Genomic DNA, 57671 nt, shown 5'->3' on the forward strand with positions numbered 1-57671 from the left:
TGTATTTAAACGTTTCACCTGTGCTAGCATTATATTCGCTATATCACGTGCTTTCGTGTCTGTTATTACTGCTTTTGGCTTCACTTATCTTGTTAACCATTTTGGCTATTGGGGATTATGGGTTATTATGATCCCTACAATTGTGGGGTTCGCATACGGGCTATTACATTTTGAAAAGTTGGAGAAAGTGGCGGGGAATTATCCATAGAATTTTGATGATTATGTTGATCAAACTGCTGTATGGATAAATTTTTATAACATAATGCAGTTAAGTCTTGTGTTATTGTTGGTATTTTTAAATGCATAGCAATGATTATAAAATTTTTTACGGTTTCTTCAATAATCTTCCTAGCTTTTTCAGGTGATTTAACTCCTAGAGTTTGTAAGTTGTGAACTCGGTCAAATAATTTAATCAATGCCACATCATATTTTTCTTGTTGAAGTAATATATCTAATGTTTCTGCCGAGCTAATCTTGCCGTGAGGCTTGTTCCTGCTTAAGTCTTCTACTTGACTAGCAACCTGCTCCCCAAAAATATAAGCAATCATTTTTGCGGTAAGTGTTGTATCCTCAATGGTGTCATGTAGTATGCTGGTAACAATAATGTCAGTACGAAAAAGATAATCAGAGATCATATATGCTACCTCTATTGGGTGAGAGTAATAAGGCTCGCCTGACTGCCTCATTTGGCTGCCATGATATTTCTTGGCGTAATAAATAGCCTTTATAACCTCATCAATATCTATTGACCGGTTTACTTCCTCATTCATCTTACGTAATTTGTCCAGTAATCTAGTAGCATATTGACAAGGTGCATACTTTGAGTTGTCCCAATAATTAATATCTTCTTCCATAAAAACCATAAATATTTTTATATTCAATCTATAGATTAAACTAAAATATAAATTATTACCAAGGATTTTTTATCTATTTTTAAAAAAGATGAATATTTTTGTATTTTGTTGTTGTGTAAATAGACAGCTACTCCCTTTATGTTCACTTATCCCCCTCCTCTAATTCCTTATTATATAATTTATAATATTCCGCTTTATTGTCCATAAGTTGTGAGTGAGTTCCTTGTTCAAATATCATACCAGATTTCATAACAACTATATGATCAACATCCTTAATGCTCGATAAACGATGTGTTATAATTAGGGTGGTTTTATTCTCACGAATATTTACTAAAGAATTTAAAATTAATCGCTCAGAATTTTGATCTAACGAACTTGTTGCCTCATCCCAAACTAAAATTGCTGCTGATTTCAAAAAAGCTCTAGCTATCGCTAAACGCTGACGTTGTCCACCTGAAAGTGTTGAACCTTGATTACCAATGATCGTATCATACCCTGCAGGCAGATTTGAGATAAATTGATGAGCATCAGCATATTTTGCTGCTATAATAATCTGATCACGAGTTGCATTTGGATTACCATAAGCAATATTTTCTGCAACACTAGTGTCAAATAATGTAGTATCTTGAGTTACTAAAGAAATTTGCTGCCTTAAAGAGTCAATCTTTATATCTTTAATATCATAATTATCAATTAAAATTTGTCCGCTAGTTGGGTTATAGAATCTTACTAATAAATTAGATAACGAGGTTTTGCCACTGCCAGAACGTCCAACAAAAGCTGTAGTTTTCCCTGGCATTATTTTTAGATTAATGAGCTTTAAAGCTACTTTATTATTAAATTTTAGCTCGACATTGTTAAAAATTATTTGTGGATTAACTAACTGAACATTTTGAGCATTTACACTATCTTTAATAATAGGCTCAGTATCTAGGATATTAAAAACTCTTCTTGTCGCAGCAATACCTTCTTGTAAGTTTACATTTAAAGAAACCAAACTTTTAAAAGGTCTATAAGCTGCAAGAAATGCAGTAATAAAAGCAAAAAATGCTCCTGGTGTAGTTTCTCCTTTTATGACTAACAACCCACCATACCAAATAAGCCCTCCAACTGTAATACCACTTAATACTTCCATGATTGGTGAAACCAATGCATCCAGTTTTGCAGTTTTCTTTAGAAAACGTAAAATATTACTAGAGAGCAATAAAGCTCGATTGCTTTCAATCTTCTCTCCTAAAAAGGACTTAACAATTTTAATTGACTGAAAAGTTTCATCTAACCTAGAAGTATAATTAGCTAATTCCTCTTGAGCTTGACCTGATATTCTACGAATTTTTTTCCCTAATTTCTGTATTGGATAAATTGCTAGGGGAAATGCTAGAAATACAATACAAGACAACCCAGGTTCTAACTTAAACATCACTATGATAAGACCTATTACTGTTAAAAAATGTTTGGCACATCCTACTAGTAAATTTGACACAGCACCACGCATCATGGAAATATCGTTAGTAAAACGTGATATTAAACGCCCCGATGATTGAGATTGAATAAAGAGAATGTCGGCAAACAATAGATGCTCATACATCTTAATTTGCAGATCGGTTAAAATCCTCTGACCAAGAAATTTAATTAAATAATTTGAATAATATTCAGCTATCCCTTTAATAGTAAATGTTATTACTACCATTAACGGTAAAAATAATAACATTTGACGATTTCCTGTTAAAAATATTTGATCAATAGTTGGTTGCACTAAATTAACGCTATAAGCAGCACACATAGCTGCAACTACCATACAAAATACTGCTATGCTGATCTGTTTGAGATATGGTTTTATATGATCAACTATTAACCTTCTTAAAGTATTATAGGCACTGTAGTCATACTTTATTAGATTATGTTTTTTTTGCAAAATTCTCTCCTTCAGTTTGGTAATTTGTTATATAGCTAACCAAGGTTAGTATTTGTCCATAGCAAATTGGCGTCATTGCGAGACCACATAGTGGTCGTGGCAATCCATTTGGATTGCTTTGTCGTGCTTACGCACTCCTCGCAATGACGGAGTAATACTATTCGGGTTAGCTATAATTTGTTATAACGTTTGTACTATACAGATAAATTACTGTACTGAACAATATTAATAACAATATCAGGAAAAATCCTAGCACTAAGAATATTGAATTAAAATATTGCCACAATAACATACAAAAAAATGGTGTTGTTGACGAAAATATCATGCCACCAAGTGAATGCGATATGCTACACATTCTAGCTCTAATATTAGTAATGAATAGAGATTGGACAATAACTTGTAATGGTACTACATAAAATGGAGCAAGGGCTATAAGAATGATGGGGAAGTAAATCACAAAGATTTCTTTATATAATAGAAACTGTACAATAATTATAACTAACAAACTTAATGATAACGATGTAATAATTTGTTTTTTAGGATAAATCCTATCGGCTAAAAAACCAGAAAACACTGACATAATAGCGTAAATGGTTATTAAGACTATATTGATAATTTGAGCTTGATTGCTATTCATAAGCAACGCACTTTTTGCTGCAAAGACTCCCCAAAAAATAATTAAAAAATGGTAAATACCTCCTATGCAACCACTTATTAATATTGCTATGATAAATCTGCCAAATGAACTTTTTATAATCTTTCCTAAATCAAAAAAGTTGTAATATATAGATTTATGATCCTTTTTAGACTTTAAAAACTCTTCACTTTCACGAAAATAGTGCCTTAGACTTATGATAAATAAACCAAAAATTCCACCAATAATAAAATTGACCCGCCATAAATGAGACATTTGTTCAAACTTTGTCGAAAAATGATAAATTGTTGCAGCAAGCAATGCTCCAACCTGAGTACAAAATGACACGATACCATAAGTATAATTTTTGTGCCTCATACCCACCTTTTCGACAACATAAATTTTTATTGCATCGCTCTCCCCTGCCAAACTCATTAAAAATGTCATACGACAAAATATTAAAATTATTGTAGCATACATACCAATTTTATCAAAATTAGGGGTTAATCCTATAAGAATTGTAGAGATAGTAGCCAAAAATACTGAGATTTTAACTGATACAACTCTACCATATTTGTCACTGATAAAACCAAAAATGATCGAGCCTATGGGACGAGCTATTACAGCTATGCTGAATATAGCAAAAAATAATAATATCTGCCTATCATTTGATCCTAGAGGTAAAAAATTCTTGGATAGAGCTGCTGCCGAGAGACCAAAAAGAGCATAATCATAATAACGCACGATTGTCGTAAAAAAAGCAATTAGGAATGCCGGTCTTGTCATACATCTAGATCTATTATGTTTTTCATGGTATACTCTTCACCGCCCATATGGTAACTAAAGTAATCATTGCAATATAAACTCCTATGGCTATAGAAGAGCCAGTAAAATGCCAAATAGCTATGCACACTGCAGGGGTAGATCGTCCAAATATTGAAGTACCTAAAGCATCACCAATACTAACTAGCATATATTTATCTGAACTACGGAATAAGCTATTAAGCCAATAATTTAGTGGACATGCAAAAGTTACCCCTAAGGTAATAATCCATAAACGAACAAAATTAATATACCATACAGAAGCATCAGTAATATATAACCATAATGGTACTATGCTAATAAATAGAATGCTAGTGCTTACGATCATTACATCCACAGGGCGATATTTTTTAATAAAATGCCCTACTAATGGAATCATTGCTACATCTATGATTAATAAAATAGTATTAACACTCATCATCGCCTCCAAAGATATAGAAGTGATAAGAGGGACAAAACTATTCATCACGACAAAAGGTATGACATATGTCATATAGGAAAAACCACTAACTATAGATACACGTAGAATATTACACTTATTATTCAATATCACATTTGATGTAGAGGATTTCTGTTCTATTGCTCTTTGAGACGTATTAGAATAACGTCTAAGATAAATCCCGACAATCCCTGTACTCCCTCCTAATATAAAACATAAACGCCAATATTCATGGTGATTAGAACTAATTAGAATGTTACTTACAAAAGAGGCAATAATAATGCCAAACATTGTTGATAACTCGTATAGATAAGATGCTTTCACTCCTTGAATCTGCGTCTTATTTTCTACAATATATAATTTGGCAATACAGTGTTCTCCTTCGCCAAAAATTGCTAACATCATTCGAATAATGAGCAACATCAATGGTGAAAACCAGCCAATCATTTGATAAGTTGGTATAAATCCTATTGACATAGTAGTAATAGCAACACCTATTAATGAATAGGATAGAGCCAAAGTTGGGCCTCGTTTTTTGACAATTATACTGAAAATTATCGAGCCAACTGGTCTAGTAACGATTGAAGTTGTTAGCACACTATAGGTTAAGATTAAAGCAACTATAGGATCATCTTTGGGAAAAAAGATCATTGATAAAACTGGAGCAAGAAAACTATAAATAGCCGTATCAAAATGATCTAGAGCATTACCTATTAGAATTGATATATCTTTTTTTTGCATAAGAAACCCTAAATTTCTTGTTAACAAACTATCTACTAGCTTTACATGGGCTACTACTTTATACTACTATGATTTCAAGAGTTGGTAGACGTAGTATACTCAAATCATTTGAGTATATACGTGCTAAACATACACATAAAAACTAATTAGGCTATATTTAAATTGCAAAAATTATTTGACTATTTAAAAATTACCTCTCATATTGAACCTAAAATTTTATGTTGCGACTCTAGACTAGTTAAATCAACTAGTCTATTCTTCGCCATTAAAGGAGCAAGTTCGGATGGTAATAAGTTTATTGATGATGTAATAAACAAAGGAGTGAAATTCATTGTTACCGATGATGCTGCAAGTTTGAAAAACCCTAACATTATCGCTAATGGTGTACATATAACGCTTGTGAGTGATGCACGGGTGGCACTGAGCCAAGCTGCTAATATTCTCTACCCTTTATTACCACAATATATGGTAGCTGCTACTGGTACTAACGGTAAAACCTCGGTAGTATCCTATTGCAGACAGCTATACACATTGCTAGGAGTACCCAGCTGTTCTATTGGTACTATCGGTATAGAATGTCCTGAGAATTTGGATTTAACAACCATCCAAGAGATTTTAGATAAGTTTCCTGCCCTCACTACCCTTGATCCTGTAACTTTCAGACATATTTTACATAATCTAGCTGAGAATAATATAAGATATGTAGCTTTTGAGGCTTCCAGCCATGGTCTAGATCAAGAAAGATTACATGGTCTAAAAGTAGATGCTGCCTGCTTTACTAGTTTTAGTCAAGATCATCTTGACTATCATAAGAATATGGATAATTATCTTTTAGCTAAGCTAAAACTATTTACAGATAATTTATCGCAGGCAGGAGTTGCTGTATTAAACTCGGAAATAGAACAATTAGATTATATCAAAAGTTATTTACAGGATCGTAATATAAAATTTTTAACCGTTGGTATGAATGGTGATCTGAAAATTATCGACAGCACAATTTGTACTTATAACGGGCAGAAATATAATTTTACTACCGATATAGTTGGTAGTTTTCAAGCAACCAATTTACTAATTGCCGTTATGATGGTGCATTTGACTGGCTTTCCTTTTGAACAAGTCATATCGAAATTACCACAAATTAAAGCAGTTAAAGGACGTTTAGAGAGAGTAGCTAATAGCAATATTTTTATTGACTACGCTCACACTCCAGATGCCTTAGAAAAAAGCTTGCTAGAACTAAAAAAAATAAAATCAGAAATATACTCAAATAGGGGATCATTAAAAGTAATTTTTGGCTGTGGGGGGAATAGAGATAGTGGTAAAAGAGCATTAATGGGGCAAGTTGCTGCAAAAATTGCAGATATAGTTATTATCACTGACGATAATCCGAGGAATGAAGAGCCAAAATTCATACGGCAGCAAATTATACAAGGTATTATATCTATCACTAATAGATATATAGAAATAAATAATAGAAAAATTGCAATTACTGAAACAATAAATAATTTACAAGAAGATGATATTTTGCTGATTGCCGGCAAAGGTCACGAGAATTATCAAATAATCGGTAATAAAAAACTACCATTTAGCGACTTCGATATAGCCAAAGAAGCTCTACAAAGTAGAAAAAGATTTTGAATTAAAAAATATCAACTAATAATAAAATTATATGCAAGTTTCTAGAATATTCTTAGTCTCCTTCTATATAATTCTACCATCCTTATTAACTATACATTTTGCATATGCCAGCCCATTTAACCATCCAGAAACATGGAAAAAAGTTGAGATCTCAAAATTACTTAAAACATCTACAATACACCATATAGAACCTATGAGAAAGTTTCTTGCGGAAAAAGGTAAAAAAGCCGAATTCAATGGAGAAGTTTTTTTAGTTACTTTAGATGATCAGGAAAAAGCTGTCTTTAAAAAATTACCTGCAGATGATTTAGGAGATGCACAAGCTGAAGTAGCAGCGTATCAAGCCTCTCTAATTCTAGGTTTCCCTCATATTCCTCCAACAGTAATGCGTAAAATTAATGGAATGACAGGATCATTGCAACTCTACATTGATACTAAAATTGATCCTTTAGTACCTGAAGAGTATGAAAAAGCTCTTCAAGAGGTTTCCATAAAAGATCAAATGAACCTACGAACTTTTTACTTTATTTTTGGGCAGTGGGACTCTGGATCACATAATTTATTAATATTTAAAGATATTAATAAAACATATTTTATTGCAATAGATAATTCAGGCATTCGTAATCGCCAATATGTTAAGCTTGGTGAACTTCCTTTTGTTAGAGTACTGTATAGTGATAAATTAAATACCAATGATTGGGATAAACCATTTCCTTTTGATAAAGCAGAGGTTATTGATCTCCCTAATGAAGAAAAGCTAAAACAAAGATTTAAAAAACAAATACCTCCTACCTTTTACAAAAATTTTCAGTCTTATAACCACCCTTTTCGGTTTGTTATTTATCAAAATAGCCTATGGATTCAGTATCATGCATTTGATAAGAGTTTTATAATATCTTATCCAACACAATGTTATGACGACACTATAAAAGCTATAAAAAAATTAGACTTACCTCTTCTTAGAAAGATTTTTATAGCAGCAAAAGGTTCTGATTTTTTAAATAATTCTTACCTTAATTCTGTATTAGAACGCCGTGATCAAGTTTTAAGGTATTGCCTTAAAATTAAATAAGAGAAAATTTCATCCTATAATTTTATTAATTCTGCTTTTTTTGTTAAAGATTCTATGCCATTTAAGTCAGTTGCAGTCACCCATAGCTGTAATCCTAATTCTAGGAAGAAATCAATTAAGTACTGCCTCCTTTTGTTATCAAGATGTACAAAAACCTCATCTAACAGTAAAATAGGCATAGCAATGTTTTCTTTAATAGAATAATTAACTTGGGCAAGTATTATGGCAATGAGCATAGCCTTCTGTTCACCGGTGGAACAGTGTTTAACTAAGGCGTTTCTTTCTTTATGAATAACTACAAAATCACTTTTATGCACTCCAAAATTAGTTCTATTAGATATCTTATCATGAACACGAGACACCACTAACTCATTTTTTATAAAATCAATATCTATTTCAGAATTTCTTAATATTATATCTTCTATAACCCCATTAATTGATAAAATAGCTTTAGGAAAATCATTATCCAAATCTGAGATAGCTTTTTGCATATGTTCTAAAATTTTTAGCCTATTAATAGCGATCTCAATTGATAATTCCGCCATTTTTTCTTCAACCACTCTTAGCCAATTTGTATCCACTTGGTCTTGTGCTAGTATTTTGCTACGTTCATACATGTAATATTCGTATTTACTAACTATTCCTGCATGCGATGGATTAAAGTTATAAACAATCCTGTCAAAGAATTTACGCCTATCGCTAATACTGGAAGAAAAAATACCTTCCATTTGAGGTGTAAGCCAAATCATAGCAGTGAACTTACTTAGTTCATTATTTTGTATTTTAACACCATTAAATTCCGTAAAACGTCTATTAGATTCACGCTTTAAATTCGTTGAAATTTCAACTAAGCCAAGTTTACTGTGTAATAATGTATAAGCTAAGCAATGATCTGCTCCCCTTTGACAAATATCATCTAATTTGGCTGATCTCAAGCCTTTACCAGGTGAAAATAGTGATATTGATTCTAAAATGTTAGTTTTTCCACTACCATTCCCCCCTATTAGTATAACAGGATTATTACCAGCACTAATATCTAAATTCTGAAAATTACGATAATTTAGTAATTTTAATTTTTGTAGGTAAATATTATGCATAACTTATTTGAAATAGTGAGAGAAAAACCGAATCAACCCAATTATAGCTAAATTGAAAAAATTTTAGCCAAAACCGTCTATTAGCGAGGAGACCATAGCATAACTGTCGAAAGTTAGTAAATACAGCTTCCCTACACGTCTATTAGCGAGGAGGCTGTAAAGCCGACGAAGCAATCCATATGACAAGCTTCATGGATTGCCACGCTCACATACGTTCGCTCGCTAATAGACGGCTTAAACCTTACAACAGTACTTCGCTAATAGACGATTTTTTAACTTTCAACAGTTGTGATCTTTATGGTATACTCAAATGATCTGAAGAATTGGATTTGAAAATGAATGGTGAGCATGCTAGGTGTACATATAGTACATGAGCCTGCGAATCCATGATATTTTCAAACAACAATTCGTAGGAGCAGAAGAGTATACAATGACCTTAATTCTTGAAGTTCTACCTGAGTATATACTCAAATCTAATTCAAACAACTAAATATATCCATGACTTTAGAAGAATTTCGCCATAAATATAATTACGATCAATCAACAAAGATGATGCAACAATATTTAGACATCAAATTTGCCAATCTTGATTGTCTTCTATTATTTAGGATGGGCGATTTTTATGAAATGTTTTTTGATGATGCAATTCTTGCCAGCCAAGTTTTAGGTATTGCTCTTACCAAAAGAGGGTCTAATGGAGACTCTGAGATTGCTATGTGCGGCGTACCCCATCATGCTCTTGAGACATATTTAAATAAATTAATTGAAGAAAATTACAAAGTTGCTATTTGTGATCAACTAGAAACACCGGAAGAGGCAAAGAAACGTGGTGGCTATAAAGCTGTAGTAAATAGGGATGTAACGCGTATTATCACCCCAGGTACTATTATCGAGGAATCTTTAATTTCGTCATGCGAACCTAATTATCTGGCAAGCTTAGTTTTGCTAAAAAACAGGGCGTCAATTTGTTATGTTGATCTTTCCACTTCAGAAATTTCAGTTATAGAGATTCCGCAGGATGAGATTCTAAATGAACTATCACGTCTTAAGCCTAAAGAGATTTTACTTAGCGAAAATTTGCAGGGAGAACAATTAGCTAGTAGTATTCAGCACCAATTACATTTTCGTGTCTCGTATCAAGTTGATAGTTTTTTTGCTCCTAAAAAATGCCATAAAATTATTTTAGATTTTTACAAAATCAATGATCTAAAAGCCATAGGGGAAATATCTGAATGTCAGACAAGTAGTATTGGTAGTATCTTAGAATATTTATCGCTAACGCAAAAGCAAAATATACCCTCGCTACCTTTGCCCTTGTTGGTCAATTACCATAATTTTATGATTATTGATTCGGCGACTCGGCGGAATTTGGAAATTACTAATAATTTATTAGGAAAAACCAAGGGTAGTTTACTGGCCACTATTGATCATACAGTTACTAAGGCTGGTAGTCGTTTACTATATCACTTTTTATCTACACCACTAATAGATATTGATGAAATAAATTATCGACAAAATATCACAGAATTTTTTTATTCAAATATTGAACTAGTAGGGAATATTAAAAAGTTACTCAAGAAAACTGGGGATTTAGAACGTTGCTTGGCTAGAATTACCATGAATCGTGGCTGCGGGCGAGATCTGCTAAATATTAAATATACGTTAAATGCTGCACTGGAAATAAAAGGAGAGTTTATTGCCCATTATGGGCTAAATTTGCTAGATTATATAGAGAAGTTAATTAAACCTCTATCTGGAGATGAACAGTTATATTCATTAATAGATCAAGCAATTAGAGAGGATGCACCTAATACTATCAATGAAGGTGGGATAATAAATCATCATTATCATCCTAAAATACAAGAATTATATGACTTAATTAACAATGGCAAAGCACATGTAGAAAAATTAAAAAATGTATATCGCCTTGATACTGGCATCGACACCCTAAAAATATCTCATAATAATGTACTTGGCTTATTTATTGAAGTTACCCTAAGACATAGTGATAAAATGTACGCTTCAAAATTTATTCACCGACAAACAACCTCTAATGCTAGTCGCTATACTACTATTGAATTACAAAAGTTAGAAAGCGATATGGTTAATAGCAGAAGTTTAGCGGTTAGTCTTGAACTAGAATTATATAATAAAATATGCCAGCAAGTTATTGATAAAGCTATATTCTTACGATTACTTAGCTGTTCCTTGAGTCAGCTTGATGTATTTTGTAATTTTGCTTATATTGCTGATGAATATAATTACGTCAAGCCTAGCTTAAGCAATGATTTGAGTTTTGAGATTATTGAAGGGCGACATCCAGTTGTTGAGCAAAGTTTATCAAATGATAAAAAAAGCTTTATTCACAATAACTGTACTTTATCGGAAGCTCATAGAATTTGGTTAATTACTGGACCTAATATGTCAGGTAAAAGTACTTTCTTACGGCAAAACGCCCTAATAGCCATATTAGCTCAAATTGGTAGTTTTGTGCCGGCTAAAAGTGCCAAAATAGGTATTGTAGACAAGATATTTAGTAGGATAGGGGCAGGGGACGATTTACAAGCAGGACAATCGACTTTTATGGTGGAAATGCTTGAAACATCAGCTATTTTAGCACAATCTACTAAAAATTCTTTAGTCATATTAGATGAGGTTGGTCGCGGAACTTCTACCTATGATGGTGTATCAATTGCTTTTGCGGTGCTGGAATATATTCATGATAATCTCAAATGTCGATGTTTATTTGCATCGCATTATCACGAATTAACCAGCATGAGTAATTTTTTGCCAGCCTTGCAAAATTATACGGTGGCTATTGAGGAATTAGGGAAAGAAATATTATTTTTGCATAATATTATAGCAGGTATAGCTGATAAATCTTATGGAATTCATGTAGCCTACTTAGCGGGCCTACCAAAATCTGTTATAATTAGGGCGAATGACATTTTAACAAAATTAGAAAAAACCGCAACGTACAAAAGCAAAAATATATTAAACACTGAATCAAACAACTTAAGTTTATTTAGTCTGCCAGTAGAAAGTAAAAAAGAAATAAAATTTAATAAGTTAGAAGAAGAACTTATTAAAATCGATCCTGATCAGCTCTCCCCTAAACAAGCCTTAGAGTTGATTTATAAGTTAAAGGAACTAATTTTTTAAATAGGGTTGCCTTACATGATAATACCACTAGAACCCAAACGTTCAGTAAATGGAAAAATTTGGCAACAGCGATCAGTAAACGAGGATGATGTTTCAGAACTTTGTCGTTCTGTAGGAATCAGTGATTTTCTAGCACGGGTTCTATTTCCTCGCTTAGAGAACTTGTCACAAGCTATAGATTTTTTATCACCTAAGCTCAAGAATTTACTGCCAGATCCTTTTCATTTACTTGATATGCAAAAAGCAGTAGATAGGACTATAGAAGCTATTATAAATAAACAGAAAATCTGTATATTTGCTGATTATGACGTTGACGGGGCTACATCTTCATCACTACTTAAGAATCTATTTAGAGATTTGGGGCAAGAAGCTGATATTTATGTTCCAGACCGAATTGCTGAAGGATATGGACCAACTCCAGCTGCTATGCAGAAAATTAAGGATAATGCTACTGAGCTACTGATTACTGTTGATTGTGGAGCAATGGCACATGAGGCTCTAAAATATGCATCACAAGTAAAGCTTGATGTAATAGTTATCGATCATCACATTAGTAGTGATATATTGCCTGACGCTGTTGCTGTTGTTAACCCGAATCGTATCGATGAGACCAGTAGATATAAGTACCTAGCGGCTGTAGGAGTATCATTTTTATTTGCTACCGCCTTATTATCCGATTTAAAAAAACAAAATTTCTTTGCCGATATAGCTTCGTGTTCGATACAAAATAGTGTATATTCAAAACGCCATACTCTACCAAATTTAATGCAATATTTAGACTTAGTCGCACTTGGAACAGTATGCGATGTAATGAAACTTATTCACTTAAATCGTGCTTTTGTTGCTCAAGGATTAAAAATCCTTGGTCAAAGAAAAAATTTAGGTATGAAGACTTTATGTGATGTTGCTGGTTTAAATGAAAAACCAAACTGTTATCATTTGGGATTTGTGTTGGGTCCTAGGATCAATGCCGGTGGAAGAGTTGGTAAATCATCCTTGGGGGCTAGTCTTTTATCTACCGAGTGTGCAATAGAAGCAAATCTACTTGCACAAGAGTTGGAGAAACATAATAATGAGCGAAAAGTAATAGAACTGATAATGATAGAGGAAGCTACTAAAATAGCTTTAACTCAAGAAAATGATAGTTCATTATTTATAGTTGGTAAAGGGTGGCATCCAGGTGTTATCGGCATTGTCGCTGGCAGATTAAAGGAAAAATTTAATAAACCAGTTGCAGTTATAGCTTTAAATGATGCAATCGGTAAGGCTTCTTGCCGTTCTGTCAAAAATGTTGATTTTGGTAGTAAAATTATCAATGCCAAGGCTAAAGATTTAATCATAGCTGGCGGGGGACATGCAATGGCAGCTGGATTTACAGTATTGGAAGAGAAATTACAAGAGTTACAAGAATTCTTAAATCACGCCTTTAAGATTGATATTAGTAATCAAAATGACATTGCCTATGAAGAATATGATGCGGAACTTACTACAAGTAGTGTAAATTTGCCGCTAATGGATGAGCTGAGTAAACTCGAACCATTTGGTCAAGGAAATTATGAGCCAATATTTAAATTCTCTAATCTTTTTGTGTTAAAAGCTGACATAGTTGGTGGTAAACATATAAGATGTTTGCTTGCTCCTTCTAAGGAAGCTTTTGGTTCTAAACCGCTTCATGCTATTGCATTTAATAGTGTATCTAGTCCTATAGAAAATATTTTACTTAATATTAAGTCACATAATATTTCTGTAATTGGTTCATTAAAAGTGAATAGTTGGCAAGAACGTCATACTATACAATTACAAATAAAGGACTTGATAATATGATATTTGTTAGCTATTTTGCTATGATTATAAATTTTTTATCAACTCCAAGTATAATGTAAATTTCCTATGTCAAAATCTAAACAAGTTAAAACAAATAGCCATGTTCCCATTGAGGGAACTGGTGATTTGGCTGTAGTGCAAGAGCATTATCAAGATTACCCCTATCCTTATAGAGATCCTGAAGATGAAACAAAAAGATTACTGGTAATTAGCGGTGAATTTTTGGGTGAGTTAAATCATTATTTATATAAAGGTAAAGAAGATTTTAATTCAGGTTTTCGGGTGCTAATTGCCGGTGGTGGTACTGGTGATTCTACTACATATATGGCAGAGCAACTAAAAGATAAAAATGCTGAAGTGGTGTATTTAGATTTTAGCAAGCCAAGCATGGAAATTGCCCAAAAACGTGCTGAAAAACGTGGTCTTACCAATATTAAATGGGTATATGATTCTATTTTAAATATTCCAAAGCTTAATTTAGGTAAGTTTGATTATATTAATTGTGCAGGAGTATTACACCATTTGAAAAGCCCTCCAGATGGTTTAAAGATATTAAAGGATTCTCTCTCTGATCAGGGAGCAATTAACATAATGGTTTATGCTAAATATGGTCGTACTGGATTATATCAGGTACAAGATATCATGAAAATGGTAAACCAAGGTGTTAGCAATAGGGTAGAAGAAATAATGAATACCAAGTCTGTTATGGCTGGTTTCCCTGCAACTAATTGGTATATACGTGGGCAAGAACTGCTAGGTGACCATGTTGTTTTCGTTGATGTAGGTTTATATGACATGTTTTTGCATAAACAGGATAGGGCTTATTCTATTCCCGAATTATACGAATTTATTCATAATGCAACTTTAAATTTTGTGGAATTTTCTGATGTTAGCGAAAAATTAGCTCTAAGGATCGAAAATTATATTAGTGATTTTTCTCTTCTACAGAAAATTAAGAGGATGGATATCATAACACAGCAAGCAATTTGTGAATTAATTGTTGGAAATATTATTAAACACAGTTTTTTTGTTTCTAATCAAAAAGATACTATTGCTAGTCTTGATAATTTGGATAATATACCATATTTTTATGGTATTACTGGGGCTATTTCTAAACAAATTTATGATCATATAGAAACTAATGCTTTAGTAGCTGGCAATATTGTTAACTTTACATTAAATAATTCATTATTAAAGGATATCAATATTACTATACCAATTTCTAATTATACCAAATATGTTTTTAAACAAATGATAGATGGTGGTAAAAGTTTACAGGAAATCTTTGATTTAATCAGAGAAGATTTACAACAAGAAATTAGTAATGAATTCTTATTATTGGAAGTAAAGAACATATTTGCTCCGTTTTTTACTACGGGAATTATGTTACTTCATGACAAATCAGTAAAACTTTTTAACTAATTTGACATTTATAGCTAACTTCAAAAGCTGTAAAAACAGCTTTTGAAATGGTAGGTTTGTGGTTTATCCTTCAGAGCCTTCGCTGTTGTCTCCTAATATTGGTCGAACATCCTGCTCGGCGAGCTGTACGGTAGTATTTGCATCAAACGTAATTACGGAAGACTGTAAGGTGTTATCAGTAGCATTAGATACAGGAAACTGTAAGGCATTACTAGGGGTAGTAAGCTGTACAGTATTATTAGGGGGAGTAAACTGTAAGGCATTACCAAGGGTAGTAGGCTGTGCAGTAAAGGCTGAGTCACGTTTTAAGTCAGCTTTGCAATTAATGTCTTTAACGAGAGGTCTGTTCTCGTGGGAATTCATCATATATAATTGTCCTTTATTAATTTTTAAGAAGCACATTATACACATTATACAAATAATATCAACTGTTAATTAGGAAATGAATTAATAAATTCTTTATTAGACTTTCTGCATCTTCGGTGTTACCCCACAACTGTTGAAAGTTTACAAATACCTATACCACAGTGTCTATTAGCAAGCGTAAGCGAAGCAATAAAAGTAACCAAAAATGGATTGCTTCGTCGGCTTATGCCTCCTCGCAATGACCTTGGTTATTTTTCTACAACTTTTAAACTGCCATAATGAGTTCTAAAACCGCTTCCTCTTCTAACTTTCGACAGTTGTGGTGACATCACCCCTAATGGCGATGATTACTTGAGCCTACTATTAATTTATTACATAGATACTTGAGGTTATTATAAATTAATATAAATCCGTTTGAAACGGATTTTGCACAAAGTTCATTATACAACATTTAAATCTAAAAATCTAAAGTCAAACGTTAAAAACAACTATCAATTAGCAACAAGTTGGAACTGATGGGCTGAACACATCAATCTATTCTACAGTCTAGTTCTCTGAATACTCCTGTTTCTTTCCATAAGCTCTTATTTCCTATAACATAGATAACTTCTTTAGCACGTGTAACTGCTACATTTAAGATATTAGGAGATTTACCTGCCCATATCCGAGTTTTATTTTGGTTTGGTGCTTGAGCCCCTAATACTAGAATTACTGCTTCAGCTTCTCGTCCTTGTACAGTGTGTATTGTTCCAATTCGTTCATTAAGCCAAAGATTCGTATCCGTAGTTATCCAAGACTCTAAAATATGATGATCTTTTATAATTTTGCGTAAATTACCTGCAACAAGTTTAAAAGGGCTTACAATATATAGGTTTGGGAATATTGAAGCACTCTTTAATTTATATAATAGTTCAACTACCTTTTTTCCTTCTTCTAGACACCATGTATCTAGTGCTTGACCTTGAACATCAAACCACATAGAAGGACCAAGACAGTTACGTATTGGAGAATTGTTGGGACTCTTTGCTTGTACCATTGAATTCCCGTAGGCAATTGCATTGGAAATACTGAACATAGGATCTGCGCAACGCCTATGAACCAATAAAGGTACACCGACTAAACGACTTCCGTCTTTGGTATTAAATTCCGAAAAATATGAAGTTACAGTATCTGATAGGGTTTGAACTGATGCTTTTGGTGCATTAAAACGATTTGGGTCTACCAAAAATTGTTCACAGATACTTTTTGTTAAATTGTTAGGCAACGTAACCACTGGTTCTATCTGTAAAGGATCACCTGTAACTATAGCACGTTTTGTTCTCATTATAGCTCCTACAGCAGCTTGCGGCAAAGCCTGTCCAGCTTCGTCAATAAGAAGCCATCCAAGAGAATTTGTAGGGAGATCCTTTAACATTCTTCCTACAGATGCAAAAGTTGTTGATACACTAGGTACTACAAGGAAAAAAGATGACCATAAATCTGGCAAAAGTTCCACGGTTTTTTTATCTATTTCACTATAAGAACCACCAAAATTTCTCATCAGAACTCCAAGATTGTGACGTAAAGGTTTTGCTGCTGCGTCTATAAAAGCTTTATGCAGCTTTATAGCAGAAATAAATACCTCATCGCGTAAGGATTGTGTTTGCGTGTCACACCATGGGGAAACTATATGTCTTTCTTCATGGGATTTTGAAAATAAATTATTATCAATAAAATGAGATCCAAGTTTGTTAGAAAATCTAGGTACAATTCTTTTTACATAATCAAAATGAACAAGCTTTTGGCTTTCTTTATGGGCGATCCTTTGCCCTTCTTTTTGCCAAGCACGAAATGAAGGAGTATTTAGAATACGCCAAATAACATGTGGTTTTGATTTATAATGTTCTAATAAAAGTTCTTCTAACGTTTGCTCCTGTTCTGATCCGCTTTCTAGATTTGCTAAATCTTGAACTAGATTTTTTATTTCCTGTAATTCAGCAAGTCTAGTTCGGCTTGCTTGTAATACATGTTTAAAATCTGTACTAGCTTGTCTCCAACGTCTTAAAGCATCACTGTGATTATGTGGGGGATCACTTTCTTCAATAATTCTCGGTTTTCTACGTTCAAGGATTTTGCCGGTTTTTGGATCTGTAATTTCAAATATCTGTGGTATTCCGCTTGCTTCTGCTAAATATGTTAAAAGCCCAAGATCATTATTCCACCAAAAATTTTTACTAAAATTATTACAATTAGCAATATTTCCAAGTACTGCTGAAATCAAACCCCAACTTTTGCATCCAAATACTAAATCAGATAGAACTGTAAAATAACGCAAATCATTCGCATCGTTTGCAATAGCTTTTAAACTAGGTAATTCAGCACTAATATTTTCAACAGCCTTATTGTTAGAGGATGCAATTAATATTTCAAAACCTTTTAGACTCTTATCTAATTTATAAAGATTTAACCAACTCTGTCCCGCTTTTATTTTGTGTCCTGAATCGGTAAAAGCTTTTTCAGGATCAGCAAACTTCAGTAACGCTTCTGCTCGCTCTGTAACTAATTTTGCAACAATATCACGTAATAAAGTTGTTTTTCCTGTTCCTGGTGGTCCATTAATTGCAAGAATTCCACTGTCTTTTAGTTCAGTCATGGATAAATTAACTACAGCTTGTTGAAGTAATACTAAAGGATGTCGTCCTAATCCAGGCCATCTTGCTGTAGGAATGTTTTTGGGAGAGAGAATATTTTGTAAAACAGAAGGATCTAGGATATTAGAACGCTTTAATGGGATATTCACACCTAAATACTGCAAGAGGTTTGTTTGAACATTTGGCTTTTGAATTAAATTACTAGCTTTAATTAGATCATTTAGGTAAAAGCTGTTAAGTAGTAAAGTTTTAGTAGGGGTATCTTTTTTACTTGATTCATAAGTTTTGATAGCAAATTGTTTATTTACTAGTATTTCTGCTGGTATCTCAAAAGTATTAGTAAGGTAATTAAGAGCCTCATCTATTACTATTTTATTCAAGGGAAGCTTTTGACCATTTTTATCTCTTTTACACAAGATTGCTTCTAGAGCTATTTCAGTATCTTTTTCAGTTGATGACCATTTACCTAAGTTTTTAAGATTTCCTTTTAAAGCTTGAAGAGCACCCCATGCAAAACTTGAAATATTAACAGAATTATCGTTTTTAATAAGATGACCATGTTGATCTACAATAATTACACCCATAATGGCTTCCCCTGATACATATTTTGCTTCTACATTTGTGTCACCATACTTTTTAGTTAGAGCGGAAAATACATTCTTAAGATTAATTGAACCTATTATTATTTGATAGAATAATTGGAGATAATGAGGCAATTGTTCGCCGCCATTCTCCCAAGGTAGTCTATTATCTAATAAAACAACTAATTCTTTATTTCCTCCTACTAGGTCTTCTGGTTTATTAAATGATTGAGGTGTTAATATTTCCAAGACAGTCCAAGCTGATAAAACGTCACATGCTTCTTGCGTAGTTAATTTTTTCATTTTATTAGCAATTTAATGTTCTAAGAAGCTTGTTGAGTTGTTTTTATGAAATCGTTCTTTCATCCACATTTTAAATGCAGATTCTTGAGCATGTATTTTAGAGGTATATCCTTGGTAGTGGATACCAAATCTTGCTATATTCCATCCTGGTGACCATGGATAAACGGTAGCTTCTAGTATTGGGTTATAGTAATTTCCATTTCTACTAAGATACCACCTATTGCGTACGGAAAATATATGCCAAACATATAGTCGTCGTATAAAATATTTGACTACTTGCCACACTTCAAATATGAAAAATAAGATATACTGGAAAGCAGCATTTACAATTTCTTGAACTTTTTCACTCATCTCTCTAATCGCTTTCCAAGTTTCTGTATTAAACTTCTTACATAACTTTATTACACAGTCTATTCTTAGTGTATTACTAAAACCTGAGATCACTAAGTTATTTTTCAAGTTTTTGGGAGGAATATTAGTAGAAAACGTTAAGGAGAGCTTTTTTTGTTACAAAATAGTCTCAATTACAAATTGCTTAATAATTGGTAGTAAATTGATCCTTTATAAGGGAAAAAAACTTTGGTTGTTTTTGTTCCTCGTATTCCTTTAAGAAATCATACATACCGATTGGCAGAAAATTTTTATGTGCTAGGTTGCTAAATTTCTCCCAATGGAAAGTTAAATGTTGTTCCTTTGATATTACTTCTTTATTTTTAGATAGGCTATGTGAATGTACTTTAAATACAAAAGACTGTTCATGAAATGGTTTCCCATTATTATCCCAAAGATTTTCTACCACTCCTATAAAATCATTAATTATAGGATCAATTGTGCCAATCTCTTCTGCTATTTCCCGTAGTAATGCTTGATAAACCGTTTCCTGATATCTAACATGTCCTCCTGGGAGAAAGAGATGGCTACCACTATTTGCTACTAATACATAATCTCCCTCTCTTATATAAGCTCTAACTATAACATAAATTTTACCTGCACTAAGCATTATACTACAATATTTACTATTTTTGAGGGTATTATGATAATCTTTCCTTTTTGCCAAAGTTCTCCTGTAATATAATTATAAATCAAAGGTTTGCTGGTAAACCTATAGCAGTTATATCAAATTTAAGAGATGGAGTTACTTTGCTTTCTGCATTGTGGATTCTAAAGTTGATGCTATAACCACGGTTAAATATGATGGTTTTTGAATATTGACCACCATTCTTATTGTTTATTGCATTAATACATGTTGGGTGCTTTGTACGTTTGATAGATAAGGTATTATTTAAATTAAACCCTTGTACAATAACCCGTTTTTTTCCTTCTCTAATGATTTTGTAAAAATCAAAACGTCCAACGATAAAAGATATAATTGTCTTGCAAAGTTCAATCTCTTTTATCTCGCTGATGGCACACACTCTACTTATTTCATTGCTCCACGCATCCAATATCGGCCAATAAAAGCGAGATGGTTTATCAATAACATCCCTCCATAATGCAGTTCCATTAGAATCGTTTTTAATTTTAGTTAACTCATCAAAGATTGTTGTGACAATGAGCCAATATTCATCACTACAGCCAAAGTCATCAATACTCCATTCTTTAATAAAGTTAGCTGTTCTTGATAACCTTGGATGTTTTAAGGCTTTGTGATTATTTTTACAAGATATGCCGAATGTTTTGCCATTTATTGTTATCAACACATCTCGTACATCACCCTGCTTACCTGCAGTATCACTGTTAAATGAAATTAATCCATTGTTACCGGATTCAAAGAAGACCTTTTCTTTCAACATAATATGTTCGATGGCTATAGTAGCTGCATTCAGGAAATCAGATTTGTCCCTATTTGCTATTTCATAAAATGCTTTCTTATTAATTTCTGAATAGGCATTTTCTTCAATTGACATATTTGTTTGTAATTTAAGTGCTAAGCCTACCGCCCACTCAAAAGCTCTGCCATTATTTGTTTGCGTAGCCATTTATACCCCCAAGTCTTTTCTAATTGATTTGGCTACCCAGTACGCCAAATTTACTGGTACAGCATTACCAATCATTTTATAGCCGTTTCTGATATTGGTATAAATGAACTCATAATCATCTGGAAACGTCTGAATTCGTGCACATTCTCGGACTGTTAATCTTCGATATTTGTTTTCATGACCAGGAGCGAATTTTCTTAACTCTTGTCCATCAACTTTTATCATTTTAGGAGCTTGTGGATGAAATGGAATATGTCTATCTGTTGCCAAAATAGTAAATGATTGTTCATCCCAACCTCGCACTCGATTTCTCGACATAAAAATGGGGGAATAGCCTGAATCAATTAGCTCATGATTTTTAACTTTTCTAGTTGTTCCAACTTTTAGATTAGCTAGGTCACCTATCACTTGTTTTAAAGTGATTTTGGTTCTCAAAGGTTTAGGAAATTCAAATTTTTTGTTCAAAGATTTGTGATAACCAATTATAAAAACTCGCTCGCGATCTTGGGCTACACCGTAGTCACTTGCTTTTAACAACTTCCAACTAACCTCATAGTCTTCTTTTTTGAACATATCTATGATATTCATAAAGGATTCAATATTTCTTGAATGGATTATTCCATGAACATTTTCTGCAACACAAAACTTTGGCTGTACATGCCTAATAACCCTGATATATTCGTGGAATAATTGACCTCTTAAGTCATCAAGTCCACGCCTAGCACCAGCTTCTGACCATGATTGACATGGCGGTCCACCAATAACACCTGTTGCACCAAGTGGAATATCTTCATTTGGAATATCCAAAATAGAACGTCCATCAAACTTTGATTCAGGAAAGTAGTTTTGATAAGAAGGGGCAATTGTTTTATCATACTCGTTTGCCCAAATTGTCTTGAATCCAGCTTGTTCAAAACCAATATCCATACCACCTGCACCGGCAAATAATGAAATAAGAGTAATGTTTGAGGCAGATTCTTTTTGTTTTGCTGTTTTAACTGTAGCATTTTTATTGACATTGTCTTCCATCCTTATTCACACCACAATATTTACTATTTTTGAGGGTATTATGATAATTCTTTTGGGTTCTTTGCCACTTAGGTATTTTTGCACCTCGGGTAATTGCATTACTGTGTTCTGAATTTCAATATTGCTAGCCACAACAGCAAATTCATGCGTAGCTCTCAGCCTACCATTAACTTGGATGGCCACAGTATAAGATTCTAGTTCTAAGAATGATTCGTTGAAAGAAGGCCAAGGGGTTTGATATAATCTTTGCTTTTTACCTAATTTTTGCCAAATTTCCTCTGTAATATGTGGAATAAATGGGTTAAGTAATATAATCAAGATGCTGAAACCCTCTTTAATGCTATCAATATCACCTTCCTTGCCCTTAGATATTTCATCTGACAACGCATTAAATAGTTCCCGCATCCTTGCTATGGCTTTATTTAGCTTAAATTCCCTTATCTCATTGGTAACATGCTTAATAGTGTGATGAGTAAGCTTTGTTAGTTTATTTCTAGGAGTCTCTGTTATTTCACTATTAATTAGTATCTCAGCCATATTTTCTAACTTACTAATAAAACGGCTGCACCCTTCAAGACCATTTGCCGACCATTCACAATCTTTCTCCGGTGGGCTATCAGAGAGTACAAATAGCCGGATAGCATCTGCACCATGGTTTGCTAATATTGATTCTAAATCCACGACATTCTTTTTGGATTTACTCATTTTTTCTATTCGTCCTTGAAATACTTCTTCCCCTGTATTTTTATGAACCCACTTATTAGATTGTTTTGTTATCTCATTTGGGTACAACCAATTATTATTGGTATCTTTATAGGTAGCATGTAATACCATACCTTGAGTCAGCAAACTAGTAAAGGGTTCACGAATACTAAGATAGCCTTGTTCGTTCATTACTTTAGTGAAAAACCTTGCATAAAGAAGATGCATTACTGCATGTTCAATTCCACCAATATACTGATCAACAGGTAACCAATAATCACAGGCTTGTTTGTCAGTCATATCTTTTGTATCTACATTACAATAGCGGGTGAAATACCAAGAAGACTCAAAAAATGTATCTAACGTGTCAGTTTCACGAATAGCTGGTTTCTGACATTTTGGGCAATTAGTATGTTTCCAAGTAGGGTGTGAATCAAGAGGATTGCCATGCCCATCAAATGTAACATCGTTTGGTAGGATTATCGGCAATTGTTCTTTAGGTACTGGTGTGATTCCACAAGTTAAACAATAGATTATTGGAATAGGGCAGCCCCAAAATCTTTGCCTAGACACTCCCCAGTCTTTTAGTCGGTAGTTAATGGTACGTTTGCCTAAACCACGTTTCTCAAGTTCTTTTATAGATTTTTGCTTAGCATCTTGGACAGCAAGACCATTCAGAAAGTCTGAATTGATCATGATACCATCACCTGTATAAGGTTCTAAATATACGTTCACCTGAACATCCTCATTAATTACTACCTGCTTTATTGGTAATGCCATTTGTTTGGCTAATTCATGATCTCTTTCATCATGTGCTGGGCATCCAAAGACCGCTCCAGTACCGTAATCCATTAGTACGAAATTTGTTATTATAACAGGGATAATAATGCTAGGATCAAATGGATGAATGGCCAAAAGGTTAGTACATACCCCTTCTTTTTCAGCTTTATCTACTACAACATTACTGTCTAATTGCGAACATTTCTCAATGAAAGATATTATAGCGTCATTTTTATCTACTAATTGCTCAATTATTGGGTGGTTATAGGCTATCGCAACAAAGCTTGCTCCAAAGATAGTTTCTGGTCTAGTAGAAAACACTTCAATATTGGCATCATGATCCTGTATTTTAAAACTAAAATTTACTCCTTCCGATTTGCCTATCCATTTTTCCTGCATAGATTTAACAGAATCAGGCCAAGAGCCTAATTTTGCAATTTCATTTAACAATTCTTCAGCATAATTAGTGATTTTTAAAAACCATTGTTTTAGTTGTCGTTTTTCGACTAAAGCACCCGAACGCCATCCACGACCATCTACTACTTGTTCGTTAGCTAAAACAGTGTTATCTACAGGATCCCAATTGACTAAAGATTCTTTTTGATATACTAAACCTCTCTCATAAAGTTCTAAAAAAAATTTCTGTTCATGCTTATAATAATCCGGATCACAAGTTGTTATTTCTCTCGACCAATCATATGAAAAACCAATTAATTTTAGCTGATCTCGCATAGTTGTGATATTTGAGTAAGTCCAGTCCTTAGGGTTAGAGTTATTATTGATGGCAGCATTCTCTGCTGGCAAGCCGAAAGCATCCCAACCCATAGGGTGTAATACGTTATAGCCCTGTGATTTCATAAAACGAGCTATGCAATCTCCGATAGAATAGTTACGTAAATGTCCGACATGAATTTTCCCAGAAGGGTAGGGTAACATTTCAAGTACGTAATATTTAGGCTTGTCGCTATCGTTTGTTGCAGCAAAAGCTTTTTCTTCAAGCCAAATTTTTTGCCATTTCTTTTCAATATCTCTCATAATTTGTATTGTAAACTATCCTTATTGTAGCAAGTATATCATTCTTTTCTTTCAGCACTAATATATAATTCTCTAGATTTTCTTAAAATTTTATCTTCTATGCTATTAGCTAGGTCCGAAGTAGTATGATTGTCTAGCCAATTACCATTTTTAAGTGTTTGTTCAAATATTTTTACTTGGATTGCATCCGGGCTAATAACGTTATCTTTAATAAAAATATTTATTTTAAATCGAAAATTTGTTTGTCCTTTTGGACTATACCATTCAGTAATAATGACTCCACCGACTGAATCGGTTGAAGCAAGAGGTGCAAAACTTAAAGTTTCTATAGAAGCTTGCCATAAATATTTATTAACGTTACAGCATACAGTTTTGGTAGATTCATTTTTGATTCTACTTGGTCTAAACACCAAACCTTCTCCTCCAACTATCGACCCCATTTCATCCATCTTTCTTTCTTGCACAGTTTTGGGATAGTCTCCATTCCTTGCAATTGTGGAATTTGGAAAAAGAAATAAAGCTAACATTATGCCAATAATAGTTTTTTTTAAGTGTGTTTTCATAAATGATTTTATTTTTTTACTATTTCAAGTAGTTTAGCTTTAGTGTACCATAAGAACCACGTGATGTAAAGGATAGCCCCGTTCTTTAATTAATAAAATAAATATAATATAGTTGTAAAAGAATAAAGGATACGATAATTTAAATCTCTATAAGAAAATGTGGAATATCCATCTTCTAATAGAAGTTATTAAACATAAATGGTAAAAAATGAAAAATTTGTTATTTTTAATCTGTTTGTATTCCACTATTGCTATAGCCAGTGAATCTAAGTTTTACCCTAATAAGCTTAATTATTGTAAGATCAGTAAGAGTGCAATGAATGATTACGAACCGGAAGAATTCCAATTATCCAATAACTTACTTAGAAAGACAGGACAACAAGCAGTCTATCGTGGTACAAAAATTATAGTAAAGGGTAGATTATTAGACCAAGATTGCGTTCCAGTAGCAGATGCAAAAATATATTTATGGCAGGTTGGAAGTGACGGAAAATATCCATACATACCACTTCGTACTCGTATCAATAAAAAAATGCTAAACCTTGTAAGTAAATCAAGTTTTACCGGATCTGGCATCGCTACTACTAATAATAAAGGGGAATTTTATTTTATTACTATATATCCTAGTGGAGTTTTGCGTGAAACGCCTAATGTAAACATTAGAGTCAACCACCTATATCTTGGACAGCTACAAACAAAGCTATATTTATCTAATTCAAGGGTTAATTTAGAAAATTGCGGAGAAGTTAGTCATGCTTTGTCCACTGCACTAGATGGCATTAAAACGTATGAATTTGACGTAGTAATGTCGGGACGAACTTTCAAAAGATATTAATGTTTTGAGTTTTCACACCCTCCGCAACAATCTTCTGCAACTGGATTTCCTGAAGGTGGGTTTTCTAATGGTTTTTTTAATCCACAAGAAGTTAAGATTAAGCAGCTTAGTAATATTAGAGATAAAAAAATATTGTTTTTCATGATGATCAATAAATTAATTGGAAATATATTTGTTATTTATATGCATATTAAAAAATATAGTAAACGATTTTTTTTGATTGTAACATACTTGTTGATCAGCACTAATAGTTTTGCATTAGATCAGATCAAATCAGGTGTTAAAATGCTTGATTTATCTAGTGTTCCTGATACGGTAGTTTTCTTTGATGATAAAGGAGAAAAATATTCTCTTGATAATTTTGAAGGAAAAACGATATTATTGGTATTTTGGGCGACATGGTGTGCATCTTGTATTAAAGAAATGCCGGATTTGGATGTATTGCAAAAAGATTTTAGAAAGTTGCCATTTGCGATAATTCCTGTATCACAAGACTACCAAGGAATAGAAATTATCCAAAAATATTATAAAGATTATGATATAAGATATTTGCCAATTTACCATGATTTTAAGAATCAACTATTTAAAGCTTTTTCAATAGTTGGTTTACCAACTGCTATTCTAATTAATCCAGATGGAAAAATGTTAGTAAGTTTTGTTGGTACTATTAATTGGTATGATGAAGAAATTCGCAATATTATTTTGTCAAATATTCCTGGAAACCATCCAGAACCTAAAAATAGTTACCGGGAACAAACCCTTAATCAACCGGTTAATAAACAGTTAAAGCCTGAAGAGCAGGAAAACAAAGATGAAAAACCAAAAATACAACAGAATAATGAGGAAAATAATGTTTCTAATAATGCTTCTAAAAACGATAATAAGGAGTAACTAATGCACATAGAACATAATAAAAATTCAATTGCTGAGGCAAAATTTGATCAGGTAATTGCTAAACGTCAAATAGGTAAGTTAGAGCAATTACTTTCATTGCTACCTGGAGTAGGTTCTAAGGCATCAAAGCCGGTAATTGCTGTTCTTCGTCTTAGTGGGGTTATAGGTAAAGTAAGCTCAGTAAAATCAGGGCTTAGCATAGAATCGCTACATGAGTTAATTGACAAAGCTTTTGAGATCAAAAATCTTAAAGCTTTGTGTTTAACTATCAATTCTCCAGGTGGTTCACCTGTACAATCTGAACTGATTAGCAAACGTATAAGGTCATTAGCTGGGGAAAAGAAAATACCAATTTATAGTTTTGTAGAAGATGTAGCAGCATCTGGTGGATATTGGCTTGCTTGCATTGGTGACCAAATATATGCATCTAAGAGTTCAATTATTGGTAGTATAGGGGTAGTTTCGGCTGGTTTTGGTTTTCCTGTTGCTATCAATAAGCTTGGAGTAGAAAGGAGGGTTTATGCAGAAGGTAAAAATAAATCTATTCTCGATCCATTTCAACCAGTGCAAGAGGAGGATATTAAAATTATTAAGCATATACAAAAACAGATTCACGGGCATTTTATAGATTATGTTAAAGAGCGTCGTATTAGTAAGTTAACACAAGAAGATGATATTTTATTTAATGGAGCATTTTGGTCCGGGGAAACTGCTATTGATTTTGGTTTAATTGATGGTATAGATGATATGTATAGTTTCATAAAACAGAAATATGGTGATGTAACTATTAAATATATATCTGCTAAACAATCGTGGCTTAAGAAGAGGTTGGGTATGGTAAGGCAAGGTTTCGTGCAAGAATTCTCTGATACATTGATTGAATCGGTAGAGAATAAGATTACTTATGATAGGTTTAATATACGGTAACTTTTAAAATTAACCTGAATTTCACCGAATTAGGGATAAGAATTAGTTAATTCTTATCCCTAATTGGCTTTAATATTAGTAAATACACCTTATCTACACGTCATTGCGAGCGAACATACGTGAGCGTGGCAATCCATGAAGCTTGTCATATAGCTAAACTGGAAAGGTTTCAGCCAAAAAACCGTCATTGCGAGTAAGCTTTGGTTCAATAAAGCTTGCGTTTTCTACTTTATAAAGAAGAAATATCAATTATAGCCAGCACATCCTTAGGCAAATGAGTTTTAAGAAAATCATAAGCTACTCTAGGATTTTCCATTGCTACTTTAACAATTTCATCATGCTTCAGCTTCTTTGATTTTTTGGATTTCTTTGAGACCATTATGATAATTTATTATTAGTTTTTTTGTTTGCTATGCTTGAGTACCAAACAAATTAGGTTGTATATGTTTACTTTCAGTAGGTATAATTGCCTATTACTTATTCAATATATGATTTACTAGCAATTGACAAGCTTATTGTTATTTGTTAGCATTAAAGACTACCATAATATTATTTAAAAAACAAATCCATTACAACTGAACTAAAATAGCAAATATGCAATCTCAAGATACTAACGATTTACGTAAAATAGCCGATATTATTAATAAGCTAAGTGAAAATGATATAGCAGCTTTTCATATTGATGTACTTTGCTGACTATAAAAATAATATTCTCTAATTTCGTACATGTATTATAGCATTTTTTTAAAGTACTAATTATAATAAAACTAGACAATAAACTAGGTAATTCCTTTTATGCAAAATTCAATTACAGCTTTTGATGCTAAAACTCATTTTTCTAAAATATTAGACCGAGCTAGCAAGGGTGAGGAAATATTGGTTACAAGGAGAGGAAAAGCTGCTGCAAAGATTGTCCCAATTAATACTATACAAGATATTGAAATTGCAGAAATGGCAGCTGTAAGACTTAGAAAACTTGCTAAAGAAATTAATTTACAACCATCTGACTTAGAAGAATGGAAAAAATATAGAGATGTAGGAAAAAAGTAACTATGACATCTTTTGTTTTAGATTCTTCAACTACCCTTTCGTGGTTTATGCCTAACGAGACAGCCTCTTTAGATTTATTAAAAAAAACTGTGAAAGAAGGTGCAATTGTTCCAACTATTTGGTTACTTGAAATAGGTAATGTTTTATTAGACTTCTTTCGAAACTCGCTTATGCTGAGGGATTTGAAGGAGACGCGGAACGCAGAACCGCAGCGTACTCTAATGTACGTGAGGATTCGAGTACCGCATCGACGTACAAATCACCAGCAGAAGTAGAGTTTCGAAAGAAGTCTATTATGTGCGGAGCGTGCTAAGCGTATTACTGTAACTCAACGTAAACAAGCAATGTATATTTTAAAAGATCTTCCAATAAAAGTTGATCAAACAAGGTTAGAACATGCTTGGTTTGAAACAATGGAATTAGCAGAGTATCATGGATTAACATTGTATGACGCTAGTTATTTAGAATTAGCATTACATTATAACTTACCACTAGCGACCTCTGATAACTTACTAAAGCGTGCTAGTCAAGCTAGAGGAATTGTTATTATATAGGCTACCATAAAGCTATTACATATAGATTATGATAAAATATGAATCTTTAAGAAAAAATTACTCTTAAATCCTGAAGTACAGAAGGAATATGAAGCATCAGCTTTGGAGTATGAGGTAGCTTATGCTTTGATATTAGCAAGAGTAAAGGCTAATATGACTCAAAGCGAGGTAGCAGAAAAAATTGTAAAAGTAAAGACTTGATCTGACAGTTTGGAGTTGTTGGGTACGAAAATATGGAATAAAATCGTACCCAGCAAATTTTAACAACCTCTTATTAAGGAGACTGTCAGATGACAACATATCAAGAAAAAATCATAAAACCAAGAATTGGTTTATTACAATTAGCAGAACAACTAGGAAACGTATAGCAAGCTTGTAAAGTAATGGGCTATAGCAGAGATACATTTTACCGCTATAAGGAACTGCATGAACAAGGTGGAGCAGAATCTTTGTTTGAGATGACTAGAAAGAAGCCATGTTTGAAGAATCGTGTTCCATCTAATATCGAGGATGCAGTAGTTAATATAGCTGTTGAATTTCCTGCTTATGGTCAGGAACGTACTGCTAATGAATTACGTAGGAGAGGTATCGTTATCTTTGGAGGTGGAGTAAGGTCTGTTTGGCTACGTCATGATCTAGAGAATTTCAAAAAGCGTCTAAAAGCATTGGATGCTAAAGTTGCAAATGCTGGTATTATTTTGAGTGATGCACAACTTGCTGCACTTGAGAAAATCAAGAATAAACGTGAAGCAACTGGTGAGATTGAAACCATGCATCCTGGTTACCTTGGCTCTCAAGATACCTATTATGTTGGAAACATTAAAGGCATAGGACGTATCTACCAACAAACCTTTGTAGACACTTATTCTAGGGTAGCTATTTGTAAGCTTTATACCGAGAAAACAGCTATTACTACAGCAGACCATTTGAATGATAGGGTTATTCCATTTTTTGAAAAGTATAATATCCCTTTGCTTCGAATACTTACAGATAGAGGCACGGAATATTGTGGTAAACCTGAGAATCATGCTTATCAACTATATCTTGGTATTGAGAATATAGATCATTCTAGAACTAAAGCATATAGCCCTCAAACTAATGGTATATGTGAGCGTTTTCACAAAACTATGCAGGAAGAGTGCTATCACATTCTATTCCGTAAAAAGCTCTATAATACATTAGATGAGTTACAAGCTGATATAGATACTTGGCTTACAAATTATAATAACGAAAGGTCTCATTCAGGTAAACATTGTTTTGGTAAAACACCAATGCAAACTTTTAGAGATTCACTTTATATTGCTAAAGATAAAAATATTAGTAATATAGAGAGAATATCAGACAACTTGGCTATTACTTATCAAGCTGCCTGATTATTACTTATTGTCAGATTAAGTCGTAACTAGTACATTTTAGGCGTATATTTTCTAGATTTGATAAAGCCCCAGCCACTTTTTTAGCTTTTCTAAATTTCGTTGGAACTTTAATATGGTTACGTTAAAATTTTTGTCAACAGAACCTAGGTCTTATATCTTTAAATTATGATATAAGTAATTGTAAGAGGGTGACTTGATAGGTTCTTGATTGAAATAATCGTGCACAGAATAAGTACCCTCTTACAAGGTTTGCTTTGAACAAATTGCAGAAGGTGCTGGAAGCAGCAGCCTTGCACAATAAGATGAAGGAGATTATATCATGAGTAAAATAATAGGTCTAGATGTAAGTAAAAAATGGTTAGATATATGTTTATATGAGTCTAACAATAAACCGATATATAATCGTTTTTCCAATGATAAGTTAGGGCATGAAGAACTGATAAAATTAATAAAAGAGCAAGAAATTAAGATAATAGTATGTGAGCCTACTGGAGGTTATGAAGCAGAGATTTGCCAAGAATTGTATAATAATAAGCAACAGATACATAAGGTCAATACCTATAGTTTTAATTCATTTAGTAAATCGGTGAATTTGTGTAAAACTGATAAGAAGGACGCATTTAAATTAGCATATTATGGCGATAAGATGCAACTTACAGCTAATTATTTATATCAAGTTGAATCAGAGACTTTGAAGAGATATCAGCAAAGGCGAGAAGATTTAGTATTAATGCTTAGCAATGAAAAGAAGAGGCTACATCATAGTATTGATGGCATTGATAAAGAGAGTATAGAAAAACTCATTAAATTTTTACAGAATGAAATAGCTGAGCTTGATAAGAAATTAAATGAGGTAATAGATGAATCAGAAGAGTTGAAAGAGAAGGTAAAAATATTAGAGAGTGTGCCTGGTATTGGTAAATGCGTAGGTAAAAAACTAATTAGTTTTTTACCTGAATTAGGAAAAAAAAATTATAGTAGTAACGAATTGTCAGCAATTGTGGGGATAGCTCCTTATGCTCGTGATAGTGGTAATAAGCAAGGACGAAGATTTATTAGAGGTGGCAGGAAAATACCACGAGATGCTTTATACATGGCGGTATTGGCGGGGAAAAATGGTGTCAAAAATAGTTTTCAATATTTAAAAGCTTTATATGATAGGCTTGTTAACAATTTTAAACCTAAAAAGGTTGCTATAGTTGCGTGCATGCGTAAACTACTTGAAGTGTGCCATAAACTTATTCAACAAAAACGTTGTTTTGTTATTTAGATAAATATTTTTTATTTTTTTGAAATTTTAGATAAAAGATAATTGCTGTTCACAGCCTAACAGCAATCCTCTGCCCCCTCAAATTGACTCTGCAAATATTTGCACGAATAATTGGTATGCTTGCGTAGTTCATTGCACTTCTTGAGCTTGCTCACTCCTTGTTTTTCGTTCCAATTCTTTAAATCATTTGAGTATAGATTAAAATTATAAACCAATATCAACTTTTATATTTTCTATTTTTTCAAGTTCTCTTTTTATATTATTTTTTATTTCTTCGATTTTACGATATTTTTCTGCTATCTCCTTTTGTTTTAGTAAATCAAATTCACCTGTTACAGTAATTGGGATTTTGATTTCAATATTTTTAATTTTGCTTTTTCCGGCTTTATTTGCAAATCCAAAATTCTTAGTAGTCAATTCATTCTCTATGGTATATTTTAAGTATAGTTTATTACAATCTTTAAATTTATCTCGTAAAATTAGAGGTATAACTTTTTCGGACAAAGAAAATCTATTTAATCTTAGAAAGATTTTACCAATTGAACCATCAATATTCCAAGTTAGACAATCTTCAAAATATTTTACCCCTTTTAGATTATCTTTAATATAACCATAATTAATAGCATTTTCATCTTTTGAAGCACTATACACAGGAATATTGCCCTTATTTTTTTTAATAAAGGATTTTGTAAATTTACTGCTATTTGTTTTTTGAGATAAATCAAAAAGATTATCTATTGTGATACTTTGGCAATATTCGGTTTCATTATCAATTTTGATAACAAGTTGATCTATTTTATGTTTATATTCCTCAACTTCTTGCTTAATTCCAGAGATTACTTGATATTTCTCTGCTATCTCCTTTTGCTTTTGTAAATCAAATTCATCTGTTGCAGTAATTGGGATTTTGATTTCAATATTTCTTGTTCTTTCTATGGTTGGCTTGTATTCCCAGTTAAAGTTATTTTTATCTAATACTTTTTGTAATTCAAACGATAGATATAAACAATCAAGGTTATCACATTTTGGGATATACAATCTTGCATCTCCATTTATGCTAAATTTATGTTTTGACCTATAAAAAACTGTGCCAGCATATCCATTGGTAGTAATCTGGATAGATTCAACATCATGATCAAAATGATTTATATAACCCAAAACACCACCTTGTTTTGTGTTTGCTGAGTAGATAGGATACGAACCTTTATGTTTTTTAATATAAGTCTTAGTGTATTTTGCTATTCCTTTTTTTATATTAAAAATATCCTCTATTTTTACACTTTGGCAATACTCGATTGCATCATCAATTTTGATAACAAGTTTATCTATTTTATGTTTGTATTCCCCAACTTCTTGCTTAATTTCAGAGATTACTTGATATTTTTCTATAATATCTTGTTGGATGTCAATATCAAGATTCCCATCGACATCTACAGGTAATCTAATAATGATATTCTGCATATTTTTTAGAGAAGCTCTTAATCCCCTATCAAAACCATAAACATCCTTAATTCTGTCTAGCTCAATCATTAAATATTGTGGCAAGATAGTATCTTCTAATATTCTTATTGTTCCACAATGATCAGTTGTTGCAAATGGGATGTACTTTCTAATAAAATTAAATTTAAAATCACCATCAATACCCCATATAACAAAATTACTATCAAAATCTTTTATATTACTATCTTTTATCAAACCAACTGGATTAAATACATTTGCACTATATGCGGGTATATTGCCAGCTTTAATATTTATTAAATCCCTTTTTAAAACTCTTTTACCTATAAATAATTTAAAATAGCTACAATCATTTAAAGGTATTTCTAAGTACTTTTTTTTCTTGAGTTACATTAAAACCAATATCTTGCAAAGATGTAGTAAACTCATTGCATCTCGTTACTAAATCGCTAATTATATCACTAAACTCACTAATTGAAACTACTTGGTCTATTCCTTCAATGCCTAATTCAATTTTTTCTTCTTTACTCCACCATCTTTCTACAGACCAATTTTTATCACTGTCAAATTCATTTATCGAAACTATCTTACACCTCTTATCATGATTAAGAGTTGCAAAATACTTCTTATTGCCCTTAAAAGCATTATATAAATTAACAGCTTCTTTTAAGTCATCTTGCTCAATATCAAATCTGTAGATATCTCTACTTTCACCTATTTCACTGACCAAATAAGTGAATACAGGATCAGTTTGAATATCAGAAATATCAGATTTTTTTGTAATTGCTAAAATATAGGTCTTTTTTTGTGTTGTAAAAAATGTCTTTAATGGCAAAGAAATAATTGCATCAATATAGCAACTATCTAAAATATATTGCCTTAAATTTTTATCATTCTGTCTATTAAATATACCGTCAGGTACAACTATAAAAGCCTTGCCACCTTTTTTTAGAGCTTTAATGATCCACTCCATAAAAAGCCCTTCAATACCCATGGCATTGATTTTATAGTGATTTTTTAAAGTAAGATTCTTAGATATTTCTTTTTTTAAATTACTACTTCCGCTAGTAACATAAGGGGGATTTGTTAAAATTAAATCATATTTCTCTTCTTCTGCTTCAGAAAGCGTACCAAGTATGGAGTTTGTTTTTAAAATGAAACTATCATTAAATATTTTAGCAAATTCTTTAGTTAGTCCAATATTGCCTTTTATAAGTTCACAAAAATAAATAAGCATATTGGCTTTTGCTAAAATGATGGTTTTTTGTTCATCTTTGTCAAAACCTTTATCAAAACCAACTATTTTAACTTTTTGTATTATTTTATTGTTTTCAACTTTAAACAGCTTATCAAGATTGTCTTTTATAAATTCTAATGGAAATTTACCCACTACGCATGCTGGATCACAAATAGTCATCCCATCTTTTAGCGCACCTTCTGCCATTTCGTTGATAGCACGAACAACTTTAATCGGAGTAAAAAACTGCCCCCATTTCTTTTTACTGATACTTTCTTTTAAAAAACTTTCGAATAACTTACTTTTAAAATCATGGTCAATATGTTCAAGTTTCCCATAATCTCTAAACTTGTGTAACACTTTTCTAAAGACTGTTCCATAACTATCAACAGCTTTTTGTTCTTTACTGATAAATAGGCTACCATTTATTATGGTGGTCTTGTCTAGGGCATTTTCAGGAAACAGCTCCTTTATTTGTGGTCTGATAATATTTGCGTAATGTTGCAAAACTGTGTTAGTTTCATTGCCTTCTTCATACATCCTGAGTAAAGTATAAAAATTATAAGTACCTTGCAATATTTTTAAATCACTTAGATATTTGAATATAAATAATTCAACAAATGTGTATAAGCAATTCTCAGGGGTTGCACCACTAACACTCCAAACATCTTGCCATATTTGTTTTGCTAAGTCGGTTGGATTGATTAGTTTTTTTGGTAAGATTTTATCATTTTTTTCATTTATTGATTGTATTATTTCATTGATAACTTTTTGCAAGTTTGTATCTTTGGAGTCAAAAAGATACTTAAAATCATCACCTTTTTCGTTTTTTACGTTATTACCAGTAGCAACATTAATCCATACCGTTTCTTGGGTATCAGTTGCAATAATTAATTTTGTTTTTAGTTTTTTGGCAACCTCAATTTCTTGCAAAATGGCATTATTTTTTTTATCCTTGGTATTAAAGTTTTCAGGTAGTTTAAATTCCACAATAGCAATAACTTCTTTTTGTTTTGTGATAATGGCATCAACTCTCTTGTTTGATACATCCCCATAATCTATACTTCTTATTATATCAGCTTTTTTTAAAGCACTAATAGTTGTTGCACCAATATTATAAAAATTCCAAGTCCCTATTTTTTGAGGATTCTTGATTAAATCTCGTTGCAGAAGTTCTTCGCTCATAATTAAATCACACAATTATTCAATAGACCTCTTGCGAAATTCGCTTCTGTTAGGGAATTTGTAGGAGACACGGAACGGAAAACCTCAGCGTACTCTAGTGTACGTGAGGATTTGAGTACCGGTATCACGCAAAATTACCAGCAGAAGTAGAATTACGCAAGAGGTCTAATAACAAATCAAAAGTAGTATTATTGTCCCTTATTATATCCAAAACAAAACTCATCGACAATAGATATTTAAGATATTTTTTACTAATCTTATGAAATTGTCCAATAACGCGAATTCGGGTAAACTGTAATTTATACAACATAGGTTAGAAAATATGCATCTTTTTAAAAATAAAAAGCAATAAATGCTTTAAATAGTCAAAATTTCAGTTTATTATAACTTTATAATTAAAATATCATGGTTTCTTATGGAAGATGTTAATAACTATTGGGATAATTCAAAATACCAGTATTGTGCATATGCTGAGAGGTTGCTTAAGGAGTTAATTTTGCTAAATGAAAAAGTAAAGCAACCAATAAACATGTATGAAGTCAAAAAAGGCATCTACTATGCTAAAAAATATCATGGCAGTCAAATGAGGCAGTCCGGCGAGCCGTATTATTCCCATCCGATTGAAGTGGCGTATATGCTTGCCCAGTACACAGCCCTAGAAATTCCACGATTGTTTAGAACCGACATTATTGTTACCGCATTACTGCACGATACCATTGAAGATACACAACTTACCGAAAAGATGATTGCCTATATTTTTGGCAGTCAAGTGGCTAGTCAAGTGCAAGACTTGACTAGGGTCAAGCCTCATGGCAAGATTAGCTCGGCGGAAACACTAGATTTATTAATTCAACAAAAAAAATATGATGTAGCATTGATTAAAATTTTTGATCGGATTCATAATTTAGAAACTCTAGGAGCAAAATCACTAGAAAAAGCTAAAAAGATAGTAGAAGAAACTGTAATACATTTTTTAACTTTAGCTATGCATTTAAAAATACCAACAGTAACAAAACGAATTATTACATTATGTTGTCAACATTTATCTATACCTCTACATAAGGCTTTTGTGGATAATTCCCGACCTCTTTCTCCAACTTTTCAAAATGAAATAGTCCGAATGCAAAACCTATGCAAACTGGAAGCAATATAATCATTATCCCCCAATGATGCCAATATTCAGTTAAGTAAACAATTGCAAAAGGGGTAACTACATACATTAAGGCACGAGATATGGCAAAGATAAGACTAGCACAACTAAAACGTTTAAAGACAGGAAAATGTTTATAATATATTGCTTGTCCTAGGCTAGGACCGGTAGGTGCAAATAACATAGCGAATAATTGAATTAAAAATATATCAAACGAGCTATTAACATTATTTAATAAATAAGGACAAGCTAAAGCAAATAGACAAAATATTAATAACAAAGTTTTTATAATTTTTAACGGGTATATTTTATAACTTAAATATGTTAATATTAAAGTGCTTAAGAAGGAAAATATGGAGAGAATAAAATTTTGATGAATGACCTGTTCAGCACTATAATCAAAAGAAGTTTTTAAAAGATTGCCACAATGCATATAAGCAAAATAAAAACATACAGGACACATGCATTCTATTAGAAACAATGCTATTATTGTTACTTTATTAGCTTTTTCCTTCCATATTGGATTATTTTCTAGTTTTTTAAGATCTATGCTGCCAACATTTGAAGGCTGCTCAAAAGTTTTTTTTAGTTGACGCTTGGCGTCAGCAAATTCCGGTGTTTCTCTAAGACTGCTTCGAGCTGCTGTGCCAATTAATGCTATGCCTGCTCCCATCCAAAAGGCTATACGCCAATTAAATCCATAGGAGGTCACTAACGATGCTATGGCTAAAGCAGCAACTTCTCCTAAAGTAGTAAAAACGGAAATTGATGAAGAAATCGGATATTGGATTGGTGGGTTTATAGATTCAATTAAATAAAGTCTTGCTCCTACTGTCTCTCCCATAACGGATATTCCTTGTAGTATACGGCATATGGTGAGCAACCAAGAGGCTGTAATGCCTATTTGGGCGTAAGTAGGTAGATTAGCCATGGTAATACATGATAAAGCCATCATAAAAGTCGTTATAATAACGGTAGTCTTACGCCCTATATTATCACCTAACCATCCAAATATTACTGCACCAACAGGCCTAAAAACAAAGGTAGAACAGAAAGCCGTAGCAGAGTAAATTGCTGTAGTATGTGGATCACTTTGAGGAAAAAACAACTCATTAAGAAATACCGCCATATGAATGTAAAGCATCAAGTCAAAAGATTCCAAAAAAGTCCCAATCGATAATAACCCAACAGCTGATTTTTGTTCTTTCGTTAGGCTTCTTTGTTCTTGCTGGTATCCTATCATTTACTCACCTTAAATATATCTTATTAATACTAATTAGATATTGATGATTTGGTTGAACGATAGCAAGAAAAAATAATATAGAAAATTGAAATAATAAATCTTGGTTGTAACAATATCACAATTCTATAAACAAATTAGAAGGGGAAAAAGAGAGATTGGTAAGAATATAGGCTGAGATCAAAGGATGTTAAATATCAGGACTAATATAGTTATGTGAGTAGAATATTGGATATTGTTTATATTATAAAAAATAATTAATTTTCATTAAAAATAAGTTGACTAATATTTTAGAATTGATTCTAATTAAATTATGGTAATATAAATAAACTTATTAATACAAATGAAAAATAACATGGCTGATGATTTTGATGATGGAGATAAAGGTAAAGAAGAGGTGGCAGGTTCATCTCAACTTGAGAATATTATTAATAATATCAAATCCCGAATGCATTCCACTAACCCAGCTGAACTAGAGAGGCTTAGTCGTGATATAGATAGTTTTTCAACTGCTAACATCCCGGAAAAGATACTAGAGATATTGAAAACAATACAAGCTATTGTGAACGAAAGGAAAGAACGTGCTGAACAGTATATGCTTTACAGTCAAGAGGAAAAAATTAGAGAGGCAGCAGCAGAAGAAGCTAAGTTACAAGAATCCATAGCACTTTTAGAAAAAGCAGCAAACGAAAAACGAGAAGAGGAGTTAAAACAACATATTGCTGAATATACATCTAAAGCATTTCAAGACAAGTTTGATGAACTATTAAAGGAAGAGGATGATCTTGTAAAAAAAGCAGCAAATGATCAGAATTCTTTAACTGATCAAGAAAAAGCCAAATTAATGGGGCAATATACAAGTAAAGAAGAAAAAGAAGAGGCTGAAAAGAAACAACAAGAAATAAGCCAATATTGGGGAAAGCATTACGCTATTAAAGATAAAGCTAATAAATCCATCAATTATAGAAAAGACCAAATTAAAGTTAATGAGGCAATAATTAACCGTTCTGATACTCCTGAACCAGTAAAAGATAAGGCTCGTCAAGATAATGCAGTACATAATCAAAAAATCAAAGAACATGAAGAAAATTTAAAGGTTCTTGCACCAAAAGAACAAAAAAGAGAAGAAAATAGAAGGAAAATTCTTGCTTTAGTAAATAGCAGCCAACCTGAGTTAGCGATAGAAAGATTACAAAAACATCATAACTATCATATAAAAGAATATGATCAAGCAAGGCAACAAGATCCCAATCATCAAGGATATCATGAGCTGCACTCAATGATCATAAAATTAGGTGGTCATAAAAAATTAGGGTTACCTAAACCGAAATATCCAGTACAGGAACAACTAGTTGCAACTCCTCAAAATACAAAAGATTCTTCGGTGGAGAATAAGCCTGAACCTATAGAGCATCCTGTTGCCAAAAATCCTAAAGAATATGCCCAAGCTATCAAAGAAAGTTTAAAACAAAGCCAAGAATCATCCAAAAAAGTTAGCTCAGCGGTAAATGAAGATCACGCACAAGCCAAAGGGGAAACCCAAAGTGCTAGTGCTAAGTTTGCACAACGACGAAAAGCCATGATGGCAGGACATGGTGGTAGATAATAACATAAATTAAGGAGATTATTATGAAAACTAAAAGAGTAAATTTACCTGATAATGCAGGGGAAAGGAAGACAATAGATAATTACTTGAAAAATACATTGAATAACAAAAAAGATTTCATTAATCTACAAAAGGTATATGACGAAAATAGAAGATCGGAAGAATCCGAGATGTATAATACTAATGCTAACTTAAGAGGACTAACAATATCAAGCAATAAAGATAGTGCATGGGAGTTCTTTTTGTACTTATCAATAGGGGTAAAAGAAGCATCTTTTTATTTAGCATCAAGTTTTTGGGAAGGATTTGGTACAACAAAAGATGAATTCTTAGCTTATTTATCTATGGCAATAGGGGGCAAGCTAGGTGACAAAAAATCAATTGAACTGGCTGGTAATGAGCCTATTCCAAAGGAAGCTAAGGATTTAGCAGACAAGTGCGTAGTACAGATTAACAAAAACGCAAGAGAAGTAGGAAGTAAAAAAATTACCTATGAACAAGCTATAGGCTACGGTAAACTAGTTGATAAAATATTGTCTGCTAATGCTAAACCAACATTTGCAGACAATATTCAAGAGGGTGAAATAAAAGGTTATGCTGACTTTGTCGCACTAGTAGAACCAGCAGAGAGTCTGTATCCCAGTTTGCTTGGAGTAGGTGAAGATGTGCCTCTAGATGTTGCAGCACTAGGGCAGGAAGATTCTAGTTCCAGTTCTTGTTGTGGTTGTGTTATATCATAGGTTGTAATGGTAAAGATGATGTCATTCCTGCTTCAGTGCGGAATCTAAAGAAACAAAAGGGTGCTTTAAACCTTCTAGATTCCGCACTGAAGCGGGAACGACATCGTTTTTACTTTGTAACTCACCTTACGCATGGCATTTAAAAGCCATAGGGAGAATAGCCTAGAGTCATTGCGAGAAGCCACTTTGGTGGCGAAGCAATCCAATAAATGTGGATTGCCGCTACACTCACGTGGTCTCGCTAATAGACGTCTTGTACTTTTCTGCAATTTTTTAATTGCCATGGGGGGTATGCCACAACTGTCGAAAGTTCAACAAGCGTCATTGCGAGGAGGCATAAGCCGACGAAGCAATCCATATGACAAACTTCATGGATTGCCACGCTCACGTACGTTCGCTCGCAATGACGCTTGTTGAACTTTCGACAGTTGTGGGGGTTATGCGTAAGGTGAGTTTGTAAGCAATTAATTATATACAACTCTAGACAATATAACTTAAGGGTTTAAACACTAATATGAGCAAATTTGTACGAGCAGACGGCAGAGTTATATATACTCAGACCAGTCTCACTAGAGAACAAAAACAAGCTGTTGGGTTGCTGTCGATCGGGACGTTCCTAGAGTATTTTGATCTGATGTTATATGTACATTTAGCAGTATTACTAAATGAATTATTCTTTCCCCAATATGATCCTTTTACCACTTCATTGCTTTCGGCTGCTGCCTTTTCTTCCACTTACATATTAAGACCTTTTGGAGCGTTATTGTTTGGTTATATTGGCGATTATTTAGGTAGAAAGACTGTCGTGATTATAACTACTTTTTTGATGGGTATTTCGTGTGTTATTATTGCAACTGTACCGACTTATGCTCAAATAGGGATTACTGCGTCTTGGATACTTGTAACTTGTCGTATGATACAAGGTTTGGCAGCAACTGCTGAAGCACGAGGAGCAGAAATTTATTTAACTGAAAGTTCAAGCCCGCCTATTCAATATTCATTAGTTACCTTAATAACTGTGTTTTCAGCCATAGGAACTACAGCAGCACTTGGAGTTGCTTCAATTTTTACTAGTACACATATTTATCAGAATGCATTCAGCTGGCGTACAGCTTTTTGGGTTGGGGCTGGCATTGCGTTAATTGGTTCTGTTGCTAGAACCAGTTTAAAAGAAGCCAATGAATTCATGAATAAGAAAAAAATGTTAAAAAATAGGTTTATAGACAATAAAATTGAATTTAACAAGCTGAATGAAGAAATTATCAACCAACCAGTGCCAATTTCAACTTCAATCGCATATTTTTTGATTCAATGTGCTAGACCTCCTTGCTTTTATTTCGTTTATATATATTGTGGGGACATATTAAAACAAAAATGTGGTTTTTCGCCTAATGAGGTTATAAATCAAAATTTTTGGGTATCTTTAGTAGACTTATTTGGAATAGTTATGCTAGCTTATCTTAGTTATATAATCCATCCTTTAAAGATACTTAAAGCAAAGCTCTATTTATTTTTTGCTTCAATTATTTTATTTCCCTTGGTGTTATCCTATAGCCTAAACTCGAATTATATTTTTATTTTTCAATGTTTAGCTGCTTTATTTGTGTTTGATCATGTACCTGCATCACCAATATTTTATAAATATTTTCCTATCTTCAAAAGATTTACATATACTAGCATGTTAAGTGCCATAGCCAAATTACTCACTTATTTTATAACATCGTTTGGTTTAGTATTCACTACAGAATACTTAGGTTATTGGGGATTATTTTTAATTCTAGTACCTGTGGGCATAGGATTTTTTATAGGAGTGTCTTATTTTGAGAAAATGGAGAAGCAATAACTTGAGATAGTTTAGTAAAAATATCAGCGTTATTTTTTATAACTCCCAATCTTATGTTATGCTTATGACATTTCTCATATAGGATATCGCAAAGCCATGGTAGCTCTACTACTTCACATAAAATTAAAGAATACTTTAAAGTTTCTTCAATTATCTTCTTCGCTTTTTCTGGAGACTTAGCTTCTAGAGTCTCAATATTGTGAAGCCTATCAAATATCTTAATAATTAAGGTATCATATTTCTTTTGTCTATATAGCGATTCCATCATCTCCGCCGAGCTAATCTTGCCATGAGGCTTGTTCCTGCTTAAGTCTTCTACTTGACTAGCAACCTGCTCCCCAAAAATATAAGCAATCATCTTTTCGGTAAGTTCTGTATCCTCGATGGTGTCATGCAGTATGCTGGTAACAATAATGTCAGTGCGGAAAAGATAATCAGAAATCATATAAGCCACCTCTAGTGGATGGGAGTAATAAGGCTCACCTGACTGCCTCATTTGGCTGCCATGATATTTCTTGGCGTAATAAATAGCCTTTCTAACCTCATCAATATCTATTGGTCGGTTTACTTCCTCATTCATCTTACGTAATTTATCCAGTAACCTAGTAGCATATTGACAAGGTGCATACTTTGAGTTGTCCCAATAATTGATTTCTTTTTCTTCCATAAAAAAACCATACTCTATATTTTAAATATATAAGTTAAACTAAAAATTAGAATATTACTAGGAATTTATTATATTTTTTTGAAAAAGATGAATATTGTGTAAACTATAAGTGACTAGACAAATATTATCAGCTTTTTAGGATAAACAAAAAAAAATGTAGAAAACATTTTGAAAAATAATAATATTATGCTACTATGTTACAATACTAGACAACTAATGCGATTTTTAGATTATAGAAATGTCAAAAGATAATTTAGATACTGGCAGAAATACCGATAGTAAATTTGTTGAAACAGAAGAAGAAAGAGAAAAACGACTGGATCGTGAAGAATCAGCTAGGAAACTAAAGGCAATTCTCTTTGTATTTATACCTCTTTTAGTTGGTTTCCTAACCTTCACTTATTTCTTTCTTAATTCAATAGAAGAAAAAAGTAAACTACTAAAAGAACAAACAAGTCAAAATATATCAACACCAAATAGCTCAGCAAAATAGGTGGATTTGGCTAAAAAAATTAGTTTATTGGTTGAAAGGCATAACATAAGACTGTTTTAAGAAGTGATACAGTTGTTATATGGATTTAAAATTTGTTACTTTAGAAATGCTTTAAATCAGATGGTATTTTTAGGGTATGATGGTTAGTAATATGTAAGATTAAACTCCGGGCTGTTGAAAAAGTCATAAGAAGAAGTGGAAGAAAGTTAAGATAAGAAATAAGATGTATTTTTATGCTTAAATGCAGGTGTAAAGATGCAGGATTATAAATCTGATCAAGAAGGTGTGAGATGTGATAGAGTTAGCTTAAGGTGCATGATACCTGATGATCATTTATTAGTGAGAATTCATGAAAGTAAAGAATTAGATAGTACTAGGGAGTTTGCTACTTATGCAGGACTTACACCTAAACATAGAGTATTTGGAAAAGTGCTATATCAAAGATTGGTTCAGCTAAACTACGTAAAGCACTATACTTTCCTGCTATAGTAGCTAAAAATCATAACCCTATATTTAAACAATTTACCCAAAAGCTATCTAGTAAGGGTAAACCTACTAAGGTTATTATTGTTGCTATTATGCGTAAATTATTACATATTAGACTTCTTTCGAAACTCTACTTTTGCTGGTGATTTGTACGTCGATGCGGTACTCGAATCCTCACGTACATTAGAGTACGCTGCGGTTCTGCGTTCCGCGTCTCCTTCAAATCCCTCAGCATAAGCGAGTTTCGAAAGAAGTCTATTGTCTTTGGAATAATTAAAAATAATTCTATCTTTAATCCTATTTTAGCCCTTGACTCTTAAGACAGTATCAGAACCCACCGTCAAGTTAACTTGAATTTAACAAAAAATGAGTATTTTGTGAACGATACTATGCTGCTTACAGACCGAAAATTTTGTTAAAATTGGCGTTTTTCAGTTAACTTGACGGTATCGTTAAAACTTATATTATATTTTTATATGTTTCTTTGTAAAAAAATATTATAAAAATAGCTAAAATAGCTAGGAAGGTTAAATAATAAGACATCGCTAATCTATCTCCTGTAACCTGATATATCCAAGCACCAATCATAGGGACTGTCCCTCCAAATATTGCTGCACTTATGTTGCATGATAGTGCTACTCCTGTAAAACGAACACTAGTTGGAAATAGTTCTACTAGAATCGTTGGTATTGCACCCATATGAAATGCTACTATTACAGCAAATAAAATTTGTGCTGTAGTTGCAAGATAATAAGATTTAGTATTTATCATGAGAAAAATTGGGTAGGTGAGTATTATAAGTGCTAGGCAACTAAAAAGAATTACAGGTTTGCGTCCTATCTTATCTGAGATGTAGGCAGTAATAGGAAAAGTAATGATCATGGTAACTAAAGTTAAGCTTCCTAATGTTGAGCATTCAGTTTGGCTATATCCAAGGGACAACATGTAGTTTGGAATGAAAATAGTTGCAGCATAGAAAGGTGCTGTAACATTAATATAAAGACCTATTGCTAACCAAAGTTTTTTCTTATAGTTTAATAGTAGTTCTCGCAAAGGGTATTGTAAGACTAGTCCACAATCTCTTACCTTGGCATATATTGGGGTTTCTGAAATGCTATTTCTTATGTACATTCCTATCATACCAACAAAAAAACTACTAATAAAAGGTAATCGCCACCCAAAAGACCATAAATCTTCTTTTGATAACAAGGAACTGAGTAAATAAGCAATTATTATCCCTAACAACATTCCTAAGCATTGACTAATATATACAATACTTCCAATTATACCCCTGTTATTTGCTGGTGCATGTTCTGTAAGGTAAATAACGCAACCACTAAATTCCCCACCTAATGAAAATCCCTGAACTAACCGTACTATAGTTAAAATTATTGGAGCAACTAAACCAATTGAATTATAACTAGGTAGTAATCCTATTATGGTAGTGGGAACTACCATTGTCAAAATACCTATAACCAAGGAAATACGTCTCCCAAATTTGTCACCAATATTACCAAAAATAATTCCTCCAAGCGGTCTTACCACAAACCCAGCTGCAAATATTGCAAAAGTCAGTATTTCACTAATAGAACTATCTGGCAAAAATTTTTGTTTTAGTATATAAGCAAACTGAGCATATAAAATAAAATCATACCATTCCAATGCGTTGCCAATCATACAGGTTAAAACAATTTTTTTCATAGAAACTTATTTTTTAGACACAAGAATAATACTAATTTGGAATGTAATGTAGGAAACCACTATTAATTGCTTTTTCTATAAGTTGAGATTTATTACTGCACCCTAACTTTAATTTGATTATCGCAAAGTATGATTCCACAGTACGTACTGACAGGTTTAATATAGTGGCGATTTCTTTCATGGATTTACCACGTAACAATAAGAATACACATTCTTGTTGTTTTTTGCTTAAAGGAAGAGGAGAATGCTCCTGATTTAAAATATAAATTATAGGTTTATCCTGCGAATTTATAAATTTTTTATCAAATTGATTTAATGCTAGATACCAATTAAACATATTAGTGTTAGATATGTCCATAACTTGACCAAATATCCCAGTGATTTTCCCATCTTCTTGTTGTATGGGGATCTTATGACTCATTAAGGTTTTCCAGCCAGATGAATAATTGCAAATATATACGCTTAATATTGCCTTAGCAGTCTCGATAACTTTCTGATCAAGGGTTATAAATTGCTCAGCTGCTTTTACGGCTTCACAAGGTATGTCAAAATCTGTTAAATCAACGCAGTGGTCTGGACTCTTCCAACCCAGTAGTAGAGCATAATCTTTACTAATAACGGAATACTTAGAATTGATGTCTTTAGCGATAACAAAGCCAGGTACATTTACTATAGAAGCAAATTCAGATTTTAAATCGTTTTGTTTACTACAAATTATTGATGTATTTTGTACTGAGCTTTTATCTTGGACAGGCTTCAACATAATTTGTTACACGAATATTTTGTTGTTATAATTAGCTGGACACTTAGTTGGACACCTCTACACTATAAACTATTTTTTCAATATTACCATTATATCCTAGTTCTCCTATAATAATCTTGGAGGCTTTACATACCATATTTTCTTTGAAAGAGACTGCTACTCTCTTTGCAGTATCCTGTAATTCAAGCCTTGGTGGGTATTGGTAAAACAACGTCATATGAGGATTATATAACTCCAAAACTCCACTAACGCCATAATTATCGACTTGTTCACGTTGAACATTTGACATATCTTTATAAACATCTTTAGAGCGAGCTAACGGATGTTTGTGGAAAGGGCTAGCTAAATGAACGATTGATGCGTGTAATTCCTGAAGATATTTAGTTTTTTCTGCCCCTAAGTCTATCCACCTATCTGCAGTAGAGTAAATTTTACTAAAGTTTAAGGTAAAAGGTTGGAGTTTTAGTCCTTTAATTTTGTCATATATTTGTTGTAAATCTTTTGTTTCATATGCTCCGTGATATAAGGTAACATGCCAATAATTTTTAACATTATTTAAATGACTTAATATTTTTGCAATATCCTGATTTAGTTTTTCAGCTACTCTTACACATTTTTCTTCTGGTAATATAACAATCCCATATTCTTTTATATTATTATTTTTTCCTGCTGCTAATGTTCCACTGCTATAAGCAAGTACAAGCCAAACTATAACAAAAAAGAAGAATGACTTTTTAATTAAACTCCTAACAGTTGCATATGACATAGAGCATTTTCCTAATAAATCCTGTACTTGAAATTCCATAATTATACCTCAAAATTATTTTTTAATTATCGGATGACTAACTTTATACATAAATAATATGTAAAAAATCAACTCAAATCAATACCGTAAAAAATACTGTAGTAATTAATACATCAGTATATAACTCCACAGTAAAAAATCAGACTATTATTTACCGTGAAATTATGATTATAAAGTTATAATAATATTTTTTCTAATATTAAGTAAAGTAATAAATAGGATTTACTAAATGATTAAAATAAATATTTATAGTAGCAATCAATCAGCCGACCTTATCTAGGCTTACAACAGGCTATGCGGACAAACATAACATTAGCAAATAAAGGAAGTAGAACATGAATTACCAAATATTAGCCTTGGTCATTGGAGTATTTAGCCTAATCATCGGACAGATATTATTAATACTACTCTCGGTCAAATGGCTTAATCAAATCAGATCAACCTGTAGTGACATCAAGGTTATTTGCAATAATTTTTCTAACGTCTACATCAAAGCACAAGATGAAATAGTAGCTCTATATCAAAAGAGTACAGAGCTAGCTAATAGTACAGTTAAGAAAGAACATCATATATTACATGCTACCTTTCAGTTAGAAGACATAAATGTCAATCTTAAAACACTACTTGACGAGTGTAAAGTATTTACTAGCTCTAGCAATACTACGTCACAGACCAAGGAACAAAAATAATTAACATTAACTAACTAATCCCAGTTGATTCTGTCGCATCTGTAAATCGTGGTCTAGCGACTCATCTTCGAGACGAAAAAGTGCTTGAAACGTCTAAAGAATCAGGTTCGTAGTGGTTTTGGAATGAAGTTTGTAGTCATGTAAACATCACTTTTCTACTTGACATACTAAAAATTAGTCAACATAATGCTTCTTATGTGTATTACCATTGTTTTGTTTCAAATAAAAACTCTTGTCATTAAAGTACACTTTTATCAGTATTTCTTTATTATAAAATTCCACAGGTGAAAAAATGTAGTCAGTAACGAGAATTTAATTCTACACTCCACTCGTCGCATAATACTCACGTTCTATAGCATAATTTCTGCTCATATTTATCTCGAAGATGAGTAGCGAGAATCGTAAAACCTCAGATTTTGGACATTATGATGCCATGAGCATAACAAAATTTTCAAAAGTAGAAAAATTATTATTAGCTCCAGTAATTTGTCTTTTTTGAATCATACGAATATTTTCTATATCAGTGATAGTAACCGCAGCAGAACAAAAAATTTTAAACCAAGCATTGGTTTAGCTCGTTTCTTGATAAAGCGGTGGTCTTGTTCAACTATATTATTCAGATATACTCTTCTGCTCCTACGAATTGTTTTTTGAAAATATCATGGATTCGCATGCGTAACTATACCATATGTACGCTATGCCTTCTCACCATTCATTTTCAAATCCAATTCTTCAAATCATTTGAGTATAGTTGCAAGAATGGAAGATATAAAAGATTAGAGAAATTAAGATTGATCAATAAATATGGACTTTACTCCTAAATGGGTTTACTATTTAGGAATAAAATCCTAAATAGTAAACCTATATGTATACAAGATATTTCAAATTAAACTTAAATCACAAGCAAACAGCTTTCTTATGGGGAGCTAGAAAAGTAGGAAAATCAACTTACTTAAAAAACCTATACCCTAATTCAATATATTATGATCTATTAAAAACTGACTTATATTTTAAGTATCTAAAACAACCATCAAATTTTAGAGAAGAAGTATTAGCACTACACTCAGCTAAGCTTGATCTTCCTATAATAGTAGATGAAATACAAAAAGTTCCAGCGTTACTTGATGAAATACATTGGCTCATAGAAAATACTGATAGTTATTTTATTTTATGTGGTTCAAGTAGTAGAAAATTAAGAGCATATGGTACAAATTTATTAGGCGGTAGAGCAATAAAATATAATTTTTTTCCATTAGTATACCCTGAGGTGAAGGAGGATTTTGATCTTTTAAAAATATTTAATAATGGCTTAATTCCATCGCATTTTATCAGTAATAATCCTCGTAAATTACTAAAAGCATATGTTGAGGATTATTTAACTAATGAGATTCGGGCTGAGGGACTGGTAAGAAATATTACAGCGTTTAGTAGATTTATAGATAGCACGGCTTTCTCCTCTGGCGAACTAGTGAATTATTCTAACATAGCTCGCGATTGTTCTATTGATGCTAAAACAGTTAAAGAATATTACCAAATATTGGTTGATAGTTTGGTAGGATATTTAGTTTATCCCTATCAAAAAAAAATTAGTAGAGAAATTATATCATCTAATCCTAAATTTTATTTTTTTGATGTAGGCGTTGCAAGTAGTATTAGCCAAAATCATTTTAATAATACCAAAGGATCAGAAGCAGGAAGGGCTTTAGAACATTACGTATTTACTGAGTTACAAGCATATATAAACCTAAATGATTTAGATCATCGTATAAATTATTGGCGTACTAAGACAGGCGTAGAAGTGGATTTTATAATTAGCACTATTACTGGTAAGCCATTACCAATTGAAGTAAAAATATCTTCGAATGTTCATAAAACTGAAATAAAAAGTATAAAATCTTTTATGGAAGAGCATCAAGTGGATCAAGGATATGTAGTTTGCTTAGAAGATAATTCAAGGAAAATATGCCTAGATAATCGAGAAATAAATATACTGCCAATAGAAGAGTTTTTAAAAAAATTATGGAATCATGAGATTTTTAAGTGAATATTTAAAATAATAACACTATTATTCATTAGAGTTATATAATTTCATCCCTTCATGTGTTGCTTCAAAACCAAGTCTTTCATAGAACTGTTTGGCTCTTGGACGTTTTTTATTAGTTGTAAGCTGAACAATGGAGACACCTTTTGATTTGCCATATTTCATTGCAATACTCATCATCCATTCACCAAAATGTTGTCCTCTATACTTTTCTGAGATACGAACAGCTTCAATTTGCATCCTAGTTGAACCTATGAAAGTTAGCGATGGCATGATAGTCAAATGGCAAGTGCCAACTATTTCTTTATTCATTTCAACTATCATCAAATATTGATTTGGATCACTATCTATCTTGTAGAACGCATCAATATAAGCTTGATCCAATTTTGCTGAAAACTGTTCTCTTGATTTGTCCAAGTTCATCTTCTAAAAGAAGGTTGACAATTGTTCTTAAGTCAGCAATTGTGGCTTTGCGATGGGTAAGGTTTTGATTCATTGTAATCCTAGTTCACTCGATTAGTTTCAACTTGCTTCAATAACTCCTCAACTTTGTAAGCATTATCAAATCCGTGATCATAATGAAAACGAATTTCTGGTGAATATTTTAAATTAATTTTAGCAGTTATAAAGTTTCTTATAGCATATTTCGAATTATTTAAAGACTCAGTAAGTTGTATCTCATTAAAAGTAGTATTAAATGGTAAAAAGTAACAATCTGCTACTTTTAAATCAGAAGTAACTAAGACTTTAGTAATAGTTACTGGACAATTAATCAGACGTTCATCTAACATCTTACCACGCCTTAGTACTTCCACTAATGCTTCATTTATTAATATTGCCACTTTTTTTTGCCTTTGTGACCTATTTTGTGACTTGTCTTTATCAGAAAGTTTTTGCATTTACAATAACTGTTTTTTTTCTTCAATAATTTCAAAGACTTCTACTATATCACCTTCTTTTATATCATCATAATTTTCAAAAGCGATACCACATTCAAAATTCTCGTGAACTTCTTTGACATCATCTTTAAAACGTTTTAGAGTCTTAAGTTTTCCTTCGTGAATAACAATATTATCTCGTAACAAGCGAACTCCAACACCTCTTTTAATAGTACCCTTGGTAACATAACTACCTGCAACTTTACCAACTTTTGAGACAGTGAATAGCTGTCTAATCTCTGCTGTACCAATATATTGTTCACGAATAATTGGTGAAAGCATACCACTCATTATTGATTTAATATCATCTAACAAATTATAGATAATGGAATAATATCTAATATCCACTTTTTCTTTTTCTGCCATAGCCAAAGCATTATTATTAGTTCTAACGTTAAAACCAACAATAATAGCGTTGGATGCTTTAGCTAAAGTAACATCTGACTCCAATATTCCACCTACTGCATGATGTAAAATCTTTAAACGAACTTCATCATTTGGCAACTTTAATAGACTAGTGATAATTGCTTCAATTGAACCTTGCACATCACCTTTAACAATTATCGGTAACTCTTTTATCATACCGCTATTACCGGAGGCTTTTAGGAATAATTCTTCTAGAGTTGATCTTTGGGTAACAGAAATTTTCTTTTCTTTTGCAAGGCGTTCACGATACTCTACAATATCTCTAGCCTGCTTTTCATTCTGCACTACATTAAACTGATCTCCTGCTCGCGGAACTTCATTTAAACCATAAATCTCTACTGGTAAAGTTGGTTCTGCCTCGGTAAGATCTAATCCTTTATCATTATTCATCCTCTTAATTCTACCATATTTCGTTCCAGCAACTACTATATCTCCATTTCTTAGAATACCACGTTGTACCAATATAGTAGCAACCGCTCCTTTACCTTTATCAACTCTTGCCTCTATGACTACCCCAGCAGTGAGTCCGCTAAAGTTAGCCTTAAGATCCTGCATTTCTGCAACCAATAATATAGCCTCTTCTAACTTATCTAAATTAGTTTTCTTTAAAGCTGAAATTGGTACAATTATAGTATCACCTCCCAACTCTTCACTAACTAAATCATAAATTAATAGATCATTTTTAATTCGGTCAAGATTAATATCCGGTTTATCTATCTTATTTATTGCAACGATTATAGGAACATTTGCCGCTTTAGCGTGATTAATTGCTTCAATCGTTTGCGGCTTTATTCCATCATCTGCAGCAACTACTATAACCACTATATCTGTTACCTTTGCCCCTCTAGTTCTCATATCTGAAAACGCTTCATGTCCTGGAGTATCAATGAAAGTAATAGCCCTACCATCAGCCAAGGTGACTCGATAAGCACCAATATGCTGGGTAATCCCACCTGTTTCCTGACTTGCCAAATCAGTTGACTTTAAAGCATCAAGTAACGAAGTTTTACCGTGGTCGACATGTCCCATAATCGTTACAATAGGAGCCCTATGCTTTAAATCTTCTTCCTTATCAGCTTCACTAATCAATATATTTTCAACATCGGACTCTTGAACCCTTTTTACTGTATGCCCTAAGGTCGTAGCAACAAGCTCTGCTGTATCTGCATCAATTGTTTGGATGGTTGTAGCCATAATACCGAGCTTCATCAATTCTTTTATAACATCTGTGGCTCGCTCAGACATTTTATTGGCTAGATCTCCTACAGAAATAGCTTCCGGAATAATAACTTCCCTGTATACTTTATCTGGTGTTTGTTGCTCGGCTTTACGTTTTTCTTTTTCTCTAGCTCTTTTTATTGATGCAAGGCTTCTAGTTCTACCAGTATTATCGCTTCCATCTGCATCAAGCATATTGAAGATATCTGCCTTTTTTAATTTTTTAGACTCCTCAACTTTAACCTTTGGTACTACTATTTTATTATCACCAGTCTTATCCACCCCAAAAACATCTTCAGGTGCAACGCCAAAATTACTCTGAGAACCAATCAGTGTTGATCTAACAAAAGACTTGGATGGGTTGTTATCCTGTGAAGATGTAGGTGCTAATGTAGTAGGTGGTATTTCAGAATCATTTTCGATATCTTGTAACTCATCCTGAACATTTTCTTCAATATCGTCTATATAGTCTTTTTTCACAGGTTGATTGATAGTTGCAAGTTTACTCAGAGTGCTAATCTTACTATCAGTACTCTGAGATTTTGCATCTTCTGCTGCTTTTTTTAAAATAGTTAAGCGTCTGTTAAATTCTTCTCCAGCAGTAGATTCGCCGCCTTGAGAAGTAGAACCACTAGACCAAAGTTTGTTAAAAGACAAAGTATTAGCTGGAGTGCTACTCTTCCTAACTTCTACAATTGTTTTTGCAGAACTAACAAAACCTCTAGTAACATTGGTGGGTTGGGCTGGCTTACTAAGCGATAGTTTAGGACCACCAAGTGTTAGTTTCTTTGGTTTAGGTTCTTGGTTATTCGTCATAAATATTAAACCTTTAAATAGCAATTATATTTGTGATAAAGTTTTTTAAATAATTTTGCTATATGATTAATGATTAACAGATATACTCTTCTGCTTTAAAGAATTGGCTTCTGCAAATATTTGTGGGGAATAGTAAGGTACACTCACCCCTTGTTTGTTGTCTCCATTCTTCAAATCATTTGAGTATATCGAATAATTTACAAATTTCTAATTTACCGTTAGGTTCTGTGAAGATTTTTATGTAATGAGTAGATTTATAGGCATTTTCGCTCGCAGAACCGCAGCGTACTAAATGTACGTGAGGATTCGAGAACGAAAATAACGACGAAATCGACCATTAGATAGAAATCTTCACAGAACCTAGACCTTTTGTAGAATTCACTTCTGCTAGGGAATTTGTAGGAGACACGAAACCTCGACCCGCAACGTACTCTAGAGTACGTGAGGAGCAGAGTACCGGTATCACACACAAATTACCAGTAGAAGTAGAATGATGCAAGAGGTCTGTTCGATTTTCTCTTGCACTTGACTTGCATCTCATGCTTACACTATAATACCATTTTTTTTAAGGGAATTGTTAATTTTTTCTTTACCCAAAATTAAATTACCAAGTTTCTGTTATTAGAAATGGCTAATTTTGCTAGTAGTTCTTCAGTATATCAATAAAATTCTTAGCACTAATACTTAATGCTAAATTTTTTAAAATTTTCTTGCTTTGACTGACAACTAATTAAACATTTTAGATCCTCGTCTACGCACATGGCAACTTAAGTAGTTTAGGTAGCATCCCCACAACTGTTGAAAGTTAAAAAATCGTCATCGCGAGGCGTCGATAGACGCCGTGGCGATCTCATGAAGTAAGCTCTTCTTCACAAGATTGCCACGTCGTCGCTTACAGCGACTCCTCGCTAATAGACGGTTTAGGGCTTACAAAGCTCATCGCGATGACGGCTTTTTAACTTTCAACAGTTATGGTAGCATCCCCTGTCAGGATTGATACTGAGGTTGCTTAAATTTATTCATCTTCACGAGTACGAGCTGTACGAATCAGTAATTCTATATCATCATCTACCATGTTAGAATTAGGCACTAATGATTTAAATTCATTAACTGTCAACTCTCCCAAATCTTCTATAGTCTTTACACCATACTCAGCTAATTTTAATATGAATTCTGGTTGTAAATCCAATACATCAATTAATTCTTGTTCAACACCTAAAGCTTCGAGTTTAATAATAATTTTTTCATTTTTAGCATTTACATAATTTATTGCTCGTTCTCTTATCTCAGTTGCTAATTCTTCTTCAAAGCCTTCAATATTCATTAAAGTTTCAATTTTACTGGAAGCTAACTGTTCTAGAGAGGTAAAACCTTGTGCAGATAACAGTTGTGCTATCACTTCTTCAACATCTAAGGTCTCCATAAATAACTCAGTAGCAGAGCAAAACTCATCATTTCTCCGTTTGGATTCTTGATCTTCCGTCATTACATTAATATTCCAGCCAGTAAGTTTAGAGGCTAAACGAACATTTTGACCTCTTCTACCAATTGCAAGACTCAAATTATCTTGAGACACAACTACATCAACTATATTCTTATCTTCATCAATAACAATTTTTGCAATTTCTGCAGGAGCAAGTGCATTCATAATAAATTGGGCAATATTCTTGCTCCATAATATTACATCTATTTTTTCGCCATTAAGTTCATTAGTAATAGCCTTAATCCTATTACCTCTAATTCCTACACATGAACCTATAGGATCAACACTGGAGTCAGAAGCAAAGACTGCAACTTTTGCCTTTGATCCAGGATCACGAGCTATAGCTCGCAATTCAATTATATTATCATAAATCTCTGGAATCTCTAATTCAAATAATTTAATTAGCATTTGGTCGTCAGTTCTAGATAGAAAAATTTGTGACCCTTTAGACGATAATCTTACGTCTTGTACATAAGCTTTAATACGATCATTAACCTTAAAGCTTTCTCCTCTAATGAGCTGCTCCTTTTTAATCATTGCTTCAGCACGACCACCAAGGTCAACTATGATATTATTAAACTCTACTCTCTTAACAGTGCCGTTTAAAATCTCACCTTTCTTATCTTTAAAATCTTCATATTGTTTTTCTCTTTCCGCTTCACCAACGCGTTGTATTATTATTTGCTTAACCGCCTGAGCTGCAACACGTCCAAGATCAATAGGCGGTAAAAATTCATAAATCTCATCGCCAATTTTAGCATCGACTTTCTTTTCAACAGCATCCTTTAAAGAAATTTGAGTAAAATAATTTTCCACATCATCCACTACATCAAGGATTCTAAAAAGATTAATATTACCATTTTTCCTATCAATCTCAGCTTTTATATTATGTTCATTTCCATATTTTCTGCGTCCTGCAATCTGTACAGCCTGTTCCATTGCCGAAAGTAGTGCTTCCTTAGGAAGATTCTTTTCTCTAGCTACAGAATCTATGATCTGCAGAATTTCTGTGTTACCAATATTAATCATAAATTCACTGCCTTTTAATGTTAAACTTCTTGCATCTACTTGCTACTGGTAATTTGTGCGTGATACCGGTACTCTGTTCCTCACGTACATTTGAGTACGCTGCGGGTCGAGGTTCCGTGTCTCCTACAAATTTCTCAGCAAAAGCGAATTCTGCAGGAAGTCTATTTTCAAATCCAATTCTTCAAATCATTTGAGTATACTAGACTCGAATCCGTAACGGAATTTGAGTACGCTGTGGGTCGAGGTTTTGATCCTCCTACAAATTCCCTAGCAGAAGCAAATTATCCAAGAAGTCTATTTTTTATTCATTAAATTCCTAAACATTTCATCTGTTAATACCAAAGAGGCTTTTTTTATCATATCAAATGAAAACACTATGTCTTCACCATGATTATTCAGATGAATTTTATTATCTTCAGCTTTAACTATCTTTCCCTGATATCGAGTTTGACCATTTAATAATTCTTTTAATTTTATGGTAGCCTCCCTACCGAGGAATCTAGTATAATCTTCAAATTTTATTAATGGGCGTTCAATACCTGCTGAAGAAACTTCTAAAAAATATTTATCACTAATTATATCTTCAACATCTAAAAGGGCTGAGATAATTCTACTGCTATTCCGACAATCTATTATAGTAACCTTTTCACCATCCAACCTATCTATTAATATTTCAAGTACTTTATGGGTTGAACCCTTTAAAGTTACTTTTACTAAGTCAAAACCAAGATCTTTTAGGTTATCTTGCACCGCATCAATAATTTGTTGCTCTATAGTTTGCATTACAACATAAATATTTAAAGATTTTAATAAAAAAGGTGGGGTTAACCCCACCTTTGTTTTTTCAACTTTATTTACAAAAATTTCAACCCGCAAAGCTAGAATACAATATTTTTATGATATTAGCAACAATTAAAAAAAATGTTATATTAGTTGTAATTTTACCATTAAAATAATAAAATTTGTCTGACTAATCATAGTTATTTGCAAAAACTTGTTACATTATGGTTTATCTTCTGCTATAAATACTCCAAATAGAAATGTATTATGTTCAATGGGATATAAAAAGAACATAATGAATAAAGAGTTTTGGTATTACTTATGAAAAAATTAATAATGTTGCTTTGTGTCTCTTGTTTGTCTAGCACAGCCTTTAGCAGTTC

General features: G+C 32.6%; 49 protein-coding genes and 5 pseudogenes (2 of these 54 cut by a window edge). 26 read left to right on the forward strand and 28 right to left on the reverse strand.

The window, feature by feature from the left end; all coding sequences use genetic code 11:
- Window positions 1-208: the end of an MFS transporter gene (locus AAGD53_RS02555; protein WP_341763157.1), read on the forward strand. It extends 1124 nt beyond the left edge of the window; 208 of the gene's 1332 nt are visible here — the last part of the coding sequence; its start codon lies beyond the left edge, outside the window; its stop codon occupies window positions 206-208.
- Here the strand turns inward: AAGD53_RS02555 and AAGD53_RS02560 are convergent.
- The 4 genes from AAGD53_RS02560 to AAGD53_RS02575 form a co-directional block, all read right to left on the reverse strand.
- Window positions 135-854 carry an HD domain-containing protein gene (locus AAGD53_RS02560; protein ID WP_341763158.1) on the reverse strand — a complete coding sequence of 240 codons (720 nt, stop codon included), beginning with the start codon at window positions 852-854 and terminating at the stop codon, window positions 135-137. The two genes, AAGD53_RS02555 and AAGD53_RS02560, sit on opposite strands and share 74 nt — an antisense overlap.
- Window positions 855-996: 142 nt before the next feature.
- Window positions 997-2769, reverse strand: a complete 1773-nt coding sequence (locus tag AAGD53_RS02565) for an ABC transporter ATP-binding protein (RefSeq protein WP_341763159.1) — start codon at window positions 2767-2769, stop codon at window positions 997-999.
- Window positions 2770-2935: 166 nt separating this feature from the next.
- On the reverse strand, window positions 2936-4189 hold the full coding sequence (locus AAGD53_RS02570; protein ID WP_341763160.1) for an MFS transporter: 1254 nt from the start codon (window positions 4187-4189) through the stop codon (window positions 2936-2938).
- 22 nt (window positions 4190-4211) lie between these two features.
- On the reverse strand, window positions 4212-5405 hold the full coding sequence (locus tag AAGD53_RS02575) for an MFS transporter (RefSeq protein ID WP_341763161.1): 1194 nt from the start codon (window positions 5403-5405) through the stop codon (window positions 4212-4214).
- Between the two features lie 189 nt (window positions 5406-5594).
- Between AAGD53_RS02575 and AAGD53_RS02580 the strand changes: the two genes are divergently transcribed.
- Window positions 5595-7043, forward strand: a complete 1449-nt coding sequence (locus AAGD53_RS02580) for a UDP-N-acetylmuramoyl-L-alanyl-D-glutamate--2,6-diaminopimelate ligase (RefSeq protein ID WP_341763392.1) — start codon at window positions 5595-5597, stop codon at window positions 7041-7043.
- A gap of 31 nt (window positions 7044-7074) precedes the next feature.
- The gene (locus AAGD53_RS02585; protein ID WP_341763162.1) at window positions 7075-8115 is read left to right on the forward strand and encodes a hypothetical protein; all 1041 of its coding nucleotides are present in this window, start codon (window positions 7075-7077) and stop codon (window positions 8113-8115) included.
- Between the two features lie 14 nt (window positions 8116-8129).
- Here the strand turns inward: AAGD53_RS02585 and recF are convergent, their stop codons facing one another.
- Window positions 8130-9212, reverse strand: coding sequence for a DNA replication/repair protein RecF (gene recF / locus AAGD53_RS02590; RefSeq protein ID WP_341761244.1), 1083 nt, complete (start codon window positions 9210-9212; stop codon window positions 8130-8132).
- 498 nt (window positions 9213-9710) lie between these two features.
- On the opposite strand from recF, the gene mutS reads away from it, so the two are divergent.
- From mutS to AAGD53_RS02605, 3 genes are all read left to right on the forward strand, one after another.
- Window positions 9711-12374, forward strand: coding sequence for a DNA mismatch repair protein MutS (gene mutS, locus AAGD53_RS02595; protein WP_341763163.1), 2664 nt, complete (start codon window positions 9711-9713; stop codon window positions 12372-12374).
- Between the two features lie 15 nt (window positions 12375-12389).
- Window positions 12390-14198, forward strand: a complete 1809-nt coding sequence (gene recJ / locus AAGD53_RS02600; RefSeq protein WP_341763164.1) for a single-stranded-DNA-specific exonuclease RecJ — start codon at window positions 12390-12392, stop codon at window positions 14196-14198.
- A gap of 66 nt (window positions 14199-14264) precedes the next feature.
- Entirely contained in the window at window positions 14265-15620 is a 1356-nt protein-coding gene (locus tag AAGD53_RS02605; protein WP_341763165.1) for a class I SAM-dependent methyltransferase, read from the forward strand.
- 63 nt (window positions 15621-15683) lie between these two features.
- Here the strand turns inward: AAGD53_RS02605 and AAGD53_RS02610 are convergent, their stop codons facing one another.
- The 9 genes and pseudogenes from AAGD53_RS02610 to AAGD53_RS02645 form a co-directional block, all read right to left on the reverse strand.
- Entirely contained in the window at window positions 15684-15986 is a 303-nt protein-coding gene (locus AAGD53_RS02610; RefSeq protein WP_341763166.1) for a hypothetical protein, read from the reverse strand.
- A gap of 529 nt (window positions 15987-16515) precedes the next feature.
- Entirely contained in the window at window positions 16516-17526 is a 1011-nt protein-coding gene (locus tag AAGD53_RS07720; protein ID WP_410521125.1) for a DEAD/DEAH box helicase, read from the reverse strand.
- 951 nt (window positions 17527-18477) lie between these two features.
- Window positions 18478-18591 (reverse strand): annotated as a pseudogene (locus tag AAGD53_RS07725) (AAA family ATPase); the annotation flags it as partial.
- Window positions 18592-19512: 921 nt separating this feature from the next.
- Window positions 19513-19851 (reverse strand): hypothetical protein, encoded by a 339-nt coding sequence (locus AAGD53_RS02620; protein ID WP_341763168.1) that lies wholly within the window; start codon window positions 19849-19851, stop codon window positions 19513-19515.
- 184 nt (window positions 19852-20035) lie between these two features.
- Window positions 20036-20557, reverse strand: coding sequence for an NUDIX domain-containing protein (locus AAGD53_RS02625; protein WP_341763169.1), 522 nt, complete (start codon window positions 20555-20557; stop codon window positions 20036-20038).
- Window positions 20558-20582: 25 nt separating this feature from the next.
- Complete coding sequence (locus AAGD53_RS02630) at window positions 20583-21479, reverse strand: HaeIII family restriction endonuclease (RefSeq protein WP_341763170.1); 897 nt, start codon at window positions 21477-21479, stop codon at window positions 20583-20585.
- Entirely contained in the window at window positions 21480-22508 is a 1029-nt protein-coding gene (locus AAGD53_RS02635; protein WP_341763171.1) for a DNA cytosine methyltransferase, read from the reverse strand. It lies immediately after the preceding gene.
- A gap of 6 nt (window positions 22509-22514) precedes the next feature.
- The gene (leuS, locus tag AAGD53_RS02640; protein WP_341763172.1) at window positions 22515-25025 is read right to left on the reverse strand and encodes a leucine--tRNA ligase; all 2511 of its coding nucleotides are present in this window, start codon (window positions 25023-25025) and stop codon (window positions 22515-22517) included.
- Between the two features lie 38 nt (window positions 25026-25063).
- Window positions 25064-25588, reverse strand: coding sequence for a DUF3576 domain-containing protein (locus AAGD53_RS02645; RefSeq protein WP_410521114.1), 525 nt, complete (start codon window positions 25586-25588; stop codon window positions 25064-25066).
- A gap of 208 nt (window positions 25589-25796) precedes the next feature.
- Between AAGD53_RS02645 and AAGD53_RS02650 the strand changes: the two genes are divergently transcribed.
- From AAGD53_RS02650 to AAGD53_RS02660, 3 genes are all read left to right on the forward strand, one after another.
- Complete coding sequence (locus AAGD53_RS02650; protein ID WP_341763173.1) at window positions 25797-26423, forward strand: dioxygenase; 627 nt, start codon at window positions 25797-25799, stop codon at window positions 26421-26423.
- 183 nt (window positions 26424-26606) lie between these two features.
- Window positions 26607-27314: a TlpA family protein disulfide reductase gene (locus tag AAGD53_RS02655; protein ID WP_341763174.1), complete on the forward strand. Its 708-nt coding sequence runs from the start codon at window positions 26607-26609 to the stop codon at window positions 27312-27314.
- A gap of 3 nt (window positions 27315-27317) precedes the next feature.
- Window positions 27318-28244 (forward strand): S49 family peptidase, encoded by a 927-nt coding sequence (locus AAGD53_RS02660; RefSeq protein WP_341763175.1) that lies wholly within the window; start codon window positions 27318-27320, stop codon window positions 28242-28244.
- 229 nt (window positions 28245-28473) lie between these two features.
- Here AAGD53_RS02660 and AAGD53_RS02665 read toward each other — a convergent pair whose 3' ends face one another.
- Window positions 28474-28623: an Rpn family recombination-promoting nuclease/putative transposase gene (locus AAGD53_RS02665; protein ID WP_341763176.1), complete on the reverse strand. Its 150-nt coding sequence runs from the start codon at window positions 28621-28623 to the stop codon at window positions 28474-28476.
- A gap of 416 nt (window positions 28624-29039) precedes the next feature.
- Here AAGD53_RS02665 and AAGD53_RS02670 point away from each other — a divergent pair, with 416 nt between their 5' ends.
- From AAGD53_RS02670 to AAGD53_RS02700, 6 genes and pseudogenes are all read left to right on the forward strand, one after another.
- Window positions 29040-29294, forward strand: coding sequence for a type II toxin-antitoxin system Phd/YefM family antitoxin (locus tag AAGD53_RS02670; RefSeq protein WP_341763177.1), 255 nt, complete (start codon window positions 29040-29042; stop codon window positions 29292-29294).
- A 2-nt stretch (window positions 29295-29296) separates the two neighbouring features.
- Window positions 29297-29437: pseudogene (locus AAGD53_RS02675) on the forward strand (toxin); the annotation flags it as partial.
- 201 nt (window positions 29438-29638) lie between these two features.
- Entirely contained in the window at window positions 29639-29848 is a 210-nt protein-coding gene (locus tag AAGD53_RS02685; RefSeq protein WP_341763178.1) for a type II toxin-antitoxin system VapC family toxin, read from the forward strand.
- 383 nt (window positions 29849-30231) lie between these two features.
- Window positions 30232-31221 (forward strand): IS481 family transposase, encoded by a 990-nt coding sequence (locus tag AAGD53_RS02690; RefSeq protein ID WP_341763179.1) that lies wholly within the window; start codon window positions 30232-30234, stop codon window positions 31219-31221.
- 29 nt (window positions 31222-31250) lie between these two features.
- Window positions 31251-31349: pseudogene (locus AAGD53_RS02695) on the forward strand (IS5/IS1182 family transposase); the annotation flags it as partial.
- 194 nt (window positions 31350-31543) lie between these two features.
- Window positions 31544-32494, forward strand: a complete 951-nt coding sequence (locus AAGD53_RS02700) for an IS110 family transposase (RefSeq protein ID WP_341763180.1) — start codon at window positions 31544-31546, stop codon at window positions 32492-32494.
- Between the two features lie 204 nt (window positions 32495-32698).
- On the opposite strand, the gene AAGD53_RS02705 is transcribed toward AAGD53_RS02700, so the two are convergent.
- Together AAGD53_RS02705 and AAGD53_RS02710 are read right to left on the reverse strand one after the other, a co-directional pair.
- Window positions 32699-34315 carry a restriction endonuclease subunit S gene (locus tag AAGD53_RS02705; protein WP_341763395.1) on the reverse strand — a complete coding sequence of 539 codons (1617 nt, stop codon included), beginning with the start codon at window positions 34313-34315 and terminating at the stop codon, window positions 32699-32701.
- Complete coding sequence (locus AAGD53_RS02710; protein WP_341763181.1) at window positions 34302-36374, reverse strand: class I SAM-dependent DNA methyltransferase; 2073 nt, start codon at window positions 36372-36374, stop codon at window positions 34302-34304. The genes AAGD53_RS02705 and AAGD53_RS02710 overlap by 14 nt, the downstream gene beginning before the upstream one ends.
- Before the next feature lie 6 nt (window positions 36375-36380).
- Here AAGD53_RS02710 and AAGD53_RS02715 point away from each other — a divergent pair.
- A pseudogene (locus AAGD53_RS02715) lies at window positions 36381-36526 on the forward strand (palindromic element RPE1 domain-containing protein); the annotation flags it as partial.
- Window positions 36527-36789: 263 nt separating this feature from the next.
- Window positions 36790-37527 carry an HD domain-containing protein gene (locus AAGD53_RS02720; protein WP_341763182.1) on the forward strand — a complete coding sequence of 246 codons (738 nt, stop codon included), beginning with the start codon at window positions 36790-36792 and terminating at the stop codon, window positions 37525-37527.
- Here AAGD53_RS02720 and AAGD53_RS02725 read toward each other — a convergent pair.
- Entirely contained in the window at window positions 37421-38767 is a 1347-nt protein-coding gene (locus AAGD53_RS02725) for an MFS transporter (RefSeq protein WP_341763183.1), read from the reverse strand. The genes AAGD53_RS02720 and AAGD53_RS02725 overlap by 107 nt on opposite strands.
- 340 nt (window positions 38768-39107) lie before the next feature.
- Between AAGD53_RS02725 and AAGD53_RS02730 the strand changes: the two genes are divergently transcribed.
- The 3 genes from AAGD53_RS02730 to AAGD53_RS02740 all read left to right on the forward strand — a co-directional run bounded on the left by AAGD53_RS02730 (window position 39108) and on the right by AAGD53_RS02740 (window position 42953).
- Entirely contained in the window at window positions 39108-40370 is a 1263-nt protein-coding gene (locus AAGD53_RS02730) for a hypothetical protein (RefSeq protein ID WP_341763184.1), read from the forward strand.
- 23 nt (window positions 40371-40393) lie between these two features.
- Window positions 40394-41110 carry a hypothetical protein gene (locus AAGD53_RS02735; RefSeq protein WP_341763185.1) on the forward strand — a complete coding sequence of 239 codons (717 nt, stop codon included), beginning with the start codon at window positions 40394-40396 and terminating at the stop codon, window positions 41108-41110.
- Between the two features lie 514 nt (window positions 41111-41624).
- Window positions 41625-42953 carry an MFS transporter gene (locus AAGD53_RS02740; protein ID WP_341763186.1) on the forward strand — a complete coding sequence of 443 codons (1329 nt, stop codon included), beginning with the start codon at window positions 41625-41627 and terminating at the stop codon, window positions 42951-42953.
- On the opposite strand, the gene AAGD53_RS02745 is transcribed toward AAGD53_RS02740, so the two are convergent.
- Window positions 42913-43620 carry an HD domain-containing protein gene (locus AAGD53_RS02745; RefSeq protein WP_341763187.1) on the reverse strand — a complete coding sequence of 236 codons (708 nt, stop codon included), beginning with the start codon at window positions 43618-43620 and terminating at the stop codon, window positions 42913-42915. The genes AAGD53_RS02740 and AAGD53_RS02745 overlap by 41 nt on opposite strands.
- 238 nt (window positions 43621-43858) lie before the next feature.
- Between AAGD53_RS02745 and AAGD53_RS02750 the strand changes: the two genes are divergently transcribed.
- From AAGD53_RS02750 to AAGD53_RS07730, 3 genes are all read left to right on the forward strand, one after another.
- Window positions 43859-44113, forward strand: a complete 255-nt coding sequence (locus AAGD53_RS02750; protein WP_341763188.1) for a hypothetical protein — start codon at window positions 43859-43861, stop codon at window positions 44111-44113.
- A gap of 255 nt (window positions 44114-44368) precedes the next feature.
- Window positions 44369-44602, forward strand: a complete 234-nt coding sequence (locus AAGD53_RS02755) for a hypothetical protein (RefSeq protein WP_341763189.1) — start codon at window positions 44369-44371, stop codon at window positions 44600-44602.
- Window positions 44557-44745 (forward strand): hypothetical protein, encoded by a 189-nt coding sequence (locus tag AAGD53_RS07730; RefSeq protein WP_375333204.1) that lies wholly within the window; start codon window positions 44557-44559, stop codon window positions 44743-44745. Before AAGD53_RS02755 ends, AAGD53_RS07730 begins: the two co-directional genes overlap by 46 nt.
- A gap of 313 nt (window positions 44746-45058) precedes the next feature.
- Here AAGD53_RS07730 and AAGD53_RS02765 read toward each other — a convergent pair whose 3' ends face one another.
- Genes AAGD53_RS02765 through AAGD53_RS02775 form a run of 3 tightly spaced genes read right to left on the reverse strand, consistent with a single transcriptional unit; the run spans window position 45059 to window position 47868 of the window.
- Window positions 45059-46300 carry an MFS transporter gene (locus tag AAGD53_RS02765; RefSeq protein WP_341763190.1) on the reverse strand — a complete coding sequence of 414 codons (1242 nt, stop codon included), beginning with the start codon at window positions 46298-46300 and terminating at the stop codon, window positions 45059-45061.
- 31 nt (window positions 46301-46331) lie between these two features.
- Window positions 46332-47063 carry a PAS and helix-turn-helix domain-containing protein gene (locus AAGD53_RS02770; protein WP_341763191.1) on the reverse strand — a complete coding sequence of 244 codons (732 nt, stop codon included), beginning with the start codon at window positions 47061-47063 and terminating at the stop codon, window positions 46332-46334.
- 43 nt (window positions 47064-47106) lie between these two features.
- Window positions 47107-47868 (reverse strand): hypothetical protein, encoded by a 762-nt coding sequence (locus AAGD53_RS02775; protein ID WP_341763192.1) that lies wholly within the window; start codon window positions 47866-47868, stop codon window positions 47107-47109.
- 335 nt (window positions 47869-48203) lie between these two features.
- Between AAGD53_RS02775 and AAGD53_RS02780 the strand changes: the two genes are divergently transcribed.
- Complete coding sequence (locus AAGD53_RS02780; protein ID WP_341763193.1) at window positions 48204-48557, forward strand: hypothetical protein; 354 nt, start codon at window positions 48204-48206, stop codon at window positions 48555-48557.
- 423 nt (window positions 48558-48980) lie between these two features.
- Here the strand turns inward: AAGD53_RS02780 and AAGD53_RS02785 are convergent.
- Window positions 48981-49180 (reverse strand): annotated as a pseudogene (locus tag AAGD53_RS02785) (DDE-type integrase/transposase/recombinase); the annotation flags it as partial.
- Window positions 49181-49422: 242 nt separating this feature from the next.
- Here AAGD53_RS02785 and AAGD53_RS02790 point away from each other — a divergent pair.
- Window positions 49423-50601: an ATP-binding protein gene (locus AAGD53_RS02790; RefSeq protein WP_341763194.1), complete on the forward strand. Its 1179-nt coding sequence runs from the start codon at window positions 49423-49425 to the stop codon at window positions 50599-50601.
- A 21-nt stretch (window positions 50602-50622) separates the two neighbouring features.
- On the opposite strand, the gene AAGD53_RS02795 is transcribed toward AAGD53_RS02790, so the two are convergent.
- The 5 genes from AAGD53_RS02795 to rimP all read right to left on the reverse strand — a co-directional run bounded on the left by AAGD53_RS02795 (window position 50623) and on the right by rimP (window position 57291).
- On the reverse strand, window positions 50623-51015 hold the full coding sequence (locus AAGD53_RS02795) for a GNAT family N-acetyltransferase (RefSeq protein WP_341763195.1): 393 nt from the start codon (window positions 51013-51015) through the stop codon (window positions 50623-50625).
- Window positions 51016-51101: 86 nt separating this feature from the next.
- Window positions 51102-51497: a 30S ribosome-binding factor RbfA gene (rbfA, locus tag AAGD53_RS02800; protein WP_341763196.1), complete on the reverse strand. Its 396-nt coding sequence runs from the start codon at window positions 51495-51497 to the stop codon at window positions 51102-51104.
- Complete coding sequence (gene infB, locus AAGD53_RS02805; protein WP_341763197.1) at window positions 51498-53996, reverse strand: translation initiation factor IF-2; 2499 nt, start codon at window positions 53994-53996, stop codon at window positions 51498-51500.
- Between the two features lie 1015 nt (window positions 53997-55011).
- The gene (gene nusA, locus AAGD53_RS02815) at window positions 55012-56508 is read right to left on the reverse strand and encodes a transcription termination factor NusA (protein ID WP_341763198.1); all 1497 of its coding nucleotides are present in this window, start codon (window positions 56506-56508) and stop codon (window positions 55012-55014) included.
- Window positions 56509-56802: 294 nt separating this feature from the next.
- Window positions 56803-57291: a ribosome maturation factor RimP gene (gene rimP / locus AAGD53_RS02825; RefSeq protein WP_341762212.1), complete on the reverse strand. Its 489-nt coding sequence runs from the start codon at window positions 57289-57291 to the stop codon at window positions 56803-56805.
- Between the two features lie 318 nt (window positions 57292-57609).
- On the opposite strand from rimP, the gene AAGD53_RS02830 reads away from it, so the two are divergent.
- A protein-coding gene (locus tag AAGD53_RS02830) for a porin (RefSeq protein WP_341763199.1) crosses the window boundary here: on the forward strand, window positions 57610-57671 show its 5' end (the start). Its footprint extends 1255 nt past the window's final position; 62 of the gene's 1317 nt are visible here — the first part of the coding sequence; its start codon is at window positions 57610-57612; its stop codon lies off the right edge, out of view.

This window comes from Candidatus Tisiphia endosymbiont of Melanophora roralis (assembly GCF_964026575.1).
Taxonomy (GTDB): Bacteria; Pseudomonadota; Alphaproteobacteria; order Rickettsiales; family Rickettsiaceae; genus Tisiphia.

Bases quoted from the DNA above. Each gene is read 5' to 3' on its own strand.
- AAGD53_RS02605 (WP_341763165.1), top strand. From the start codon at position 14,265: ATGTCAAAATCTAAACAAGTTAAAACAAATAGCCATGTTCCCATTGAG.
- AAGD53_RS02775 (WP_341763192.1), bottom strand. From the start codon at position 47,868: ATGGAATTTCAAGTACAGGATTTATTAGGAAAATGCTCTATGTCATAT.
- AAGD53_RS02765 (WP_341763190.1), bottom strand. From the start codon at position 46,300: ATGAAAAAAATTGTTTTAACCTGTATGATTGGCAACGCATTGGAATGG.
- infB (WP_341763197.1), bottom strand. From the start codon at position 53,996: ATGACGAATAACCAAGAACCTAAACCAAAGAAACTAACACTTGGTGGT.
- AAGD53_RS02790 (WP_341763194.1), top strand. From the start codon at position 49,423: ATGTATACAAGATATTTCAAATTAAACTTAAATCACAAGCAAACAGCT.
- AAGD53_RS02560 (WP_341763158.1), bottom strand. From the start codon at position 854: ATGGAAGAAGATATTAATTATTGGGACAACTCAAAGTATGCACCTTGT.
- AAGD53_RS02770 (WP_341763191.1), bottom strand. From the start codon at position 47,063: ATGTTGAAGCCTGTCCAAGATAAAAGCTCAGTACAAAATACATCAATA.
- AAGD53_RS02685 (WP_341763178.1), top strand. From the start codon at position 29,639: ATGTATATTTTAAAAGATCTTCCAATAAAAGTTGATCAAACAAGGTTA.
- AAGD53_RS02730 (WP_341763184.1), top strand. From the start codon at position 39,108: ATGAAAAATAACATGGCTGATGATTTTGATGATGGAGATAAAGGTAAA.
- AAGD53_RS02690 (WP_341763179.1), top strand. From the start codon at position 30,232: ATGGGCTATAGCAGAGATACATTTTACCGCTATAAGGAACTGCATGAA.
- AAGD53_RS02720 (WP_341763182.1), top strand. From the start codon at position 36,790: ATGGAAGATGTTAATAACTATTGGGATAATTCAAAATACCAGTATTGT.
- leuS (WP_341763172.1), bottom strand. From the start codon at position 25,025: ATGAGAGATATTGAAAAGAAATGGCAAAAAATTTGGCTTGAAGAAAAA.
- AAGD53_RS02670 (WP_341763177.1), top strand. From the start codon at position 29,040: ATGCAAAATTCAATTACAGCTTTTGATGCTAAAACTCATTTTTCTAAA.
- rimP (WP_341762212.1), bottom strand. From the start codon at position 57,291: ATGCAAACTATAGAGCAACAAATTATTGATGCGGTGCAAGATAACCTA.
- AAGD53_RS02660 (WP_341763175.1), top strand. From the start codon at position 27,318: ATGCACATAGAACATAATAAAAATTCAATTGCTGAGGCAAAATTTGAT.
- AAGD53_RS02585 (WP_341763162.1), top strand. From the start codon at position 7,075: ATGCAAGTTTCTAGAATATTCTTAGTCTCCTTCTATATAATTCTACCA.
- AAGD53_RS02570 (WP_341763160.1), bottom strand. From the start codon at position 4,189: ATGACAAGACCGGCATTCCTAATTGCTTTTTTTACGACAATCGTGCGT.
- AAGD53_RS02735 (WP_341763185.1), top strand. From the start codon at position 40,394: ATGAAAACTAAAAGAGTAAATTTACCTGATAATGCAGGGGAAAGGAAG.
- AAGD53_RS02725 (WP_341763183.1), bottom strand. From the start codon at position 38,767: ATGATAGGATACCAGCAAGAACAAAGAAGCCTAACGAAAGAACAAAAA.
- AAGD53_RS02650 (WP_341763173.1), top strand. From the start codon at position 25,797: ATGAAAAATTTGTTATTTTTAATCTGTTTGTATTCCACTATTGCTATA.
- AAGD53_RS02630 (WP_341763170.1), bottom strand. From the start codon at position 21,479: ATGGCTACGCAAACAAATAATGGCAGAGCTTTTGAGTGGGCGGTAGGC.
- nusA (WP_341763198.1), bottom strand. From the start codon at position 56,508: ATGATTAATATTGGTAACACAGAAATTCTGCAGATCATAGATTCTGTA.
- AAGD53_RS02620 (WP_341763168.1), bottom strand. From the start codon at position 19,851: ATGAGTGAAAAAGTTCAAGAAATTGTAAATGCTGCTTTCCAGTATATC.
- mutS (WP_341763163.1), top strand. From the start codon at position 9,711: ATGACTTTAGAAGAATTTCGCCATAAATATAATTACGATCAATCAACA.
- AAGD53_RS02750 (WP_341763188.1), top strand. From the start codon at position 43,859: ATGTCAAAAGATAATTTAGATACTGGCAGAAATACCGATAGTAAATTT.
- AAGD53_RS02635 (WP_341763171.1), bottom strand. From the start codon at position 22,508: ATGGAAGACAATGTCAATAAAAATGCTACAGTTAAAACAGCAAAACAA.
- AAGD53_RS02755 (WP_341763189.1), top strand. From the start codon at position 44,369: ATGCAGGATTATAAATCTGATCAAGAAGGTGTGAGATGTGATAGAGTT.
- AAGD53_RS02665 (WP_341763176.1), bottom strand. From the start codon at position 28,623: ATGGTCTCAAAGAAATCCAAAAAATCAAAGAAGCTGAAGCATGATGAA.
- recF (WP_341761244.1), bottom strand. From the start codon at position 9,212: ATGCATAATATTTACCTACAAAAATTAAAATTACTAAATTATCGTAAT.
- AAGD53_RS02710 (WP_341763181.1), bottom strand. From the start codon at position 36,374: ATGAGCGAAGAACTTCTGCAACGAGATTTAATCAAGAATCCTCAAAAA.
- AAGD53_RS02610 (WP_341763166.1), bottom strand. From the start codon at position 15,986: ATGATGAATTCCCACGAGAACAGACCTCTCGTTAAAGACATTAATTGC.
- AAGD53_RS02700 (WP_341763180.1), top strand. From the start codon at position 31,544: ATGAGTAAAATAATAGGTCTAGATGTAAGTAAAAAATGGTTAGATATA.
- AAGD53_RS02575 (WP_341763161.1), bottom strand. From the start codon at position 5,405: ATGCAAAAAAAAGATATATCAATTCTAATAGGTAATGCTCTAGATCAT.
- AAGD53_RS02655 (WP_341763174.1), top strand. From the start codon at position 26,607: ATGCATATTAAAAAATATAGTAAACGATTTTTTTTGATTGTAACATAC.
- AAGD53_RS02780 (WP_341763193.1), top strand. From the start codon at position 48,204: ATGAATTACCAAATATTAGCCTTGGTCATTGGAGTATTTAGCCTAATC.
- AAGD53_RS02745 (WP_341763187.1), bottom strand. From the start codon at position 43,620: ATGGAAGAAAAAGAAATCAATTATTGGGACAACTCAAAGTATGCACCT.
- AAGD53_RS02740 (WP_341763186.1), top strand. From the start codon at position 41,625: ATGAGCAAATTTGTACGAGCAGACGGCAGAGTTATATATACTCAGACC.
- AAGD53_RS07720 (WP_410521125.1), bottom strand. From the start codon at position 17,526: ATGAGAAATTTTGGTGGTTCTTATAGTGAAATAGATAAAAAAACCGTG.
- rbfA (WP_341763196.1), bottom strand. From the start codon at position 51,497: ATGCAAAAACTTTCTGATAAAGACAAGTCACAAAATAGGTCACAAAGG.
- recJ (WP_341763164.1), top strand. From the start codon at position 12,390: ATGATAATACCACTAGAACCCAAACGTTCAGTAAATGGAAAAATTTGG.
- AAGD53_RS02645 (WP_410521114.1), bottom strand. From the start codon at position 25,588: ATGAAAACACACTTAAAAAAAACTATTATTGGCATAATGTTAGCTTTA.